The organism is Streptomyces sp. NPDC058678 (assembly GCF_042714835.1).
In the GTDB taxonomy this organism is placed as follows: domain Bacteria; phylum Actinomycetota; class Actinomycetes; order Streptomycetales; family Streptomycetaceae; genus Streptomyces.
Genome location: NZ_JBHXSG010000037.1, coordinates 1 through 57,671 on the forward strand (window position 1 = coordinate 1; position 57,671 = coordinate 57,671).

Consider the following 57,671-nt stretch of genomic DNA (forward strand, 5'->3'; position numbering starts at 1 on the left):
CGGGGGGGGGGGGGTCGGCCCGCGGGGGGGACCCCGGGGGTCCCCCGGGGGGGGGCCTGCCCCCCTGGGGGGTCCCCCCCCCCCCAACGCGGGCCGGGGGGCCCCCGCGCCCCCCCCCCCGGGCCCACCCTCATGGGGGAGGGGAGAGGTCAGGCGCGGACGTCCTCCCGTTGGGCCGGGGGCGTGGGAGCCCTCAGGCGACGGCGGAGCGACTCACCCTCGATGCCGTCGTGGTGCTTGCCCGGACCGGTCAGGCCGTCTCGCCGACGGAAGGGCGCTCCGCCGGGTCGACACGGAAGTACGGCCATGGAACGGAGGTCTCCCCACCTGGTCTCGGTCACCTTCCACAGCCTTCCGGGAACGGGCCGCCACGTCGTCGTGCGCCCGTCGGCAACCGGGCTACTGAGAACGCAGTACGGGTGAGGGTCTTGTCCTCCTCGGGCAGGACGGCGCGGACGGTGGTGCAGCGGACCGCACCACCGGTTCGGGAGCGCACTGCGTCGAAGCGGGCGGCACGCGTCGGAATCGTTGACCGGGCAAGGTCACGCGGTTCACCCGTCCCGGAAGGCCCGCCGCGGTGCCGCCGTGGCCGCCGCCGGCACGGCCGCCCTCGAAAGCCCCGATGCAGCCGATGCTGTCGTCAGGGCCCGTGCTCTGGTTCTGTTCCTGTTCGACGTCGCGGTCGCAGCCGTCGCTCCGTTCGTCGACGGCGACCAGGGCGTCATGACCGGCGTCGGCATGGGCGTCGTCCCGCTCGGGGCGGGCGTGAGCCTGTTGCGGACCCGCGGGTAGCCGGCCCGGCGGGGTCAGTCGCGCGCTTCCCCGGCCCTGCGGCGGATCGTCGAAGGGCTCAACCGGTGCCTGCCGGAGCTGCCCGCCGAGGTCCGCGCCGAACGCGGCGACATGGCCCGCCATCTCGTCGTGCACATGCTGGCCGAACGCGAGCGGGCCCTCGCCGAGAACGCCTCCACGCCCCGGGCCAACTGGTATGACGCCGCGACCGGTCTGGTCGACGCGGTCGCCGGAATGTGGCCGGCGCCGATCGCATCCGGTTCCTGACCTCCCCGGGCGTCTGTGGTGCGGGCTGTCCTGAATTAGTTGAGTTAGGCAAGCAGGGCGGTAGGGTGAGGCGCATGTACGGCAGCACCCGTGAGAAACCGCCGCTGGCCCGCGGGGCCGGTCAGCACCTCCTGGTCGTCGGTGAGCAGGACGTCGTCGAGTTGCTCTCCACCACGCTGGAGCTGGCGGGATACCGGATCGGCGTGGCCGGCTCGGGCGTCGAGGCGCTGGCGCGGCTCGGTGCGGGGCGGTTCGACCTCGTGGTCCTCGACGCGGAGCTGCCGGATCTGGAGGGCCTCGGCCGCGACCGGCCGGTCCTCGCCCACCGCCTGCCGGTGCTCCTGCTGACCGGGTGCGACTCCCTGGACCGGCTCGTACCCGAACTGGACCTCGGGGAGCGGGACTACGTCACCAAGCCCTTCCGGATGGCCGAGGTCCTGGCCCGCGTCCAGGTCCTGCTGCGCGGCAACGGCCCCGGCAGCCCGCGGGACGTCGCGCTCGGCTACCGCGACCTGGTCCTGGACGACACCCTGTGCGAGGCGCGCCGCGGTACGCGGACGCTCGGCCTCACGCCCGCCGAGTACCGGCTGCTGCGCCATCTTCTGGTCAACGCGCACCGGGTGCTGTCCAAGGAGCAGATCGGCCGGTACGTCTGGGGCGACTACCGCGGCGACAACGCCATCGAGCAACTGGTCTCCCGCCTGCGGCGCAAGGTGGACAAGGAAGCTCCCGTGCTGATCCACACCCGCCGGGGTTTCGGCTACTGGCTGGGGCGTGCCGACGCCGAGGGCTGAGTCTCCGTCGAGGCAGGCTCATTCTCATCAACTGGACTGTAGGGCCGGGGAGTTGACTGATCGGCAGCAGGTGTGATCTGGATCACGTCAGCTTTCTGTCAGGGAACTGACGGGAAGGCGTCAGCCCCCTCTGTTTGCATGCGTTCATCGAGGCCTCGACCACTTCACCCCGGCGCTCCGCCCGTCGAGCGGAGCCCCCCACCCCGAGGAGAACCATGGCCGACACCCTGACCGGTTCCGCGCCGCAAGCGCCCGCGCCGGTCCCCGAGTTCCCGATGGCCAGGGCGGCGGGCTGCCCCTTCGACCCGCCCCCCGAGCTGCGCGCCCAGCAGGACGAGGGCAGGCTCGTCAGGGTCCGGCTCTGGGACGGCAGCACACCCTGGCTGGTCACCCGCTACGAGGACCAGCGCGCCCTGCTCCTCGACCCGCGGGTCAGCGCCGACATCACCAGCCCCGGATATCCGCTCCAGGCCCCCAGCAACGGCAAGAACAACATCAGTTTCATCCTCATGGACGACCCGGAGCACGCCCGCCTGCGCCGCATGGTGACGGCCCCGTTCGCGGTGAAACGGGTCGAGGCGCTGCGGCCCGGCGTGCAGAAGATCGTGGACGACCTGATCGACGACATGCTCGCCGTCGGCGGCCCCGTGGACCTGGTGCAGGCGTTCGCCCTGCCGGTGCCCTCGCTGGTCATCTGCCGGCTGCTCGGAGTGCCGTACGAGGACCACGACTTCTTCCAGGAGAACAGCAAGATCCTCATCACGCGGGACGCAGCTATCGAGGACCGGATGGCCGCCCACGGGAAGCTGCTCGGCTATCTCGACGAGCTGATGGGCGAGAAGCTGGCCCATCCCGGCGACGACCTGCTCTCCGGGCTCGTGGAGCGGGTCGAGTCGGGCGACCTGTCCCGGCAGGACGTCGCCCAGATCGGCGTGCTGCTGCTCCTGGCCGGCCACGAGACCACCGCCAACATGATCGCCCTCGGTACGCTCGCCCTCCTCGAACACCCGGACCAGTTGGCCCTGTTGCGCGACACCGAGGACCCGGGGCTCGTCGCGTCGGCGGTGGAGGAGCTGCTGCGCTACCTGAGCATCGTGCACGGCGGCCGGCGCCGGGCGGTCCTCGCGGACATCGAGGTCGCCGGACAGGTGATCCGGACCGGTGAGGGCCTCATCATGCCCAACGACATCGCCAACCGGGACCCCGAGGCCTTCGCCGACCCCGACCGGCTCGACCTCACCCGCGACGCCCGTCGGCACGTCGCCTTCGGCTTCGGCGTCCACCAGTGCCTCGGCCAGCCCCTGGCCCGCATGGAGCTCCAGGTCGTCTACAGCACCCTCTACCGCCGCATCCCCACCCTGCGCCTGGCCGCCGACATCGACGGGCTGCCGTTCAAGCACGACGGCTCGGTCTACGGCGTCTACGAACTGCCCGTCACCTGGTGAACCCGATGCCGACGGACAACCCCCCACAGAGCCGGAACGACGAGGTACAGATCATGCGTGTGGAACTGGACGAGCCGAAGTGCGTCGCGTCGGGGCAGTGCGTGATGGCCGCCCCCGAGGTGTTCGACCAGCGGGACGAGGACGGCATCGCCTTCCTGCTGGACGAGAAGCCCCCGGCGGACTCCCTCGACGACGTGCGCGAGGCCGTGGCGATCTGTCCGGCCGCCGCCATCCGCCTGGTCGACCAGTGAGGCGGATCGTCGTCGTCGGCGCCTCGGCCGCCGGGCTCGCGGCGGTCGAGACGCTCCGCCGCGAGGGCTACGAGGGCACGCTCACCCTCGTGGGAGACGAACCGCGGGCGCCGTACGACCGTCCGCCGCTGTCCAAGCAACTGCTGGCCTCCGACTGGGAGCCGGACCGACTGGCCCTGCGCACACCCGACGACCTGGCCGGGCTCGCCCTCGACCTGCGGCTGGGCGTGGCCGCGACCGGCCTCGAACTCGCCGAGCGGACGGTGAGGCTGGCCGACGGATCCGAAGTGCCGTACGACGGACTGATCGTCGCCACCGGCGTCCGGCCGCGCCGGCTGCCCGGCGAGGGCGCGCACATGCTGCGTACCCTCGACGACGCCCTGACGCTGCGGGAACGGCTCACGCGGGGGCGGCGCCTGGTCGTCGTGGGTGCCGGCTTCCTCGGAGCGGAGGCCGCGGCCGTGGCCTGGCGCCTCGGCGCCCGGGTGACCCTCCTCGAACCCGCCGCCGTGCCGCTGGCGCACGCCGTCGGCACGGAGGTCGGCCAGATGTTGTCGCGGGCCCACGGGGACCGGGGTGTGGACCTGCGCTGCGGGGTCACCGTCACCGAGGTGACCGAGGACGGGGTGCGGCTCGCGGACGGCGAGGTGATCGACGCCGACGAGGTGCTCGTGGCCGTCGGCTCGCTGCCGAACACCGAGTGGCTGGACGGCAGCGGACTGCCCGTGGGCGACGGCGTGATCTGCGACGAGTTCTGCGAGGCCGCGCCGAACGTGTACGCGGCCGGTGACGTGGCCCGCTGGTACAACCCGCTGTTCGGCACCTCGATGCGCATCGAGCACCGCACCAACGCCGCCGAACAGGGCATGGCCGCCGCCCGCAACCTCCTCCGCCCCGACGCCCGCAAGCCGTTCGCACCAGTGCCCTACTTCTGGTCCGACCAGTACGACATGAAGGTCCAGGCCTACGGCTTCCTGCGCGGCCACGACGAGGTGGCCGTGGTCGACGGGGACCTGGCGGAGCGCCGGTTCGTCGCCGTGTACCGCGCCGGCGACCGGGTGAGCGGTGCCCTCGCGGTCGGCATGCCGCCCAGGGCCATCCGGGTATGGCGGCAGGCGATCGCCGCGGGCGCGGCCTGGAGCGAGGCCGTGAGACCGGAGGTCCCGGCAACCGGGGCCTGACAACAAGGAGGTTGTCCGATGGCGGCTCTTCCGTACGACGCACGCCGTGACGTGGTGGTCGTCACCGGGGCCGGAGGCATCTGAACGGCGGTCGCGCGCCGGCTGGGCAGCGGCCGCACCCTGTTCCTCGCCGACGCCTCGCGCGCTCCACGTCGTGGCCGCCGTCGGGGACGGCGTGGAGCACGCGTACATCGTCTCCAACCGGGCCGTCCAGGTACGCGTCCAGGCCGCCGCGCTCGCCTGGAACCTGCGTGGGGGGCAGAGTGAACACAGTGAACACGGTGGGGCCCGGATACTCATCGCAAACTCACACCGTAAGTTACTTGAGTTACGCAACAAGATGGTAACGTGGTTCCCATGTCCACACCACCGCTCCCCGACGTCCCCGCTTCCCCGGAAGTCATCGAGATCGAGCGGGCGCTCACCCGCATCACCTACCTGAGCACGCGTGCCCGGCAGCACGACCGGCTGATGGCCCTGGCCGAGGTCCCCCTGGACCGTGCCGCCGTGGCACTGCTGCGCCAGGTCGCCGACTCCGAGCCGCTGCGGCCCGGGGAACTCGCCAACCGGCTGGGTGTGGAGGCCTCCCACGTCACCCGCACCGTGCAGCAACTGCAGAAATCCGGGTACGTCACCCGCGTCCCCGACCCGGAGGACCGCCGCGCCCAGCGCATCCAGCTCACCGAGACCGGTCAGCAGGCCATCGACCGCATCCGTGGCGCCGGTGCCCGCGGCATGCAGCTGGCACTGTCCGAGTGGGCGCCCGAGGAACTGCGCGAGCTCGCCACGCTCTTCCACCGCATGGTCGACGACTTCCTGTCGCACGCCATCGACGACGACACCGAGCAGCAGCCCATCGCCCCGGCCGGCACCGCCTGAGCACACCGGTCCCTCGCATCGCCGCGGTTCCCGGGTGATCCGTCCGGACGGGCGGCGGTGCGGCGCGATCGTCCCGGCCTCCCCTCGAAGACGCGCGCCGACGTCCTGCGGCAGGGCGGTGGGTCCAGGTACCTCTACCGTCCAGTAATATCGCGCGGCAGGTCATCAGAGGAGGAACCGTGTCACGGTCCGAACGCTCGCCCCTGCTGCTCGCCGGCCTGTTGGCCGCCGCGGGTGTCGCCCACTTCGCCTCTCCACGCCAGTTCGATGCGACCGTCCCGCGCAGCCTGCCCGGCACGCCAAGGACCTGGACGTACGCCAGCGGAGTCGCCGAACTGGCGCTGGCCGCGGGCATCGCCGCCCCGCGCACCCGGAAGACGGCAGCGCTCGCCACCGCCGCTTTCTTCGTCGGCGTGTTCCCCGCCAACGTCAAGATGGCCGTCGACTGGCGCCACCGCCCCGCACCCCTGAAGGCCGCCGCCATCGGACGGCTGCCGCTCCAGATACCCCTCGTCCTGTGGGCCCGCAGCGTCGCGCGGAGCGGCGAGGGCCGGTCATGAGCGCCCGCCCCGAGACCGGCGACAAGATCGAGGACTTCACGCTGCCGGACGAGACCGGCACGCCCCGCAGCCTGTCCGAACTGCTCGCCGACGGACCCGTCGTGCTGTTCTTCTACCCTGCCGCCCTCACGCCCGGCTGCACGGCGGAGGCCTGCCACTTCCGCGACCTGGCCGCCGAGTTCGCCGCCGTCGGCGCCCGGCCCGTAGGCATCAGCGGCGACGCCGTCGAACGCCAGCAGGAGTTCGCCGGACAGCACAACCTCGGCATGCCCCTGCTGTCCGACCCCGAGGGGAAGATCCGCGAGCTGTTCGGCGTGAAGCGGGGCTTCTCCCTGGCGCCCACCAAGCGGATCACCTTCGTCATAGCCGAGGACCGCACGATCCTGGAGGTCGTCCGCAGCGAACTGCGGATGAACACCCACGCCGACCGGGCCCTCGACGCCCTGCGCGCCCACCGCGCCTGACCGACAGGACCCGGAAGGGCCCATCGCGGTTGATGCGCTGCCACAAAGGGACCATCCTGGACGCTATGGAGCACGCCTCCGCTGCGGCAACCACCGATGCCCGGGGCATCGTGACGGGGTGGAGCGACGGTGCCCTGCGGCTGACGGGATACCCAGCCGATGAGGTCGTCGGACGCCCGGCACGGGAGCTGCTCGCCGAGGACCCGCCGGACGGGACCGTGGCGGCGCTGACAGGCATCGCCGTGCTGCGGCACCGGGACGGCAGCTCCCTCACGCTCGACGTGAAGGCACACCCGATACGCGCAGGCGACGGCACCCCGCAGGGGTACGTGATCACCGCGGATCAGCCCGGCGAGAAGACCCTCGCCGGGCAGGCGTTCCAACAGGCGTCCGTGTCCATGTCGGTCTTCGACACCCGGCAGCGCTATCTGCGCCTCAACGACACCGCCTGCCGGGTGATGGGCGTGTCGGAGGACGTCCTGCTCGGCAGGCCCTTCCCGGAGACCGTGGAGGACGCCGAGCACAGCCGGGGCTTCCACAGCAATCTGCGCCAGGTCGCCGAAACGGGCCGGCCGGTCCACTACGAGAGCTTCACCGGCGCGCCCGCCCTCAACCGGGAGCACGCCTGGAACATCGAGATGTGGCCGGTGCGGGACTCCTCCGGCGACGTCACCGGAGTCGCCCTGGCGGCGCTCGACAGCACCGAGCAGTACTGGGCCCGGCAGCGCCTCGCACTGCTGAACGAGGCGGGGGCCGCCATCGGCACCACCCTGGACGTGGTCCGCACCGCCGAGGAACTCGTCGAGCTCCTCGTCCCGAAGTACGCCGACTTCGCCAGCGTCGACCTGCTCGAATGGGTGCTCGGCGCGGACGAACCCGCGGTGGCCCTGGACGGCGAGATCGTCCTGCGCCGCGTCGCCCACGGCTCCGGCACCGGGGGCACCCCCGAAGCGGCCGTACGCCTGGGCGAGGTGGACGTCTATCCGCCCTACTCGCCGCCCGCGAAGGCGCTGCGGCAGGTCAGAGCGGTCCTCGGCCAGGCAGGCGAGCCGGACTTCATGCGGTGGGTCGCCGAGCGCAACGCGCGGGCACCCGCGGGGCGCCCCCATCGCAGAGGCGTCCACTCGATGCTCGCGGTGCCGCTGCGCGCCCGCGGCACCACGCTGGGTGTCGCGGTGGCCGTCCGCATCGCCCACCCGGAGGACTACGTCGGTGACGACGCCGTCCTCGCCGAGGAACTGGCCGGCCGCGCCGCCGTCTGTATCGACAACGCCCGTCGCTTCGGCCGCGAACGCACCACCGCCCTGGCCCTCCAGCACAGCCTGCTGCCCCGCGGCCTGCCCGGTCAGGCGGCGGTCGAGGTGGCCCACCGCTATCTGCCCTCCGGGTCGCTCGCCGGCATCGGCGGCGACTGGTTCGACGTGATCCCGCTCTCCGGCAGCCGGGTCGCCCTGGTCGTCGGTGACGTCGTCGGCCACGGCATCCCCTCCTCGGCGACCATGGGACGGCTGTGCACCGCCGTCCGCACCCTCGCCGACGTCGACCTCCCGCCGGACGAACTCCTCACCCACCTCGACGACCTGGTCACCCACCTCGCGTCCGGCGACACCGACGAGGACGTCGCGGAACTCGGCGCCACCTGCCTCTACGCCGTCTACGACCCGGTCTCCCGCCGCCTCACCATGGCCGCCGCAGGACACCCCCCGCCGGCCCTGGTCCTGCCCGACGGCACCGCACGGCTCATGCCCCTGACCGCCGGCCCCCCGCTCGGCGTCGGCGGGCTGCCCTTCGAGGCCACCGAGGTGGAACTGCCCGAGGGAGCCGTCGTCGCCCTGTACACCGACGGCCTCGTCGAGGACCGCGATCGCGACGTCGACCACGCCACCGACGAACTGTGCCGCGCCCTGACCGCCCGCACCGAGAGCCTCGACGCCCTGTGCGACACCGTGCTGAAGGCCGTACTGCCGGAGGAACCCGGCGACGACGTGGCCCTGCTGCTGGCCCGCACCCGGGCGCTGGGCGCGGACCAGGTCGCCACCTGGGACGTCACACCGGACCCCGCCCTCGTGGCCGCGACCCGGCAGGCCGCCACCGAACAACTCACCGCCTGGGGACTGGACGAGGCCGCCTTCGTCACCGAACTCGTCGTCAGCGAACTGGTCACCAACGCGATCCGCTACGGCGAACCGCCCATCCAGCTACGGCTGATCCGTGACCGGACCCTCATCTGCGAGGTCTCCGACGGCAGTTCCACCTCCCCGCACCTGCGCCGCGCCCACGCCTTCGACGAAGGAGGCCGCGGACTGCTCCTGGTCGCCCAGCTCACCCAGCGCTGGGGCAGTCGGCAGACCGGCAGCGGCAAGACCATCTGGGCCGAGCAGACGCTGCCGCCGCCGGACTGACCGCTCACTCCTCCATGGCTTCGGCGGCGACCTGGGCGAGGGTGCGGCCCGAGCGCGCGGACCGGGCCCGGTGCGGGTCGGGCGTGCCGTGGCCCCGGGCACCCCCCTCGGAGGCCTTCACCAGCAGCCAGGACTTGTCGTCGCCGCCCCGGAACCGGGTCAGGGCGTACCTGCCGTGCAGCTTCGACCCGTGCAGCCGGAACGTCGCGTGCCCGTGCTCCAGCGACTCCCCGAAGTCGACGGGCCTCCCCTTCCGGTCGTGGCTCAGCGGCTCGTACGTGCCGTGGTCCCAGACGATCACCGTGCCGCCGCCGTACTCGCCCGCCGGGATCACACCCTCGAACTCCTCGTACTCCAGCGGATGGTCCTCGGTGGGCACGGCGAGCCGCTGGTCCTTCGGATCGTCGGAGGGGCCCTTCGGAACCGACCAGGACTTCAGTACGTCGTCCACCTGGAGCCGGAAGTCGAAGTGCAGGGTACTGGCGTCATGGATCTGCACGACGAAGCGGGGTTCCGCGCCGGACGAGGCCTGTCGCCCGCGCGGCTCGCCGGTCCGGCCGAAGTCCCGCTTGCCGTGGTAGTCCCGCAGCCGGTCACGCTCACCCACGGTCGACTCCTTCCCGGGCGTCCCGTCCCACCGGCCCCGAGTACCCGGTGGGGGAGTCAGAACTCCTCGTGCGTCTCCGGATCCCCGCCGACGCGCCGGTGGGCGCGGTCCGCGATCGCGGCCATCTGGGCGGGGTCGAGCTCGAAGCCGAAGACGTCGAGGTTCTGGCGCTGCCGCTCGAGGTCCGCCGACTTCGGGATGGGCACCGCGCCGAGCTGGACGTGCCAGCGCAGGACGACCTGGCCGGGCGTCACGCCGTGGGCTTCGGCGATCCCGCCGACCACAAGGTCGTCCAGCAGCGCCGTGCCCCGGCCCAGCGGGCTCCAGCTCTCGATCAGGATGCCCTTGCCGGCGTGGAAGGCCCGCAGCTCGTCCTGCGGGAAGAACGGGTGCAGCTCGATCTGGTTCACCGCCGGCAGGACCCCGGTCTCCTTCTCCAGGCGTTCGATGTGCTCGGCCGTGAAGTTGGAGACGCCGACCGAGCGCACGCGACCGTCTTCGCGCAGCTTGATCATGGCCTTCCAGGAGTCGACGTACTTGTCGACACGGGGGAGCGGCCAGTGGATCAGGTACAGGTCCACATGGTCCAGGCCGAGGCGGGCGCGGGACTCCTCGAAGGAGGCGAGAGTCTCCTGGTAGCCGTGGTGCCGGCCGGGGAGCTTGGTCGTCACCACGATCTCCTCGCGGGGCACGCCGCTGCCGGCCACGCCACGGCCGACACCGGTCTCGTTGCGGTAGTTCGTCGCCGTGTCGACCAGGCGGTAGCCGGCCTCCAACGCGCCGCGTACCGCCTGCTCCGCCTGCGTGTCGTCCATCGGCCAGGTGCCGAGGCCGAGGGCGGGGATCGTCGTACCGTCGTTGAGCGTGTGCGTCGGGATGCTGATCACTGCGTGGCCTTCCCTTGACTGTGTCGTACCTCCAGGGTCGTGGACAGGGGGAGCAGTGATCAACCGGACAGGGAGGGAGTGAGGCCGGCGGACGGCCGGAGGGCCGCACACCGCGGCCTCCCTCCTGCTCCCGGAAAAGCGTTCGGGGACGCCGCGGCAGGGCGCGCACACTCGTCCCAGGGGAGGGAGGGTGACATGTCGACATCCGGTATCGCCGACGGTATCCCCGACGGCGTCCTCGCCGACGCGCTGGGCAGCGAGCCCGTACGCGCCTCGCGGAAGCGACCCCACGAGGCCCGGTCGCCACGCTCGCCGAACGCTGTCACGATCTTCAGAGCCGGTCCGAGCCCGGCCGGTGCCAAGGACGACCATGCGGAGCGTGTATGACGACGGACAGGGCCACTGCGGGCCGCTCGGACGAGGCCTCAAGGATCGAGGTCGAGCCGGTCGCCGGACACATCGGGGCCGAGGTCACCGGCGTCGACCTGGCCGACGCCCTCGACGACACCGTGGTCGCCGCGATCCGGGCGGCGGTGCTGCGCTGGAAGGTGGTGTTCTTCCGCGGGCAGCGACTCGATCACCCCGGGCACGTGGCGTTCGCCCGCCGCTTCGGAGAACCGGTCGTGCTGCGCAAGCGCGGCAGCGCCTCGCCGCCGGACTTCCCCGAGATCGAGACCACCGCCGACCGGCTGGAACTGGGCGGCAGGTTCGGCATGGAGCACGAGGAATGGCTGCGACGCCGCCGTCACACCCTGCTGCGCGGCTGGCACTGCGACCACGGCGCCCGCATCGACCCGCCGGCCGCGACGATCCTGCGCGCGGAGACCGTCCCGCCGTACGGCGGCGACACCACCTGGTCCAACCTGGCGGCCGCGTACGCCGGACTCTCCGCCCCCGTCAGGGAGTTCGTGGACGGGCTGCGCGCCGAGCACCGGCTCGGCGTCGGCTACCAGCCGCGGCCCGGCGACGACGCGTACGTCCGCCATCTGCTGGACCGTCAGGTCGCCTCGCTGCACCCCCTGGTGCGTGTCCACCCGGAGACGGGGGAGCGGATCCTGTCCGTCAACGGCTACTACGTCGAGCAGATCGCCGACCTCTCCAGGGCCGAGAGCGCCGCGATCCTGGAGATGCTGCTCGAGCAGGCGACCCGGCCCGAGTACACCGTCCGGTTCCGCTGGGAGCCGGGCAGCGTGGCCTTCTGGGACAACCGGGCCACCATCCATCTCGCGCCCGGCGACAACGCCCACCTCGACTTCCCCCGGACCATGCACCGGGTGATGCTCAGCGGTGACGTACCGGTCGGCGTGGACGGCAAGCCGTCGGAGCCGATCACCGGGACCGAGCCCGGGCGCTGGTGATCCCGCTCAGGCGCCGGGCTGCCATCCCAGTGCCGGGCCCAGGTTCGTCGCCATGTCGGTGAGGATCTGCACGTAGTCCTCGTGCCCGAAGGTGAACGGCAGCGCGAACGCGACCTCGTCGACCTCGCGGAACGCGGCGTGCGCGTGCAGCCGTTCGGCGATCTCCTGCGACGTGCCGACGATGTCGGGCGCGAACATCAGACGGGCCGGTCCCTGTGGCGTCGTGGTACGAGGCGTGCGCTTGGCGGCGTACTCCTCGTACCTGGCGCGCTGCTCGGGCGAGGCGGAGTCGGTGGGGATGACGACGAGGCCCTGGGAGACGCGGGCGGCCTCGCCGTCGGGGTGGGCGGCGCGGAAGGCGCGGATGTGGGAGAGCTGGATCTCGGCGAAGTCCGGTGCCCCTTCGGCCCCTTCCGCCTTGACGACGCTGCTGACCAGGAAATTCATACCGTGCTCGCCGGCCCACTTCGCCGAGCCCAGGCTGCCGCCGCCGTACCAGAGGCGGCGGCCGAGGCCGGGGGAGTGCGGCTGCACCCGGTCCGAGAACACCTCGAACCCCTCGACCCCACTGAAATCGGTGGCCGGCTCCCCGCGCACGAAGTCCAGCAGCCGCCGCACCCGCTCGTAGCTGAAGTCCTCGGCAGCCGCGGTGTCCGGGTACAGCGCGCCCTTGACCTCGTCGTAGCGCATGGGCGGGCCCACGCTCACCCCGGGGTTGAGACGGCCGCCGGACAGCAGGTCGACGGTCGCCAGGTCCTCGGCCAGCCGCAGCGGGTTCTCCCAGCCCAGCGGGATGACCGCGGTACCGAGTTCGATACGGCGGGTGCGCTGCGAGGCCGCCGCCAGCACCGCGACGGGCGAGGAGATGCCGTACTGGAGATGACGGTGGCGCAGCCACGCGCTGTCAAAGCCCAGCCGCTCGCCCAGCTCGATGATCTCCAGCGTGGACTCGTGGCCCCGGCGCGGATCGGCCTCGTCGAACAGGCCGATGGTCAGGAAGCCCAGCTTGCGCAACGGGCGTGAGGTCGGCGGCACGGGCCCCTCCAGCGTTCGAGTCGGACAGCGGTTCTGTCCGGAGTGTCGCAGGCTGCGACCGTACGACAGTGATCAGGCCAGCGGGATGATGATCTCGTCCTCGACCGGCGGCTCGAGCTCCTGGGCGCGGTTGCCGGTGGCCGCGTGGCAGCGCAGCCGGATCGTCTCAGGGGTGACGTCCAGACGCAGGAAGCACTTGAAGAACGGCGGGCTGTAGGTGGCCGAACTCGGCGAGAACAGCTGCGTGTAGACCTTGCGGACCGGGAGCCGGAAGCGCGAGGTGCGGTCGGGGCGGCCGCCCGCGCCCAGCAGACTGGCGACGACACGGGTGCGCAGGGTGACCCGCACGGGCCCACCCGGCGTGCGGGTCGGCGGGATGCCGAGCCGCTCGACGATCACGGCCGTCGCCTCGGCCTCGGTGAGGGTGAAGAAACGGCGCAGGTGCAGCCGACGGCCGTAGAGCCTGCTGTAGAAGGCGAGGGAGTCGCCGCGCAGCGGGTAGCAGCGGAAGTCCTTCTCGGTGACGTCGGCGACCGAGATGTGGGGAATCGTGTGGGTGGCGTGCATGAACGCGCCGCCGCCGCCCGCGACGACGTACTGGATGGTGCGGCCGTCCACCAGCACCGGGTAGCGCTGGTAGTTGTGGATGTCGCCGCCTATCGCCGCCACGTAGTGGTGCTCCGGGTCGCGGACGATGTCGTCGACCGTGCCGCCGCCGTCGATCGCGCAGGGGTGGTGCTCGCCGTCCACGTACAGGGGCGATCCGGTGATCAGGATCTTGGGGCGGGGGCCCTGGGAGACCTCGCGCAGCCAGGCGCCCTGTTCGGCGTCGATGCCGCCCAGCAGACCCGTGTCGATGCCGATGATCCGCACCGGCCCGGCGTCGATGGCCCAGTACGGGCCCGGCTGGACGGCCTGTTGTGCCGCGGCCGAACGCAACGCGCGTACCTCGCCGAGGCGTTGGCCGTCGTTCGCGCGGGGTCGGTGCCACAGCAGGGACCGCAGCCAGGCGCGGGTGAGGGGACGGGGCTTGGGCTCCGGTTCGAGGGGCGGGGCGTCGTCGCAGAAGACGCGCATGAAGGCGCCGAGGTCCTCGTACCAGTCGTGGTTGCCGGGTATCGCGTAGATCGGCGCCCGGTAGTCCTGGTAGGGGCGGAAGAACTTGGTGCCGTAGTCGTCCGCGCTGCCCACCGGGTAGATCACGTCACTGGCGACCACCGCGAAGCGCGTGTCGTCACCGACCTTCAGAAACCCGGGGACGACGGCGTACTGGGGATCGTCGCCCTCACCGGTGTCGCCGATGACCATGAAGGAGAACCGGTCCGGGTCGTCCCGCCGGATCACCTTGTCGGTCGGTGCGCCTGCCGCCGCCCGCTGCGCCACCCAGCGGTTGCGGGTTCGGCCCGTGGGGTCCCCGAACCAGGACGCCACGACTCCGTTGCGGGCGGCCCACAGCGTCCTCGGGTCGAGCCACGAGATCTTCTCGACCTTGTGGGGCATGAGCTGCTGGTACTGGCCGCGTTCCGTGGTGTTCCAGCCGGCGCCTGCGGCGGTATCACGTGAAGATTCAGACACCGGTGCACCGTAACAACGGTCTGGAACCGGCCGGGAGTTGGGTCAGGTCACCGACGGCGGACGCGCTCGGTGGCGTCGTACGGCTTCCGCGGTCGCGGTACGGCCCACGCCGTGCTCTCGTGGACGGAACCGCGCGGTTCGGCGGGCGCGGTCCGGGTGGCCCGCCGTGGCGGAGCCGACCGGTTCGAGTCGTCGTCGCCCAGGACCAGCAGGGGATCGAACATCACCACCACGCCCGCCAGCACGAGGAAGATGACCGGCCCGAGCAGCATGGGTAACAGCAGCGAGTGGGGCGAGTCGCCGGCCCAGGTGCCGCCTCTCGTGTCGTGCACATGGACGCTGACGGCGGCCATTCCCGTGTAGTGCATCCCGGACACGGCCACACCCATGATCAGGCTGGCCCCGAGGCTCGTCAGGAAGCCGCGGATCGTGACGGCCGCCCACAGGGCCGCCGTGGCGGCGACGATCGCGATCAGCACCGAGAGCGCGACGACGAGCGGGTCGTAGTGGACCTCGCCGTTCAGGTGCATGGCCGCCATGCCCAGGTAGTGCATGGCGGCGACGCCGAGACCGGTGACGACGCCCGCGGCGGACAGTGCGACCGTGCTCGCACCGCGATAGCCCACGATGAACACGCCGATGCCGACCACGACGATCGCCACCGCGAGGCTGAGCACGGTCAGACCCACGTCGTAGCGGATCCGGGTCTCCTCGACCTGGAACCCGATCATGGCGATGAAATGCATCGTCCAGATGCCGCATCCGATGGCGGCCGCGCCGAGCGCGAGCCAGCCCGCCTTCCACGACTGTGTGTCGAGCAGGGACCGGACCGTGCAGCGCAGTCCCAGAGCCCCTCCCAGACACGCCATCACATAGGCCGCTAAAGGGGTCACCAACCCATAGCGGAACCCGTCAACCGTGCCTTCCATACGCCAACAACCCCCCCGAGTCACACCTTGGGTAGGAAGGCTTACGGGTATAGGCCACGTAAAGCAAGCGGTTCCTATGAGTAACCGGGGGTAAGGATTCAAGTCACGTTCGGCAGGGTCCGACTCCGGTCACGCAGGCGCGAGTTCCAGCCAGATGCGCCCTCCGGGGCGCCCGATCTGACACGCTCCGCGCACCTTCCCCACGTGACGCCGCCGGATCAGAACGTGCGCTTCAGGAGATCGAGCAGGGCCGCCCAGTGCCGCTCGTCGCCCGCCCGGTCGTACGACGCGGTGTCGGCCTGCGTGAAACCGTGGCGCGCGCCGGAGTAGACCTCGCAGGTGTGACGGACTCCGGCCGCGGTGAGCGCCTCCTCCAGGCGTTCCATCTGCTCGACGGGCAGCGACGGGTCCTGGTCGGCGTGCCCGAAGTACAGCTCCGCGGTGACCTTGCCGGCCACCAGGTGCGGGCTGTCCGGGGCCTCGGTCGCGAGCCGCCCGCCGTGGAAACCCGCCGCGGCCGCGACCCGCTCCGGGAAGGTGCCGGCGGTGTGGAGGGCCAGCCGGGCGCCCATGCAGTAGCCGGTGACGGCGATCGGGCCGTCGGCTGCCACCGGAGAGTCGGCCAGCCACCGCAGATACGCACGCGCGTCCCGCATCGCCAGTTCCGGGGTCAGCGCCTGCATGATCGGGCCGATCCGCTCGAAGATCTCCGGCCGCGCCCCCGGATCGATGAACTCCGGCAGCTCCACCACGGGCGCCCGCCCGTGCCGGTAGAAGACGTTGGGCACCAGGACCGTGTAGCCGGCCTCGGCCAGCCGGTCGGCCATGGACGTCAGCTGCGGGCGCAGCCCGAAAGCGTCCATGTAAAGGAGAACCGCCGGATGCGGGCGGCCGTCACCGGGATGCGCCAGATACGCGTCGGCGGTGCCGTCGCCGGTGGGGATGTCGAGTGCGGTTCCCTGTACAGCGGTCATGGCTGGGGCTGCCTCTCTGTGGCGTGTCGGCCGGCGAGACCGCCCGGACGACCGGGCGGATCATGGTCATCGTGACACGCCTGGTCAGGGGCGTGTCCCGCACCCCTGCTCGCCTTGCCCTGCCGTGAACGCCCCTTGGCGAACCCGTTACTCGAACCGTGACGTGTCGCCCGCGCCCTTGCGAATGACCTCCGCCTCGCCGCCCGAGAAGTCGATGACCGTCGTCGGTTCGGTTCCGCAGTCCCCGGAGTCGACCACCGCGTCCAGGACGTGGTCCAGCCGGTCCTTGATCTCCCAGCCCTGCGTCATCGGCTCCTCCTCGTCCGGCAGCAGCAGTGTGCTGGACAGCAGCGGCTCGCCGAGCTCGGTGAGCAGGGCCTGGGTGACGACGTGGTCGGGGATGCGCACGCCTACCGTCTTCTTCTTCGGGTGCTGGAGCATGCGCGGCACCTCCTTCGTCGCGGGCAGGATGAAGGTGTAGCTGCCGGGCGTCGACGCCTTGATCGCGCGGAAGACGTCGTTGTCGATCCGTACGAACTGGCCGAGCTGCGAGAAGTCCTGGCACACAAGGGTGAAGTGGTGCCGGTCGTCCAGCCGGCGGATCGTCCGGATCCGGTCGATGCCGTCACGGCTGCCCAGCCGGCAGCCCAGCGCGTAGCAGGAGTCGGTCGGGTACGCGATGAGCGCACCCGAGCGGATACTGTCGGCGACCTGGGAGATGGTGCGCGGTTGCGGGTTGTCGGGGTGCACGTCGAAGTACTTGGCCATCCGTCGAGCTTATGCCGTACGCGGGCGACGACCGCGCAAGCCCGAGCGGGCTCTCAAGGCAGCGGCGTGAACGCGGCCACGAACTCCGCCACCTCGGGCCGGGTGTCGTTCCCGCGCCACACCAGGGCCAGCTCCGCCGGTGCCAACCCCTGGACGGGACGGCAGACCACGTCGGGGCGCGGGTAGAGGCGGGCGTTGCCCTCCGCGAGCAGAGCCACGCCCAGCCCGGAGGCGACGGCCTCGAAGGTGTCGGCGGGAGACGTCACCTCGGTGCCGATCCAGGGCTCGCCGCCCTCGCGCGCCTCGGTGGCCAGCCAGAAGTCCCGCACCGGGCCGGCCGGGCGCGGCAGCGCCACGAAGGGTTCGGTGGCGAGGTCGGCGAAGTCCACCTCCGGCAGGTCGGCCAGCCGGTGGTCGGCGGGCAGGGCGACCCAGCGGTCTTCGCGGACCAGCGTGCGCGAGACGAGGCCGGGCACCGGAAGCGGCAGCCACAGGAACGCGACGTCCGAACCCCGGTCGCCGAGCCCGGCGGTCGGATCCTCCCAGCTGACCAGTCGCAGGGAGATCCGCCAGCCCTGGTCACGGAACCGGGCCAGCACCTCGCGCTGCAGGTCACGGCCGACGGCCGTCTGCATGCCGACGGTGAGCGAGAACGTCGGCCCGGCGGCCCGCGCCTCCCGCAACGCCTCGTCCCAGGCGGCCACCAGCTTCCGGGCCCTCGGCAACAGGGTCCGCCCCTGGGGTGTCAACACGACCTCACGCGGCCTGCGTTCCAGCAGCGAAAAGCCCAACTGCCGCTCCAACGACCGGATCTGCTTCGACAGGGCGGGCTGGGAGATGAAGAGCCTCTGGGCGGCCACGGTGAAGTGCAGATGCTCGGCGAGCACCGTGAAGTACCGAAGGTCGCGCACATGAACGTCCATGACCAACGGTTATAGCGAAATGTCTTGGACGGCGGCAGCGAACCGGGGACAGGCTGGGGCCACAAGGGATCACAGGAGATCTCGCGAGATCGGACGGCCAAGGAGCAACCGATGACCACCCTGCCCCACCGTTTACTCGGTGACCTCGAGACCTCGGCGATCGGCTTCGGCGCGATGGTCCTGTCGCCCGGCATGTACGGCGAGATCGACGACGAGCGGGCGATCGCCGCGCTGCACGCCGCACTCGACGAGGGCACCACCCTCGTCGACACCTCCGACGGCTACGGCGTCGACGGCCACAACGAACGCCTCGTCGGTGAGGCCCTCAAGGGCCGCCGGGACGGCGTCGTCGTCGCCACCAAGTTCGGCTTCCGCGTCCCCGAGGGCGCCGAGGGCCACCGCTTCCCCGTGTCGTACGCCTTCGGCGAGCTCGCCGTGAACGCCGAGCCCCGCCACGTACGCGGATACGCCGAGCAGTCGCTGCGCAACCTGGGCACCGACGTGATCGACCTGTACTACCCGCACTTCCCCGACCCGCAGGTCCCGCTGGAGGACACCGTCGGCGCCGTCGCGGACCTCGTGAAGGCCGGTCTGGTGCGCCACCTGGGCCTGTCCAACGTCACCGCCGACCAGTTGCGCCGGGCCCACGCGGTGCATCCGGTCGCCGCGGTGCAGACCCAGTGGTCGATGTGGCAGCCCATCGCGCCCGCACTGCACGCCGCCGCCCGCGAACTGGGCGTCGGGATCGTGGCCTGGAGCCCGCTCGGCAGCGGGTTCCTGGCCGGCAAGGTGGACAACCTCGCCGAGAACGACTTCCGCCGCAACATCTCCCGCTTCGACGAGGCCAACCTCAGGGCCAACAACGACCGTTACGCGCCCCTGCGCGGCATCGCGGCCGACCTCGCCCTGACACCGGGTCAGCTGGCACTGGCCTGGCTGCTCCACCAGGACGACCACGTGGTGCCGATCCCCGGCAGCCGCACCCCGGCCCACATCGCCGAGAACCTCTCCGCCGCCCGCGTCGACCTGCACCCCGACACCCTGGCTCGTATCGACGAGGCCCTCGCCGGCTTCGCCCCCGAGGGAACGGGCTCGCTGCTCACCTGACCCCGGTCACGGCGAGCGGCCTCGGCTCTCCCGACGGGCACCGGCACGTTCGCGTACGCGACGGGCAGAGCACTGGCGCGCGGCGACGTCCGCCGGGCGTGAGGTAACGTCCCCGACCGATGTTCCGGACGATGCGAGGGGCGAGGAGAAGGCCGACGTGGCTGGCCGAGAGGACGGATACCGTCACACGGAGGTGAGGGGCACGCAGGACGTGGCGTGGGCGCAGGAGTTGCTCGACCATCTGCGGCCGACCGGGCGCGACGTGCACCGGGTCGTCGCGTGGCTCGCCGAGGCAGTGCAGGGCCGGGCCTCCCTGCAGGACGACACCGGCGCGCTCCTCGCCGGCACCCGGGTGCCGCTGGACGCGGACCTGGTCGCGGACATCGTCGCCGGACGCATCGCCTCCGCCGCGTGGGAGGGGGAGGGCCGGCATCTGCGGCTGGTCAGGGTGGACCGGCCTGCCCTTTCCTCGGCCGGAGTGCTGGCCGTGGCGCGTACGGCCCCGTTCGACCGGCGTGCGTCGGACATCGTGACGCACACCGTGCAGGTCGTCGAGCTCCTGCTGCGGGCGCGCGAGGCGAGCGTGGCGGGGCGCAGGCTGGAGCGGGCGACGTCCGACCTGAGGCTGGCGATCCTGCAACTGCTGATGGTGGAGGACACCGTCTCGGCCCGCCGCGTCGCGGCGGGCCTGTGGCCGGGTCTGCTCGACACGGACACGGCCTGCGTCTTCGTCCTCGAAGGTGCCGCCGAGGAGCGTGACCGCCTCGCCGAGGAGTGCCTCGACGCAACGGAGGAGCAGGCCCTCGTCGTACGCTGCCCCGCCATGGACGGCCACGTGATCGTCGTGACCCCCGGCGAGGCCGCGGGCCAGGCCCTGCGGTCCCTCATCGTCCGCAACCCCAATACCTTCCTCGGCGGCAGTGCCCGGCAAAGCCTCGCCCGCACCGCCACCGCCTACGGACAGGCCGTCAGCGCCCTCGCCGTCGCGCACTTCCGGCCGGACAAGGCGGCCGTCTACGCCGAACGCACCCACCCCGAACGGCTGATGGACCCCGCCGCCCTCCGCGAGTGGACCGCCGACGTGCTGCACCCGCTCGACACGCTGCCGCACCACACCCGTGCCGAACTCCTCGCCACCACCCGGCTCGGCCTGGAGTTCACCGCCGTGAACGCGGCGAAGGTCCTCGGCGTGAGCCGCAACACCGTCCGCGCCCGTATGGAACGCGTCGAAGGGCTGCTGGGCACCGACTTCTCCGACCTGACCGTCCGCGCCGCCGCGCACCTCGCCCTGAACACCCAGATCGGCCTCGCCGAGATCCCGGCCGCACGGGGCACCGCACAGCCGGCCCCGACCCGGCTGGCCGACCTCCTCACCGGGACCGCGGTCCGCGCCTGGGCGCAGGACCTCCTCGGCCGGCTGGACGCCGACGCCCGGGATCTGCGCCGGACGCTGCGCACCTGGATAGCCGCCGGCGGCAACTCCGAGCGGGCCGCCCAGACCCTCGGCATGCACGCGCAGACCGTGCGCGAGCACGTCCGCGGCGCGGAACCCGTCCTCGAACGCCAGCTCCTCGCCGCCGGCAGCGATCTCTACGAGGTCGTCCTGGCCCACCTGGCCGTGGGCGAGCTCGAACCGCCCGTCCTGGACCGGGCGAAACCGGGCGATCCGGACTCACCTGTGCACGGGTGAGCCCTGTGCGCGGCACAGCGGGCATCGACGCGATTCACAACGGTTGCGTTTCACACGTAAGTTCTAGGCACCGCGGGGGCACGACCGGAACGGGGGACCGGTCGCGCTCCCGCGCCTCGATCTCGGTGACCGGTACTGACCGCCGGGTCAGCCGCGCAGCCGGACCGGGATCTCCTGCCAGCCGAACGCGATGAACGACGGCACCTGCCGCAGCTCGTCGGCGTCGGCGGCCAACCGCAGATCGGGAAACCGTTCGAACAGCGTCGGCAGCGCGGTCAGGGCCTCCGTACGGGCCAGCGGCGCCCCGACGCACCGGTGCACGCCGATCCCGAACGCCAGGTGGTCGTCGGCCGCGCGCGCCGCGTCGAAGGCGTCCGCGTCCGGCCCGTAGTGCGCCGGATCCAGCCCCGCGGCGGCGTACGTCGTGAGGATCGCGTCCCCGGCCGGAACGGTGACGTCGCCGACGGTGAGATCGGTGACGGCGAACCGCAGCGGCAGCGAGGCGATGGACGGGTGGACCCGGAGTGTCTCGTCGACCACGGCGTCCCACGGGATCGTTCCGGACCGTACGGCAGCCAGTTGCTCGGGATGCCGAAGCAGGGCGACGACCGCGTTGCCGATCAGGTTGACGGTGGTCTCGAAACCGGCGCCGATGACCAGCAGCAGCGTGTAGAGCAACTCCTCGTCGCTGAGCCGGTCGCCGTCCTCGTCCCGGACCCGGATCAGCTCCGTGGTCAGGTCGTCGCCGGGGTGCTCCCTGTGGTGGGCGATGAGCGCGGGCAGCACTGTGCCGATCTGCCGCTGCACGAACGCGGCGTGCTCCGGGCTCGGGTCGGAGGTGTCCATGATGGCGGCGATCAGCCGCGCGGTGTCCGCTCGCAACTCCTCGGGCACCCCGAACAGTTCGGAGATGATCCGCATGGGCAGGGGTTGGGCGAGCGCCGCCTTGATGTCGACGACGTCGGCGGCGGAGGCCTCCAGGGTGTCCAGCAGCTCCGCGGTGATCGCCTCCACCCGCGGCCGCATCGCCTCGGTGCGCCGGTGCGTGAAGCTCGGTGCGACCAGCTTGCGCAGCCGTGCGTGGTCGGTGCCGTACGTGGAGAGCATGTTCACCACGCCCACCCAGCCGAGCACCCAGCCCCACGAGGGGTGTTGGCCGATCTCCGGCCACAGGCGCCAGTGTTTGCGGGGATCCCTGCTGACCCGTGGGTCGAGGATGAGTTCCTTGAGGACGTCGTAGCGGGTGGGCGCCCAGGCGGGGATGCCGCCGGGCATTTCGACGGGCACGATCGGGCCGAGGGCGCGCAACTGCTCGCTCTCGCCGGCGATGTCGGAGCCGAGCGAGTCGATGACGAAGCGGTCGATGCGGTCGGTCACGGTCACGACGGAACTCCTGGCTGGTCGGGTGAGCGGGGACTGAACCGGAAGGGCGGCGACGTCAGCGAGCGTGGAACGGGCCGGGCCGCCGCCTGGGGCGCGCGCGGGGCAGGGCGGGTTCGAGGCCGGGCGTCTACCGGGTGAGCCGTTCGATCGCCTTGGTCGCGATGTGCAGCGTGTGATGCTCGACCGGGCAGGCGTGCGGGTCCGCCGGCCACGACAACCGGCGCCAGGCCCAGCGGCGTCCCGGAGATCTGCGGCTGCAAGGGGCCCGGGACGACCACGTGCGGATGGGCCAGTCGGCGGGCGGCGACGGGAACACATCGCGCGGCCGGATTCTTGACCTCGGCCGTGCGCCTTTGACACGTCGTCGAGTGGGATGTGCAACGCGGCGTTCTCCGCGCACGCAGGGCCCGTTGACGCGGCGATCGCAGCAGCCCGCCGCCGAGGGCGAGCGCGGACAGTGTGCCGGCGGCGGGACCACCGGCCACCAGATCCGGTAACTCGATCATCGAATCGGTTCCAGGGGAAGTCGGGACAGGTCCGAATCGGCGCGGGCGAGGCCGGGCGACGCGGAGCACGAAGCCCTCACGCGAGGCACCCGCAGCACAGTACACACCGTCATCGACCGGTCTTGCACCGTCGATGGAGGCATCGCTTCGAACGTGGCCGAGCTCTACTCGTTTCCGTGGCCGAGCTCATTCGCTTCCGTGGCAACTGTCGGAATTGCTGGGCGGAGTGCCCCGACGGGGGAGGGATACTCGGGCGGTCCCGGAACGACTACCGCTGGAGGAGGCCCGAATGACCAGCAGCACGGAGACCGGCGGCGTGACCGGTACGCCGGACAAGGACTACGACCTGATCTGGTATGTCGAGGCGTGCCTGAACAACGCGCTGCGTCTGGAGAGCTACATCCAGGACGCGGAGCGCGAGAAGGACACCGAGGTCGCCGACCTGTTCCGCGAGGCGCAGGCGGACAGCCGCAAGGGCGCCGAACTGGGCAAGGGGCTGCTGCGCGCCCGGCTCGACGGGAGCTGACGCCCTGATCGAGGCCCGGACGTCAAGGCAGACCGGCGTCCGGGCCATTGGCATGTCTGGTCGTTCTAGAAGTTGAGCACTCGATGCCGAGTCGTTGAGCACTCAAGTTCCGCTTGATACACAGGGTTTACACTGTGGCGGCCGACGTGCCCGGCGGGACTTGCTAACGTGTTACCCGCCGGTAGCAAGCTGCAGGAGTGATCACGGGGGGTCGGTGGGCCGGCACGTTTCTCCCGCCTATCCGGACAGGTGAGACTCGTACACATGGCTCGTTCCCTGGTCGACCTGTTGACCACGCACGCCTCGGACCAGCCCGACCGGACCGCGTACCGCTTCCTCGTCACGGGCGACTGTGACGGGGAGATCCAGGACATCTCCTACGGGCGGCTGGCCGGCCGGGCCCGGGCGATCGCCGCCTGGCTCCAGGAGCGCGGCCTGACCGGATCCCGGGCCATGCTGCTGTACCCACCCGGCCTGGAGTTCATCAGCGGCTACCTGGGCTGTCTCTCGGCCGGGGTCGTCGCGGTACCGGGCGTACCTCCGCAGGGCCGGGCGCACAACCACCGTGCGCTGACCCGCACGAAGCGCCTGATAGCCGACGCGGACGCCAAGGTGATCCTCGGTGGCCGCGACGTGATCGCCGCCCTGACCGGCATGGCGGAACACCTGCCCGAGCTGGCCGACGTCACCTGTGTGGCCACCGAGGACATCCCCGACGAGCTGGCCGCCGCCTGGCGCGAACCCGACCTCACCGCCGACTCGGTCGCCTTCCTCCAGTACACCTCCGGCTCCACCTCCGCCCCCAAGGGTGTGGTCGTCACCCACGGCAACCTGCTCGACAACGAACGGGTCATCACCGAACGGATGGGCCACACCCCGGACACCATCGAGGCGTACGGCCGCGAACTGATCGTCAGCTGGCTGCCCGTCTACCACGACATGGGCCTCGTCGGTCCGGTCCTCAACACCGTCTACCTCGGCCTCACCACCACCCTCTTCTCCCCGCTGCACTTCCTCCAGCGGCCCGACCGCTGGCTGAAGGCCGTCAGCCGCTACCGCCCGCACACCAGCGGCGGCCCCAACTTCGCCTACGAGCTGTGCCTGAAGCACGCCACGCCCGAACTCGTGGACGGGCTCGACCTGTCGTCCTGGAAGGTCGCCTTCAACGGCGCCGAACCGGTACGCCCGGCCACCCTGCGGCGGTTCACCGAGACCTTCGCCCCGGCCGGCTTCCGCCGCGAGGCCTTCTACCCCTGCTACGGCCTCGCCGAGTCCACCGTGATGGTCACCGGCGGCACGGTGGACACCCCGCCGACCCTCCTCGCCGCCGCGGACACCGGACCGCACGGGGGCGAGGCGGACGCGGCGGCGGTCGGCTGCGGTCGGCCCGGCCCGGGCGTCACCCTCGTGATCGCCGACCCCGAACGTCACGAGGAACTCCCCGAGGGCGAGGTCGGCGAGATCTGCGTCGCCGGCGCGAGCGTCGCCAAGGGTTATTGGCGCAACACCCTCGCCACCCGCGAGACCTTCCGCGCCACCCTCGCCGGCCATGAGGGCCGCTTCCTGCGCACCGGTGACCTCGGATTCCTGCGCGACGGCGAACTCTTCGTCACCGGCCGCCTCAAGGACCTCATCGTCATCGACGGCCGTAACCACTACCCGCAGGACCTCGAACTGTCCGCCGAGATGGCCCACCCCGCCCTGCGCCCCGGCTGCACCGCCGCCTTCTCCGTCGACGGCGGAGTGGACGGAGAACAGGTCGTCCTGGTCGCCGAGGCCGCCCCGGAGGCGGCGGGCGAGGCCGAGAAGATCACGGACCTGATCCGCAGCGCGATCGGCGAGTCGCACGGCGTGGCCGTGCGCGACGTCGTGCTGGTCCACCCCGGCACGATCCCCAAGACCTCCAGCGGCAAGATCCAGCGCCGTGCCTCCCGGGCGGCCCACCTGGGCGGCACCCTCGCCGTGGTCACCGCGCCCGCCACCCGCTGAACACCGCCCGCCGTCGGCGCGACCCGTCCGCGCCGACAGCGGCCAGGCGGCCGTACACCTGCCGCACGTTCCGTCGTACCGCCGCCCTGCCGGCCGTATCGCCCCCTGCTCGTACGGGAAACAGCCCGACCGACCCGACTCCACGAGGACACCTGACCAGATGCCTGCGAACGAGTCCCCGAAGCAGTCCGTCACCACACCCGAGGACGTGCGGGCCTGGCTGGTGTCCGCCGTGGCCGAGGCGTCCGGGCTGGACCCACTGACCGTCGACCCGCACCGCCCGATCGCCGAATTCGGTCTGGGATCACGCCAGTTGGTGACCCTGGCCGCGGAACTCTCGGAGCGGACGGGCCGGTCCCTCGAACCGTCCCTCGTCTTCGACCACCCGACCGTCGCGGCACTCGCCGACGCCGTGTTCGGCGACGCTCCGGCTCTTGCCCCGCAGATACCGTCCGCGGCTGCCGTGCGCGGGGACGACGAGATCGCGATCATCTCCATGGCCTGCCGCTTCCCGGGCGGCGCCGACGACCCCGAGGCGCTGTGGCGGCTGCTGTCCGCCGGCGCGGACGCCGTCACCGAGGTACCGCCGGGACGCTGGAACACGCACGGCCTGTACGACGCCGACCCGGAGGCCACCGGCACGGCCTACTCCCTGCACGGCGGCTACCTCGACGGCATCGACCGCTTCGACGCGGCCTTCTTCGGCATCTCGCCGCGCGAGGCCGACGCCATGGACCCTCAGCAACGGCTGCTGTTGCAGACCGCCTGGGAGACCGTCGAGCGCGCCGGCATCGTCCCCGAGACGCTGAACGGCAGCTCCACCGGTGTCTACGTCGGCCTGTACGACAGCGGCTACCTGGCCTCGGCCCCGCTGGGCCAACTCGACGGGCACGTCGGCACCGGCTCGGCCGCCAGCGTGGCCTCCGGGCGCATCGCCTACACCCTCGGCCTCCAGGGCCCGGCGGTCACCGTCGACACCGCCTGCTCCTCCTCCCTCGTCGCCCTGCACCTGGCGGCGCGGGCGCTGGCCGGGGGTGAGTGCGACCTGGCGCTGGCCGGCGGGGCCACGCTGCTGGTGACTCCGCGCGGACACGTCGAGTTCAGCCGCCTGCGCGGGCTGTCGCCGTCCGGGCGGTGCAGTCCGTTCGGGGCCGGTGCGGACGGCGTGGTGTGGGCCGAGGGCTGCGGCTTGGTCCTGCTCAAACGGCTGACGGACGCCCGCCGGGACGGCGACCGGGTCCTCGCGGTCGTCAAGGGCTCGGCGATCAACCAGGACGGCCGCAGCCAGGGCCTGAGCGCCCCGAACGGACCCGCCCAGGAAAGGGTGTTGCGCGCCGCACTGGACGCGGCGGGCCTGCGGCCCGACGACGTGGACTACGTCGAGACCCACGGTACCGGAACCCCGCTCGGCGACCCCATCGAAGGCCGAGCGCTGGCCGCCGTGTTCGGACCGGGCCGACCCGCCGACCGACCGCTCGGCATCGGCTCCCTGAAGTCCAACATCGGTCACGCCCAGGCCGCCGCCGGCATCGGCGGCGTCATCAAAACGGTGCTCTCCCTCGGCCACGAACAACTCCCCGCGTCCCTGCACGCCGACACCCCCACCCAGCACGTCGACTGGACGACCGGCGGCCTGACCGTCCTCACCGACACCCGTGCCTGGCCCCGGGACGAGGAACGAATACGGCGCGCGGGGGTCAGCGCATTCGGCATCAGCGGCACGAACGCGCACCTGGTACTGGAGGAGGCGCCGCGGGATCTGGCGGGGCGGGGCGCGGTCCCCTCAAGTGACGGTGTGCTGCGGGAGTTGGCTCGGCCGGACGAGGAGAGGGAGCAGGACCAGGGGCGACCCGGCCCGGCGACTTCGCCGGAGGCGGCCCGCACAGGTGGGGAGCCGGAGCAGGACGCGGACCGCCCGAGCGACGGGGCACTGCGAAGACAGGGTCGGCCGGGTGAGGGAACACCGCAGAACCCCGACCTGCCCGACGAGGGTCCGCAGGACCAGGCACACACGACCGGCGCAGACCGCCCCGTGCCGGGCCTCTTCCCGCTCTCCGCCCGTACCCTGTCCGCCCTCCAGAGGCAGGCCGACCGCCTCCACGCCGCCCTTGCCGCGGAGCCGCACCTGGCGCTGCCGTCCGTGGCCGCCGCGTTGGCCCACCGCCGCACGCACTTCGAGCAGCGGGTCGTCGTCCAGGCAGGTGATCGGGACGCGCTGATGACCGCTCTGCGCCGGCTGGCCGAGGGTCGGCCGGACCCGGAGTGGGTCGTCGGCCCGGAACGGGCCAGGCCGCACGGCAAGGTGGCGTTCGTCTTCCCCGGCCAGGGTTCCCAGTGGACCGGCATGGCCCGTGACCTCCTCGACCGCGACCCGGTGTTCGCCGACGAACTCGACCGCTGCGACGCCGCCCTGCGCCCCTTCACCGCCTGGTCGGTCGCGGCCGTACTGCGGGGCGACACGAACGCCCCCGCACTGGACCGCGTCGACGTGATCCAGCCGGTCCTGTTCGCGGTGATGGTGTCCTTGGCCGCCGTGTGGCGGGCCCGAGGCATTCGCCCGGACGCCGTGATCGGACACAGCCAGGGCGAGGTCGCCGCCGCCTGCGTCGCCGGGGCGCTCAGCCTCAACGACGCCGCGGCCGTGGTCGCCCTGCGCAGCCAGGCCCTGACCGAGCTGTCCGGCACCGGCACCATGGCCGTCGTCGCCCTGCCGCACACCGAGGTGAGCGCCCGCCTCGCCGAGCATGACGGCCGTATCGCCGTCGCCGCCGTGAACAGCGGCCGCTCGACCGTGATCGCCGGTGACGTGGACTCGGTGGAGACCCTGCTCGCCGACCTCGACCGGGAGCAGGTGTTCGCCCGCCGCCTCGACGTCGACTACGCCTCCCACAGCGACCGGGTCGAGCCGGTCCGCACGGCGATCCTGGACGAACTCGACGGCGTCACCACCTACCCGGCCTCCGTCGCCTGGTACTCCACGGTCACCGGCGAACCGGTCACCGAGGAACTCGAGGCCGACTACTGGTACACCAACCTGCGCGAGCCCGTCCGCTTCGCGCCCACCGTCAAGCGCATGGCCGCCGACGGCTACCGCCACTTCGTCGAACTCAGCCCGCACCCCGCCCTGTTGACCGCCCTGCGCACCATCGGCGAGGACACGGACCACGACCTCGTGGCCATCGGCTCGCTGCGCCGCGACGAGAGCGGCCCCGCCTGCCTCGACCGGGCCGCCGCCGAACTCCACGTCCAGGGACGGCACCTCGACTGGCGCCGCCTGGTGCCGGACACCGACCCGGCGGACCTGCCCACGTACGCCTGGGACCAGCCGCGCCACTGGATCGAGCCCGCGACGGCCACCGGGGGCCCCGGCTTCTTCGACCGCGCCGCCCACCCGCTGCTCGGCATCCAGCTCCGGTCCCCGGACGAGACCCGCTGGACGTTCCGCAACGAATGGTCGACGGCGACCGCGGACTGGCTGCCGGACCACACCGTCTTCGGCCGCACCGTGGTGTCGGGCACCACCCTGATGGAACTGTGCCGCGCGGCGCTCGCCGCGGCCCGCCCCGGAGACGTCACCGACCTGCTCCTCCTCGCTCCCCTCACCCTGCCCGCCTCCGGCACGGTCGAGGTGTCCGTCGAGGTGACCACCGCCGGTGCGGTGCCGGAGATCACCGTGCACAGCCGCCCACGCGGCGACGAGTCGGCAGGGTGGACGCTGCACGTGACGGCATCGGGCGCCGAGCCCGCCTCCGCGACGGCGGGGCAACCGCCGGTGTGGCCGGAAACCGCCGAGGAAGCCTGGAGCGAGCAGACGTACGCCCGCCTGGCCGGCCTCGGTCTCGGCTACGGCCCCGCTTTCCAGGGCGTACGGCAGGCCGTCACCACCGGCGACGCCGAACTGCTGGCCCGGCTGTCCCTGTCCCCGGTGGCCCGTGACGCCGGCGACCCGTATCCGGTCCACCCGGCGCTCCTGGACGCCGCGCTGCACGTCGCCGCCGCGTTCGACGCCTCCGAGGACCGGGTCCTGCTCCCGATCGCGGTGGGCCGCTGCGTCCTGCCGCCAGGCGGCGCCACCGAACTGACCGCGTCCGTACGGCGTACCGGCGGCTCGGGGACCGACCTCACCCTGGACGTCACGCTGTGGGACACCGACGGCTTCCTCGCCGGCCGTCTGGAATCCGTACGGCTGCGCGCGGCGAGCCCCGCGGACCTGCGCGGCGGTTCGGAGAACGGGCGGCACTTGTACGAAGTGGCGTGGACGGCCGTCGACGCACGGTCGGCCGAGGCACCCGGCACCTGGAGCGTCACCGGCGACCGGCACGATCCACAGGTCGCCGAAGCCCTGAGCGCTCTCGACGCGGCCGGGATCCCGCTGCGCGAGACGGGCACCGACGTTCTCGTACGGTTCTGGCCGCAGCCGGCGTCGGACGACGAAACAGCCGCTGTGGCACAGCGGTCGGCGGCCACCGCCCTCGCCGAGCTGCAGGCGCTGATCGCCCTGCCGGCCGGGGGAGCGCCCACCCGGATCGTGTGGGTGACCCGGGGCGCGGTCGCGGCCGGCGACGGCGACACCGTGCCCGGTCTGGCGCAGTCGGTGCTCTGGGGCCTGGTCCGCAGCGCCCGCACCGAGCACCCCGACCTCGGACTGACCCTGCTCGACCTCGACGCCTCGGACCCCGCCGCCGCACTGACGGCAGCCGTCGCGCAAACCGACGAACCCGAACTCGTCGTCCGCGACGGCGTGTTGCTCGCACCCCGGCTGGTGCGGGCCCGCCCGGTCGACGCGGCGAGGATCCCGGCCGAGGTCCCCACCGACGGCACCGTGCTGATCACCGGCGGCCTGGGTGCCGTAGGCCGCCACATCGCCCGCCTGCTCGTCGAACGCGGTGTCCCACGACTGCTGCTCACATCCCGTCAGGGCGCCCAGGATCCCCGCACCGCCGACGTCACCGCCGAACTGACCGCGCTCGGCGCCCAGGTCGAGGTGGCGGCCTGCGACATCGCGGACGCGGAAGCCGTGGCCGAGCTGCTCACCCGCGTCGGCGACGAGTTGCCCCTGCGCGGGATCGTGCACTGCGCCGGAGTCCTGTCCGACGGGATCGTGGCCCAACTGACCCCCGAGCGCCTCGCCCAGGTCCTGCGCCCCAAGGTCGACGGCGCCGCCCATCTGCACCGCCTCACCGCCGGTCTGCGGCTCGACCTCTTCCTGCTGGTCTCCTCGGCCGCAGGCGTCCTCGGCAACGCGGGCCAGGCGAACTACGCGGCCGCCAACGTCTTCCTCGACCAACTGGCCCACCACCGCCGTGCCTTGGGCCTGCCCGGCGTCTCGGTCTCGTTCGGCGCCTGGGCGGGCGAGGGCCTGGCCGCCGCCCACGCCGACCTGGACCGGATGGCCCGCCTCGGCCAGCGTGCCCTCGCCGCCGACCAGGGCCGCGACCTCGTCGACCTCGCCCTGCACCGGAACAGCCCGCACCTGGTCGCCTGGGCCCTGGACCTGCCGCGCCTGCGGGACAACGCGGCCGTCGCGGACGGACCGGGCTCCGCCCTCTGGCGCTCGCTGCTGCCAGCGCCCCGCACCCGCGGCGACGCCGGACAGGGCCTCGCGGACCGCCTCGCCCGACTGCCCGAGACCGAACGGGCCGCCCGCGTCCTCGCCCTGGTCCGCGAGGAGGCCGCGCTCGCCCTCGGCCTGCGCTCCGCGGAGTCCGTGCCCCCCGACCAGCCGCTGCGCGAACTCGGCATGGACTCGGTGACGGCGGTCGAGCTGCGCGGTCGTATCAGCACCCGGCTCGGCACCCGCCTCCCCGCCACCCTGCTCTTCGACCACCCCACACCGGCCCGGCTCGCCGACCACCTCCTGACCACCGCCCTGGCGACAACCCGCAGCCCCGCCCCCGCCAGGCCGACGGCCCGCCCCACGACACGGGCGTCCGACGAGCCCGTCGCGCTGGTCGCCATGGCCTGCCGCCTGCCCGGCGGTGTCAGCGACCCGGAGGGCCTGTGGGACCTCGTCACCCGGGGCCGTGACGCCGTCGGTCCCTTCCCGGCCGGGCGTTGGGACGTGGAGTCGCTGTACGACCCCGACCCGGAGGCGAGGGGCAAGTCGTACGCCCGTGAAGGCGGGTTCCTCGACGACATCGAGTCCTTCGACGCGGGCTTCTTCGGCATCACCCCGAAGGAGGCCGCCGCCATGGACCCCCAGCAGCGTCTTCTGCTGGAGACGACGTGGGAGGCGCTGGAACGCGCCGGCATCGTGCCCGCCCGGCTCGCGGGCAGCAGCACCGGCGTGTACGTCGGCATGTTCGGCAGCGACTACCTGTCCGGCTCCCGGCTCGACCAGCTCGACGGATACGTCGGCACCGGCACCGCCCTCAGCGTCGCCTCCGGCCGGCTCGCCTACACACTCGGCCTGAACGGCCCCGCGCTGACCGTCGACACCGCCTGCTCGTCGTCCCTGGTGGCGGTCCACCTGGCGGCCCAGGCGCTGCGCGCGGGCGAGTGCGACCTCGCGCTCGCCGGCGGGGTGACGCTGATGGTGACACCGCAGACCTTCGTCGAGTTCAGCCGGCTGCGCGGACTGTCCCCGACCGGCCGCTGCCGCTCCTTCTCCGACGCGGCCGACGGCGCCGTCTGGGCCGAGGGCGCGGGGATGGTCGTACTCAAGCGGCTCGGTGACGCCCGCCGGGACGGTGACGAGGTGCTGGCCGTGCTGCGCGGCACCGCCGTCAACCAGGACGGCCGCAGCCAAGGCCTGTCCGCGCCCAACGGTCCCGCGCAGGAGCAGGTGATCCGGCGGGCCCTGGAGCTGTCCGCGCTGGAGCCCGCCGACATCGACCACGTCGAGGCCCACGGCACCGGCACCACCCTCGGCGACCCGATCGAGGCGAACGCCCTCGCCGAGGTCTTCGGCGGCACCCGCCCCCAGGACCGCCCGCTGTACCTGGGCTCGCTGAAGTCCAACCTCGGGCACGCGCAGGCCGCTTCGGGTGTCGCCGGGCTCATCAAGGTGGTGCAGTCACTGCGGCACGAGACACTGCCGCGCACCTTGCACGCCGGCACGCCCAGCCGCCACGTGGACTGGGACGACAGCGGGCTGCACCTCCTCCAGGAGCAGATGCCCTGGCCGTCGTCGGCCGAGCGGCCCCGGCGGGCCGGGATCAGCGCCTTCGGGATCAGCGGAACCAACGCGCACGTGATCGTGGAGGAGGCCCCCAAAGCCGAGGTGGAGTCCGCCACGGCGCAACCCGCCCCGGGGGGAAGGCTGTTCGTGCTGTCCGGCCGAACCGACACCGCCGTACGGCAGCAGGCCGCCCGTCTGGCCGGACACCTCGCCGAGGACGCCGACCTGCTCGGAGTCGCCCACACCCTGGCCCTGCACCGCAGCCACTTCGAGCGGCGGGCGGCACTCGTCGCGGGTGATCAGGTCCAACTGCTGGCCGCACTTGACGCGTTGGCGGACGGTAGGACGCCGATCGGGCCGGCCCGCAAGGAACAGACGGGCAAGGTCGCCTTCGTCTTCTCAGGGCACGGCGGTCAATGGCCGGGTATGGGCAAGCAGTTGCTCGCCGAATCGGAGGCGTTCCGCGACGAGCTGACCCGGATCGACGAGGCGGTGGCCCGGCACGCCGGCTGGTCCGTGATCGATGTCCTGCGCGACACCGCGGACACCACTCACCTCGACCGGACCGACATCCTCCAGCCGGTGCTGTTCGCCGTCAACGCGGCACTGGCCGCCGTCTGGCGCTCCCTCGGCGTCACCCCGGACGCGGTGATCGGGCACAGCCTCGGCGAGATCGCCGCCGCGTACAGCGCGGGCGCGCTCACCCTGGACGACGCCGTGACCGTGGTGACCGGGCGCGCTCGAGCAGTCGTACCCCTGGCGGGCCGGGGCGGCATGCTGGCCCTGGAACTGCCCCGCCCGCAGGTGGAGGAACTGCTCACGCCCTACGCGGGCCGGCTGTTCGTCGCGGCGGTCAACAGCGCCCACTCCACGGCCGTCTCCGGCGACGCCGAAGCACTGGCCGACCTGGCCCGTCACCTGGAGAAGCGGCGCATACCCGCCCGCGGGCTGTCGACCGCGTTCGCCTCGCACACCCCGTTGATGCACCCGCTGCGCGAGGAACTCCTCGACCGTTTCGCCACCGTCAGCGGAACCTCGACGCCCACCCCGCTGTACTCGACGGTCCTGGCCGAGCCGGTGGCCGGGGAACGGCTGGACGCCGGGTACTGGTTCGCGAACCTCAGCGAGCCGGTCCGCTTCGCGGACACCGTCCGGCGGATGCTGGCCGACGGTCACCGCTACTTCGTCGAGCTGAGCCCGCATCCCTCCCTGGGCGCGTCGATCGAGGCGGTGGCGGCCGAGGCCGGCGTCGACGCGGTCGGCGTCGCCTCCCTGCGCCGCGGGGACGGTGGACAGGACGCCCTCCTGCGCGGGCTGGGCGAGCTGTACACCGCCGGGCACGCTCCCGACTGGTCGGCGCTGTTCCCGACCGGGCACCGTGTCGACCTGCCGACGTACGCCTTCACCCGCGAACGCCACTGGCTCGCACCCGCCCCCAAGAGCAGTGGCTCGCCGCTGATCGGCACCCACGTCGAGACCAGCGACGAACCCGGCCGGCACCTCTTCCAGACCGACGTCGACCTGCGTGACCCCCGTTTCGCCTACCTGGCCGACCACCGGGTCACCGGCGAGGTCTGGCTCCCCGGCGCGGCCTTCCTCGACATGGCGCTGGAAGCCGCCACCGCCGTACAGGACGGACGCGAAGTCCGGCTGGCCGACGTCAGGTTCGTGCAGCCGCTGCGTCTTGACGCGGAGACGCCCGTACGGCTGCAGCTCGTCCTGCACCCGGCCGCGGACGGCTTCCGGGACTTCACCATCGCCTCGGCGGCCACGGGCACGTCGTGGGAGCGGCACGTCGCCGGGCGGGTGGCGGTCACCGCACCCGCCGAGGACGGGGGAGAGGATCTCGCCGCGTGGCGCGAGCGGTGCGACGAACTCGCCGACCTCCCCGCCGTCTACGCCGGTCTCACCGCTCTCGGCATCGACTACGGGCCCGCCTTCCGCGGCCTGGAGGAGGGCCGCCGTACGGCCGACGCGGCACTCGGCAGGCTGACCCGCAGGCCCGCCGACGGCCACCTGCTGCACCCCGCCGTCCTCGACGCCGCTTTCCACACCGCCGCCCTGCCCGGCGCCGCACCCCAGGGGCGGGCTTTCGTCCCCGCCGGGGTCGGCCGACTCCGCTTCACCGGCCGCGGCACCGCCCCCGCCTGGGCGACCTGCACCCTGCGATCCGTGGACGGCGACACCGCGACAGCCGACCTGCGCCTGTACGACGAGGACGAACAACTCCTCCTGGCAGCCGAGGAGTTCACGCTGGCCGCCCTCTCCCCCCTGGACGGCGCGCTCTTCGAGACCCGCTGGCAGCCGCGCCCGGCCTCCAAGGAGACTCCGCAGCACGGCAGTTGGCTGATCCTGGCGGACGAGACCGGCGTGGCGGACGCGCTCGCCGAGCGCCTGCACTCCGCCGCTGTGCCGCATGTGATCGCCCGCAGGGGACCGGCGTACGGCACGGACGGCCCGGGCAGCTACGTCATCGACCCGGGCGATCCGCGGCACCTGACCCGACTCCTCGACGAGGCCTTCGCGGACGCGCCGCCCGAGCGGGTGGTCCAGCTGTCGGCGCTCGACGCCCCGCCGATCGCGGACGCGGACACGGCACAGCGGGCGGCCCGGCTGTGCTGCCTGAACACCCTGCACCTGGTACGGACGTTCGCCGACCGCGCCCAGGGCCGGGCACCCCGCCTGTTCGTCGTCGTACGGGGCAGCCAGGCCGCCGGAGACAGCACTCAGGTCACCCGCCCCGAGCAGGCGCTCGCGTGGGGCTTCGGCCTCGCCGTGGCCCAGGAGCATCCGGAGCTGACGGCCACACTGATCGACCTGCCGGACACGGAGGGCGTCGACGCCCTGTGGACACAACTGCGCCACGCCGACGACGAACGCCTCATGGCCCTGCGCGGCGAGGGCCGTCTGGTCCCGCGCCTGACCCGCACCCGCCCCGACGACGCAGGACACGGCGGGATCACCCCGGACGGCGTGTATCTGATCACCGGAGGCCTGGGCGGACTCGGGCGGGTCGTCGCCGAACGCCTGGCGGGCCGGGGCGCCCGCCGACTGGCTCTGCTGAGCCGCGGCACGCCCACCGAGGAAGCCGCGAGCTGGATCGGGGAACTGGAGGAGCGCGGGGTCACCGTGCACCTCGCCCGCGCCGATGTCGCCGACCGCGACAGCCTGTCCGCCGCCCTGGACACCGTACGAGCTGTTGCCGGCCCCATCGCGACGGTCGTCCACGCGGCCGGTGTGCTCGACGACGCCACCGTCACCAACCTGACGGACGACCGCGTCCGGCGCGTCCTCGCTCCCAAGGTGCTCGGCACCGCCCTGCTCACCGAACTGGTCCCGGAGGCCCAAAGTCTCGTCCTGTTCGCCTCGGCCGCCGGCCTCCTCGGCTCGGCAGGGCAGAGCCCCTACTCGGCGGCCAACGCCTTCCTCGACGCCTGGGCCCACCACCTCTCCCGCACCGGCCGCCGGGCACTGAGCCTGGACTGGGGCGCCTGGGCGGGCGTCGGCATGGTCGCCGCGTCCGGCACCCGGGCCGCCGAGACCGGCCGGTCGGGCCTGGTCGCCTTCTCAGCGCGGGAGGGCGGCGAACTGTTCGACCGCGTGCTGGCCACCGGGCGCCGCCAGCTCGCGCCCCTCGCCCTGGACCGGGAACTGCTGGCCCTCGATCCGGACGCGGCACGCACCCGCCCGATCCTCGCCGACCTGGTCGGCGCCCCGGCACCCACGGCCGACTCCGACAACCTCGTCAAGAGCGTGTTCGCCGCGACGACGGACCAGGAACGCGCCGAACGGCTCGAAGCGTACGTGCGGGCCAGGGTCGGCCAGGTCGCCGGGGGAGCCGTGGACGTGTCAGCGACCACCGCCCTGAAGGAACTGGGCCTGGACTCCCTCATGCTCGTCCGCCTGCGCAACGCCTTCGCCCGCGAGCTCGGCGCCGAACTCCCGGCCGCCGCCGTGTTCTCGGCGACCGACATCCGCGGCCTGGCCCGATCCCTGGTCCTCGCGCTGCCCGACGGCGACCGCAAGGAGTACCAGGCCGAGGCCGTCACCGAGGTACCCGAGACCGCACTGCGTCCCGCCCCCCGTGACGTCGTACGACTCCTGCGCAGCGCCCAGCCCGGCATGCCGGAGGCGGCACACGCGGTCGGGCTCGCGGTACGGCTCACCACGCCGACCGGTCGAGAGGCCCTCACCGGCATCATCGACCGGCTCACCGCACGGCACGCGGCACTGCGTACCGCGATCGTCACGGGTGCGGAGGGCGGGCGACAGCTGCTGGTCCGGCGCGATTCGGGGCAGCCCGTCCTGCGCTGGACGACCGTCACCGGCGGGACTACGGATGCCGCCGACCGGCTGCGCCGCCTGCTGGAGCCGCCGTTCGATCTGACGACCCCGTCGCTGTGGCGGTTCGAACTGCTCGACGCCGGTGCGCAGGGCCAGACCCTGGTGTTCGGCGCGCACCACGCCGTGAGCGACCTCCAGTCGCTGCTGCTGGTGGCCGGGGAGATCGACGCCGAGCTGTCCGGGACCGAGCTGGGCGACACCGTCACCAACCGCGACATCGACCTGCTGATCGAGGCCCAGCGGACCGGCGAGCCCGGCGCCGCCACGGCCGAGTGGCGCGAGGCGTTCCAGGGCAGCGCCCGGCTCGACCTGACGCTCGCGCATCCCCGCCCGCCGACGCGGTCGTACCGCGCCGGCAGCGTGACGGTGACGATCCCCGACGGGCTCATGGCACGCGTGTCCGCGACCGCGAGCCGACTCGCTGTCACGCCCGCCGCGTTCTGCCTGGGCACCTTGACCGTCCTGCTGGCCAGACTGCGGGAGCGGGAACGTTTCGTCCTCGCCGTGCCCGTGGACACCCGCATCCACGCCGACGCGTTCGGCGCGGTGGGCTTCTACGGCGTGCCGGTCCCGTTCCCGGCCGAGGCCGGGGCGGACGAACGGATCGAGGACGTACTGCGCCGCACCGACGGCCGCCTCGAGAAGATCCTCGCGAAGGGCGCGATGTTCTCGGACGTCCTGGCGACGCTGGCGAAGCAGGGGCTGCACCGGCCGAACGCACCGTTGGTGGAGGTGTACTTCAACTACGTTCGCTCCGCCACGGGCCCAGTCACCCACCTGGAGGTCCTGCCGGCCGGGACCGGCTACTCCGACCTCGACCTGATGATCACCATGACCCCGGACGCCGGCCGCATCCGGCTCGACCACAACCTCGACATCCTGGACGCGGCGAGCGCGGGCGAGCTGGGGGAGGGGCTGGTGCGGCTGCTGGAGGAGACGGCCGACGAGCCGACGGCACCGGTGCGTACGACGACTCCGCCCGCTCCCGCCAACGGCAACCTCGCCCTCGCCGCCACCTTCGCCCTCGGCAACCTGCCGCTGCTGTACGAGGCCGCGGTCGACGAGGGCGACAAGGGCGCGCGGGGCGCCGGACCGACAGTCGCGGAAGCCCCGTACCACCAGGTCCTCGCGAGCCTCCAGGACCCGGCCGGCGTGTTCGCGGACCCCGCCACGGTGGTGGGCGCGGTGCTGCTGCGGGCGGTGGACTTCGAGCGGTTCGGGCCGGTCGGCGACGAGCTGCTCGCCGAGCTGCGCACCGCCTACCCCACCGCGCTGCGGGCCCTGGCGGAACGCACCCGCATGCCGCTCATCGTGGGCTTCCCGCCGACCGCGCGCACGACCGACCGCTTCACCCGCTGGGAACGCGAAGTCGCCGCCGAACTCGCCGAGTCGCCCGGCATCGCGGTGCTCGGCCCCGACGAGTGGACCCGGTACCACGAGGTCGACGAACGCTTCGACGAGCGGACCGAACGGCTGGCCCACCTGCCGTTCACCCCGCACTTCCAGGCGGCGGTGGCGCTGCGCCTCGCCGACGTCGTACGGGCGGTCCGCCGCCCCGCCCCGAAGGTGATCGCGGTCGACGGCGACGAGACACTGTGGGGCGGCGTGGCCGGGGAGGCAGGCCCCGAGGCGGTCGACCTGACCGGTCCGCGCGCCCTGCTGGCCCGCAGGCTGCTGCGGTGGCGGGAGGCGGGCGCACTGCTGGCACTGGTCAGCAACAACGACGAGGACACCGTCCGGGCCGTCCTGGACCGTCCGGACAGTCTGCTGAAAGCCGAGCACTTCAGCGTGCTCTCCGCCACCTGGGGGCCCAAGCCGGGTCGCCTGGCGGACGCGGCCCGCACCCTCGACCTCGGCCTCGACAGCTTCCTGTTCCTCGACGACAACCCGGTGGAGATCGCCGCGGTGCGCTCCGCGCTGCCGCAGGTGCTGTCGGTCACCTGCCCGTCGGCGGACCGACTGGAGGAGTTCCTCGGCCGGCTGTGGCCACTGGTCCCCGCGGCGACGACGGCCGAGGACACCCTGCGCGCCGGGTTCTACGAACAGGAACGGGAGCGGGACGCGGTACGCGAACAGGCCGGTTTCGAGGAGTTCCTCGCGCAGCTGGAACTGCAGGTCGAGGTCCGGGCCCTGTCCGAGGCGGACGTGGCACGGGCCGAGCAACTCGTACGCCGCACCAACCAGTTCACCCTTGCTGCCCGGTCCGCCGACGGCGGCGACCTCGCCCGGTGGCGGGAGCGCGGCGAGGTGTGGACCGCCGCCGCGCGGGACCGGTTCGGTGATTACGGCCAGATCGGCCTCCTGGCCGTACGCGCCGATGGCGACCGACTCGACGTACTGGCCTGGCTGATGAGCTGCCGCGCACTCGGACGGGGCGTCGAGGAACGCCTGTTGCAGTGGCTGGCCGACCGGGCCGAACAGCTGGGCTGCACCAAGATCCGGCTGACGGCGGAGCGGACTGCGCGCAACGTACCGGCCCGGCGGCTCCTGGCCGCGCTCGGCGGCGGCGACCAGGACGGAGAGCGGTTGGAGACCGTGGTCACGCCGGAACAGCTTCGGGGGTTCCGGTCGTGGCGACAGCGGTGACCGGACCGGCAGCAGTGTGGACGACGACAGCGCACATCATGAAGGGCACTCATGCGTGAGGTGAACGAGGCCGCGACGGCACACGCCGCACAGCGAGCCACCGCCGAGGCGATCGAGCGGGGCGGGACGGGACTCAGCGTGAGCGAGCTGCTGGCGAAGGTGGTCCGACCGGCGTCGGCCGAGGAGGCCCGGGGGGCCGGTACGCGGTCCGGGCCCAGCAGTGGGCCAGTGCCCTGTGCTGAGGCCGCGCCGGAGGAGGCTGAAGGGCCCGATGCCGGGTCCGGGGACAGTACTGGCTCTGTGCCGCGCAAGGTGTCTGCGTCCGGGGCGGAGCCCGTGCCGGACCTGGAACCCGCGCCAGGCAAGGCGCCCGCCGCCGAACCGCCGCCTGCTTCTGTCGCGGATCCGTTGCTCGCGTCGGCGTCGGCGTCGGATCGTGCGTCCGCCGCGGCGTCGGCGTCGGATCGTGCGTCCGCCTCGGCGTCGGATCGCGTGCCTGCTGCCGGCGGGGCGCCGGCCGCTGGGCCGCCGTCTGTTTCTGTCGCGGATCCGTTGCTCGCGTCGGCGTCGGCGTCGGCGCCGGATCGTGCGTCCGCCTCGGCGTCGGATCGCGCGCCTGCTGCCGGCGGGGCGCCCGCTGCTGGGCCGCTGCCTGCCCCCGTCGCCGAACCGCCGCGCACCTCCGCGTCCGACCGCACGCCTGCCGCCGCCCCGACTCCGGACCTCGAGGCCCTGGTCACCCTCATAGCCACCGCCGCCGGCCGTCACCTCCCCGGCGGCCACCTCTCTCCCGACGCGGACTTCTTCGATGCCGGCGGCAGTTCCGTGAACGCCGTGGAACTCGTCGCGGAGCTGGAGGACCGGCTGGGCCTGGAGATCGACCTGGACGAGGTGTTCGCGGACGCCCGTCCGCGCAGCCTCGCCCGGCGCTGGCTCGAGGCGGCCCCCACGGCCGGGCTCCGCACGCATACGCCCGAAACGACCGCCCGCACTGCCACGGTCACCCCCGCGCCGCCGACCGCCATCGCAACGGCCCCCCGCACGCCCACGGCCACCCCCGCACCACCGGCCACCATCACCACACCAGGTACGGCATCGCCCCCGGCCTCCGTACCCGTCCCGGCAGCACCCCCCGCCGCGCCAGCCCCTCACTCCACGGCCCGCCGCGAGGACCACTCCACGGCCCACCGCAAGGACCCCTCCACGGCCCGCCGCGAGGACCTCGACCAGATCCTCGCCGACCTCGCCCTCGCCGACCGCCTGCCCTTCACCGGCTCCCCCGAGCCGCTGCCGCCCCGGCGCATCCTGCTGACCGGCGCGACCGGCTTCCTCGGCAGTCACATGCTGCTGGACCTCCTGCGCCACAGCGACGCACACGTCTACTGCTTGGTCCGCGCGGCCGACGAGGACGCGGCCCTCGCCCGGCTCGGGGAGGCGCTCAGGAGCTATCACCTGCCCTGGTCCTCGGAGGTGCGCCGCCGGATCACCGTGCTGCCCGGCGACATCCGCCGCCCTCACCTGGGCCTGTCCGACGACCTCTGGAACACCCTCGCCCACGAACTGGACAGTGTGGTGGGCGTCGCCGCCGCCGTGGACTTCCTGCGCGGATACCAGTCCCTGCGGCAGAGCAACGTCCTGGGCACCCTGACCCTGGCCGAACTCGCCGCGACCGGTCGCGCCAAGCCGCTGCACCACATCTCCTCCATCGCCGTCTTCAACGAGGTCGGCATCACCGCCATGGGCGAGGACGACCCGCTCGCCCACGTGGACCGCCTCATCGCCGGCTACGACCAGACGAAGTGGGCCGCCGAGGTCGCCATGCGCCGCGCCCGCGACCACGGCCTGGTCGTCACCGCCCTGCGCCCCGGCGGCATCGGCGGCCACACGAAGACCGGCGCCTACAACCCCCAGGACCTCAGCAGCGGCCTGTTCTCGGCCTTCGCCCGCTTCCGGACCGTCCCGGCCTTCCGGCACCTGAACGCCGCCCCGGTGGACTGGGTGAGCCGGGCCGCGGTCGCCGCGATCTGCGAACCCGACGCCTGGGGCTACGACTACAACCTGACCGGCGTACCCAACACCCTCGACGACGTCGTACGGGACATGGCCCTCGGCGGGATGCACGTGCGCGTCCAGGACTGGGACGAGTGGCGCACGGACACCCTCGCCCGCCTCCAGGCCGAACCGGTGCCCGAACTGACCTTCCTGTCCCGGGTGTTGCAGAGCCCCACCGCCCTCAAACTGTGCGAGGCGACCCTCACGGGCCCGGCCGCCACCATGGACCGCACCGCTGCCCTCGTCGAGGCACTCGGCCTAGAACCCGCGGCCCGCTACGACGCACGGGCCCAGCTGAAGACGTTCGAGCGGCTCGCCGGCGACGGTCTGGCCCGGCTGCCGCACAAGGACGACCAGCCCTACCTGTGGTTCGCGGAGACCGCCGAGGGCGCCGTACGCCCGATCGGCACCTCGGCGCCCGCCACCCCCTGCTCGACGGAGCTCACCCTCTCCATCGCGAGCATGCACCAACTGGTCACCGAGCGCCGGGTGGACGTGCGCGGCGACCTCCACTGCACCGCCCTCCACCCCGAACCACTCGTCGTGGAACACGGCGACGTCTGGATCCGCCCCGAGGAGGGCATCCCCCACCAGCACGGCCTGCGTCACCAACTCCTGTGCTACCGGCTGCGGTTGCGGGACACGGACGGTGGACGCTGGTGGCTGGAGGGCCGCAAGTACGCCCGTGCCCGCCGCGACGTGTGGCGGCAGACCCGCTCGCTGAGCGTCGAGATCGGCCGCGAGGGCGAGTCCGCCCACCTGGCGGGCGAGATCGTCGTCCCCGCCGACAGCTACCTACGGGACCAGATCGACGGCATCAAGGTCGACCCGCGTCTGACCAGCCAGGAGAAGCGGGCCGCCAAGTTGACCTGGCTGGCGTGGTTCGGCCTGGAGATGGGCCGCGGTCTGCTCGGCCCCTTCGCCCGGGCCGCCGCCGACCTGCTCGACCTGCGCCGCACCCACACCCCCACGGAGCACAAGCGATGATGTTCAGGACACCGAACACCAGGACCAGGCCCGCGCTGCGCAAGGTCCGCACCACCACGGCCCTGCGCCCGCTCCGCCACCGCCTCGATCCGACGCGGGTCGAGGAGATCCCCTTCCGCGCGGGCGACGGGGTCCGCCTCGGCCTGACCCGCGTCGACAGCGGCGAGGCCGGCCGTCCCGCCGTCCTGCTCCTGCACGGCCACACCGCCTCCGCCGACATGTTCCTGCTGCCCGAGACCCGCAACCTCGTCGACGTCCTCCTCGACGACGGCTACGAGCCGTGGCTGCTGGACTGGCGGGGCAGCTGCCGGCTGCCGTACAACGAGACCGGCCAGAAGTACACCTACGACGACGTCGCCCTGTACGACATCCCCGAAGCCGTCGCCCACATCCGGGCCCGCATCGGCGACCGGCCCCTGTTCGTCGTCGCCCACTGCATCGGCTCGCTCACCCTCTCGCTGAGCATGACGGCCGGCCTGGTCCCGGGCCTGGCCGGTGTCGTCTCGCAGGGCGTGTTCCTCACGCCGAAGCTCGCCGGTCGCACCTCCCTGCGCATGACCCTGGCGGGAGAGCTGCTGAAGTCCCGCATCCACCACATCCCCGTCGACATCCGCAAGGTCGGTCTGTGGTCGAAGTACACGCCCTTGTTCGCGCTGGCCTCCCGCAAGGCGAGCTGCCCCGACCCGACCTGCCAGATCCTGCACAACTCCGCCTGGGGCACCGGCGCCTCGCTATTCGTCCACGAGCACCTCACCGGGACGACCCACGACCGGCTCGCCGACCTTCTCGGCCCCGCGCCCCTGTGGATCCTGCCGCACCTGCGCCGCATCGAGCTGGCCCGCACGGTGGTCCGCTGGCACGACACGGACCTGCGCTACCGGGCCCTGCCCCAGAACGCCCTGGACGCGGCCGCCCGCATCGACACGCCCGTCCTGCTGCTCTCCGGCAGCGAGAACGGCCTGTGGCAGGACTCCCAGAAGCTCTGCCACGACGTCCTCGCCCACCGGCAGCCCCAACTGGACGTCACCTACACCGAGATCCCCGGCTACGGCCACCTCGACACGTTCCTGGGCCGGGGCGCCGCCCTCGACGTGTTCGGTCACATCTTGGATTTCCTCGGACGTCGACGGTGACGACGGCCCGCCCGCCCTTTACCGTACTCGGCAGTAACTCCATCGACCCCGCAGGAGGCCAGGCCCTATGCCACAGCTCGCCCTCGACGGCGCCACACTGACGTACGACGACGAGGGCCCCCGCGACGGTGACGCCACTCCGCTGGTGTTCATCCACGGCTGGACGGCCAACCGGCATCGCTGGGACCACCAGCTGGCCCACTTCGCCGCGAAGCGGCGGGTGATCCGCCTCGACCTGCGCGGCCACGGAGAGAGCACCGGATCGGGCGCCCGCACGATCGACGACCTGGCCGGTGACGTCATGGCCCTCCTCGACCACCTGAAGGTCGACCGCTTCATCCCCGTCGGCCACTCCATGGGCGGCATGATCGCGCAGACCATCGCCCTCGCCCACCCCGACCGGGTCGCACGCATGGTGCTGGTGAACTCCATCAGCAAGATGGCCTACAGCCGGGGGAGAGGTCTGCTGATGGCGGCCTCCACCCTGGTCCCGTTCAAGCTGTTCGTCGCCGCCAACATCCAGCGCGCCTTCGCCCCGGGCTACCCGCGCGAGGAGATCCGCGCCTACATCGGCGCCTCGGCGGCCACCCCGCGCGAGGTGGTGATGACGCTCTACGGCGCCATGCGGGCCTTCGACGTCCTCGACCGCGTCGCCGAGATCAGCATCCCCACCCTTCTGGTGCACGGCTACCACGACGTCCAACTGCCCGTCGCCCAGATGCTGCGCATGGCGACGGCCTACCCGGACGCCGTCGTGCGCATCCTGGACGCCGGCCACGAACTGCCGGTGGAAAAGCCGGCGGAACTCACCGCCGCGCTCGACGGTTTCGTCAGTACCCGGGACTGAGCGGACACGGCCACGGACCCGTTCACTCCGTGTCCGGGTTCCGTAACCGGTGCCGGTGGCCTACAACGCCGGCCGGGTGACGGCGGTCAAACCCTGCGACGTCGACACGCTGTCGGAGCAGTCGACGAAACGGGGGATTCACATGAACATCATTCAGCGTGCCGCAGCGGTCGGAGCGGTCACAGCCGCTGTGGTCGGCGCCCTGGGGGCCGTCGCACCGCAGGCGGGAGCGGCGACGCCGCCGGCGAAGTACAACGGGGTCTGCGGGGCGGGCTACACGGTGGTCCACTCGGCGCCGGTCGGCACGGCGGGCACGGTGTACCTGACGTACAACCCGGCGACCGGACTCGACTGCGTGGTCACCGTGCGCGCGCGTCCCGGCAGTGCCGTGTCCATGCTGGCCGCGCTCACAGACGCTCAGGACGTCGACCCCGAGTTCGACGACGGCCTCTACACGACCTACGCCGGTCCGGCGTACATCGGCCACCCCGGCCACTGCGTGAGCTACTGGGGTCGGATCGCCGGCCAGAGCGGAGGAGCGAACAACGTGCACTGCGCACCACTGGCCGACTGAGCCACCGCATAGAAGTGCCCGGAGCCGAGGGAACGGCGGCCGCCAGGTCGCCGTTCCCTCGAGTCATATGTAGGTTGCTGACCCAGGCGATGTCGCTGTCGGTGACTCGGTCGTCGGCTGCTCGCGCAGGTTGTGGCAGGCGCGGGCGGTTTCAGCTGCCCGCGCAGCCGCGGCCTGAACCGTCCGGCAACGGGTACGCGCAGTGACGAGGGAGCGAATCCTGCCGACCGAGGAGGAACGACCATGCCGAGCGTCATCCAGCGCATCAAGCAGTTCACCAGGAGTCCTCAGGGGCGTCGCACCATGGAGCAGGCGCGACGCACCGCGTCCGACCCGCGCCGCCGTGCCCAGGCGAAGCGCCTGCTGAGCAAGTGGCGCACCCGAAGGTGACCGGAACGGCCGTGACGGTTCGTCAGCCGTGGAAGGTGATGTAACCGTTGCGGTCGGGGTCGGAACCGCTCTTTGTGTACGCGTGCACGTCCGCCCGGCTTCCGGAGGGCTTGTACAGGTAGATCGTGTCCTTGTCGTTGTTCCAGATGAAGTTGCAGTTCTGGCGGTAGACGACGTTCTTCGCGTCGGAGTCGGTGCCCTTGCCGCCGCGCAGCTTCACGTAGTCGCCGGGCTGGAGATAGTGGGCGGCGGTGAAGTCGAACCTGTTGCCGACCGCGTCCTTGACGACGTACCCCTTGAGGTTGACGGTCGCCGAGGCCGAGTAGTTCTTGATCGTCAGGTACTCGTCCTTCGTGTTGCCGGTGGAGCAGTTGTTGGAGTCCGAGCCGGGCGCGTCGTACTGAACACCCTTGAGCTTCAGGGCGGACGAGTATTCGGCGGCCTGCGCCGGTGCGGCCGTCACGGCGGCTATCGAGCCGACGGCGGCGACCATCGCCAGGACATGGCGTGTACGCATGAGGAATCCCCCCAGTGGTGCGAATGGAGCGGCAGGAGCTTATCTCCCTCATGAACATGACGTGAGGGGAATGTGCGCGAAATGTGAAGCACCTGGCGTCGAAGGGGTGTCTCGCCGACGGCGATAGGGTCCCGTTCATGGTTCATACCGACGTGGGGATCGTGCACCCCGGTGCCATGGGTGCGCGGGTGGCGGCACAGGCGATGGCCGCGGGGAGCAGGGTCTGGTGGCTGCCGCAGGGCCGGTCGGCCGCGACCGGTCGGCGGGCCGCCGAGTGGGGGCTGAGGCCCGCGGCAGACATGGCGGAGTTGAGCGCCCGGTGCACCCTGCTCCTCAGCGTGTGTCCTCCGGCCGCCGCCCTCGACGTCGCACGCCAGGCGGCGACCGCCGGCTTCGACGGTGTCTACGTCGATGCCAACGCGGTCAGCCCGCAGCGCATGGCGCAGATCGCCGAGGTGCTGCACGGCACCGGGGCGACTCTGGTCGACGGAGGCATCACCGGACCGCCACCTCGTGCGGCCGACACCACCCGGCTGTACCTGTCGGGCGACGACACGGTCGTGGCCGGCGTCAGGGCGTTGTTCGATGGGACACTGCTGACCCCGGTCGCCCTGGCCGGCCCGGTCGGCCGGGCGTCGGCGCTCAAGCTGTCCTTCGCCGCCTACAACAAGATCTCGTACGCGCTCGCCGCCGAGGCCTGCGCCCTGGCGGAAGACCACGGCGTCCTGGACGACCTTCTCGACGTCGCCGCACACCTGCTGCCCGACACCCCACTGGCCCGGCCGGAGCAACTGGCCGGAGCGGGTCCCAGGGCCTGGCGCTGGGAGCCGGAGATGAGGGAGATCGCCGACGCCTGGCGGGGGAGCGGCCTGCCGGGCTCCTTCGCCGACGCCGCGGCGGACACCTTCGAGCGGTGGCACACCCACAAGGACGACAAGACCGTGACCAGCGGCCAGTTGCTCGCCGACCTGCTGCGGCGAGAGCCGGACGAGGCCGGGTGACGGCCGGGGTCGGCAGACCGTCCGGCCAGGGCATCACTCAGTTCCACAGCGAGTACGTCACCGTGCGCGCCAGCCGCTCCGGCCTGTCGCCGGTGAAGGTGAGCGTCATCCGGGCGTAGCGCTTCTCCTGCGGATCCTTCTTCCAGCTCTGCGGATGGTCGAGCCGGACGACGACGCGATACGAGTGGAACGTCCCCGCCGCACAGTACGGCTTGCAGTCGTTCACCCAGTTGATGCCCTTCGCCTGCGCCGAAGCGGCGTCCCAGCGCGCCCACCGGAGCGAGGCCAGGCGACTGTTGCCGTCACCGCAGGCCAGGATGAAGTCGGCGGGACGGACCTGCGGCTTCGACAGGCAGTCGACGAGCACGGTGGGCCTGGCCTGCTGCGCCCCGGCCCGCCCCGGCGACGCCGGCGCCACCGCCGGGGAGGCGGAGGCCGGACCCATGGCCGCCACGAACGCCGTCGCGGCACACAGCGCCGCCGCCTTGGTCACCGCGAGTCTGCGCATGTCCGCTCCCGGCCGTCCGTGCCCGTGTCGGTACCGACGCTACGACCGTGACCGGTGATGCACCACTCGAACGGCGCAACGACTTATGGACCACTGAACCCCGCCCACTTTGGCTCTGTGCGCCGGGCCATGACCGCGAAAGGGTGGCAGGACAACCAATCCTGCGGAGGCCCTCCTTGAGCATCGCGTTCCTGCTGACCACCCTCGTCGTGGTGGTCACCCCCGGCACCGGCGTGGTCCACACCCTCGCCGCTGGACTGTCCCACGGCCGCCGCGCGAGCGTCATCGCCGCCTTCGGCTGCACCCTCGGCATCGTGCCGCACCTGGTCGCGACGATCACCGGCCTCGCCGCACTGCTGCACACCAGCGCCGTCGCCTACGAGACGGTGAAGTACCTCGGCGTCGGATACCTGCTGTACATGGCGTGGGCGACGTTGCGCGACAAGGACGCGCTGACGGTCGAGACGGATTCCGCACCACGACCTGCGGCCCGCGTGATCGCCTCCGGTGTGCTGCTCAACCTGCTCAACCCGAAGCTCACGATGTTCTTCGTGGCGTTCCTGCCGCAGTTCGTCCCCGCCGGCGAGTCCGGCTCCCTCGGCGCGATGCTCCGGCTCAGCGCCGTCTTCATGGCCCTCACCTTCGTCGTCTTCGTCGCGTACGGCATGGGCGCCGCCGCCGTACGGCACCACGTGCTGGCCCGCCCCCAGGTGATGACCGGCATCCGCCGGGTGTTCGCCGTCTGCTTCGTGGCCCTGAGCGCACGGCTGGCGGTGGCGTGAGCATGCTCTTCCGGCACGCGGACGCCCTCTGGGCCGACTACCCCGAACTCTCCGCCGGCGCGCTCCACGCCACCGGCATCGACGCCGCCGCCGACGTCGCCCCGCGCGTCGCCGAGTACACCTCCCGGGCCACGGCCAGGCTGGCCGACGCCTCCGAGAGCGCGTTCCCCGAGGTGCTGGCCTGGCGGCGGGCCTTCTCCCGGATGGGGCTGAAGCCGACGCAGTACCGGTGCGCCTCGGAATCGCTGCTGCGGCGACTGCGCAAGGAGGGCGAACTGCCCCGGATCCACCCCGTGGTCGACCTGTGCAACGCGCTCTCGGTCGCGTACGGCGTACCGGTCGCGGTCCTCGACGTCGACCGCATCTCCGGCCCTCTGCTCGAGGTGCGGCGAGCCCACGGCGACGAGCACTACACGACCTTCGGCGGCGGCACCGAGCGCCCCGCGCCCGGCGAGGTGACCTTCGCCGACTCCGCCGGGCGGGCCCACGCCCGCCGCTGGACCAACCGCCAGAGCGGCCACTCCGCGGTCGGCGAGCACACCAGCCGCATCCTCGTCGTGACGGAAGCGATGCACGACGGCGGCGCGGAGGTCGTACCCGAACTGCTGAAGACCGCCGCCGAGGAACTGACCGCGCACTGGCCGACGACCACCGCGTCAGCCGTCCTCACCCGCTCCGCGCCGGAGTTCGGCTTCGACGACTAGATCTCGCCCGGGGCACGGACGGACGCGTGGCACCATGGGCCCGATGAACGAGGGGGAACGGACATCGCACGGACACAGCGCCGCCGCCGACCCCGCACCGGGGAACGGAGCCTCCCCGGCCCCGGGCTCCGGCACCGCCCGACCGGCGGTCGGAGGGGGCCCGTTGGACGGCGCTGAGGCCGCCGCCCGGTCGGCGGCTCGCGGGACCCGGGTGTACAGCTCAGGCGAAGCCGGGCAGGCCGCCCGAGGCCCCCTGCCCCACGGCTCGGGCAAGCCCCCGTCGGGCGAGTGCGGTACTGCGTCCCTGGGTCCCGATTCCGCCCCGCCTCGGAATGGCGGTCCTGCGTTGCAGGGCTTCGATGTGGCGCCGGTTCCGGAGGGTGGCGTTGCGTCGTCGGGCGCCGATTCGCCCGCGCCTCAGGACGGCGGCTCTGCGTCGATGGGCCCCGATTCAGCCCCGCCCCGGGCCGGTGGTGCTGCGTCGCACGGCTTCGATCCAGCACCAGCACGGTTCCTGGACGGCAGCTCTGCTTCCCATGCCTCCGACAGGGGCCCGTCGCCGGCCCCCGGCCCTTCGACCTACGGCTCCGACTTCCTCCAGCTCGACGCCGGTGACGCCTCAGGTGCAGGCAAGGCCGAGTGGTTGGCCACGCGGCTGCGGCAGGCGATAGCCGACGGACGGCTGGCGGTGGGCAGCAGGCTGCCGCCCACCCGGGTGCTCGCCGGCGAGCTGCGCGTCTCCCGAGGGGTGGTCACCGAGGCGTACCGGCGGCTCACCGAGGACGGTCACGTCGAGGGTCGCCGACGTGGCGGGACGGTGGTGGTCGCGGCCCCCGCGGTGCCGCCGCCCGCGCCCCCCACGGGCCGTACCGGTGCCGTCGACGACGCCGTACCGGGCACGCTGTTCGTCGGCGAACCCGGCGCCGAGGTCTTCGACGCCCTGCGCGCCGTCCGCGCGCGCGTCGACTTCACCCCCGGCCAACCCGACCTCGCGGCCTTTCCCCGCACGGCATGGCTGCGCGCGGAACGGGCCGTACTCACCGACCTGTCCGCCGAACACCTCGGCTACGGCGACCCCCGCGGCGCCCCGCAGCTGCGCCGGGCCGTCGCCCGGTGGCTGGCGCGCAGCCGGGGCATCCGGGTGGAAGCGGACGAGGTACTGATCGTCGCCGGCACGGCACAGGCGCTCACCCTGCTGCACCCCGTGCTGCGGGCGGCAGGCATCGACAGCGTCGCGGTGGAGGACCCGGGCTCGCTCGGCACCCGCCAGCATCTTCTGAACGGAGCCCTGGCCACCCCGCCGGTACCGGTCGACGACGACGGGGTTCGCGTGGACGCACTGCGCGCCACCGGCGCCCGCGCGGCGCTGCTCACCCCCGCCCACCAGTTCCCCACCGGCGTGGTCATGAGCGGCGAACGCCGCCGCGAACTGCTGCGCTGGGCGGAGGAGGGCGGCCTGATCGTCGAGGACGACTACGACGCGGAACACCGCTACGACCGGCCGCCGGTCCCGGCGCTGCGCGCCCTGCTCGCCGACCACGTGTGCTACGCGGGAAGCGTCTCCAAACTCCTCGCCCCCGCCCTGCGGATCGGCTGGCTGGTACCCCCGCCCCGCTATCGCGACGCGCTGACCGAGGCGAAACGCTTCACGGACCTGGGCAACGCGGTCCTGCCGCAGCTGGTGCTCGCCCGGCTCATGGACTCCGGCGACCTGGAACGCCACCTGCGTCTGCTGCGCGGCCGGCACCGCCGCCGCCGGGACGCGATGATCGACGCCATCGCCGCACACCTGCCGGGCGCGACCGTGCACGGCGCCGCGGCCGGTCTGCACCTGACCGTGACGTACACGCCGCAGGTGCCCGACACCGAGCTGGCCGCCGCCGCACTCGCCCGCGGCGTGAAGTGCCAGCCCCTGTCCTGGCACCGTCAGCTCCCCGGCCGCCCCGGCCTCGTCCTCGGCTACGCGGCCACCCCGCCCGGTGCCATGGCCGAAGGAGTGGCGGCGCTCGGCGAGGCACTGCGGACCCTCAGCCAGAACCGCCTCCCGCGCAAACATCCGTGAATGTGACGTTCCGATCACGCTCGGCCCGCATTCCACGCGGTGATCTCGGGCATGCATTCGGGGGTTTTGACGGCCCCCACGAGGAGTGATGCACCCCGATGAGCGCCCCCGCGTCGCCCGCCGCCACCCCTGCCCCCACCACCACCGCCCCCGGTGCCTGGCCGCTGATCGGCCACGCCCACCGGCTCGCCCGCGACCCGCTGCCGTTCTTCACCTCGCTGCGGGAACACGGCAGCGTGGTGCGGATACGCATCGGACCGACACCCGCCTACGTGGTCACCGACCCCGCCCTGACCCGCCGGGTCCTGGTCACCGACGCCGCGCACTTCGCCAAGGGCGGCAAGATCATCGACGCGCTGCGGGTCTTCTTCGGGGACGGCCTCGCCACCGTCGCCGACGGAGACACCCACCTGCGCAACCGCCGCCTGATGCAGCCCATGTTCAACAAGGCGCACATCGCCGAGCGCGGCGACGCGATGATCGACCAGGTCCGGTCGATGGTCGGTGCCTGGCCGGACGGTGAAACCCGCGACGTGTACGCGGACATGAACGACATCACGCTCGCCGCGTTCCTGGTCGCCCTGTTCGGCGCCGACCTGCCCGAGCACCTGGAGGGCGAGTTCACCGCCCTCATGCCGGCCATCATGAAGGGAACGATCCGGCAGACGATCCTCCCCTCCTGGATCACCGCCCTACCGCTGCCCGCCAACCGCGCCCACGCGCAACGCGTCGCACGCCTCCGCGCCCTCATCGACCAGGCCATCGACCACCACGCCGACGCGACGGACGACACGACGGACACCGCGCCACCCACGGAATGCCCCCACGCCGCGGCCCAACAGCCCGAGCGGACAGGCCTGTTCAAGAGCCTGCTGACCGCCGACGAACCGCTCAGCCGCCAGCAACTGCAGGACGAGGCCATCACGTTGCTGACGGGAGCGATCGAGACGACCGGCACCACGCTGGCCTGGACCCTGTACGAAATCACCCGGAACCCCGGCGTGGAGCAGCGGCTGCGCGAGGAGCTCGACGCCGTGTGCGGGAACCACCCCCTGCGGTACGAGGACGTCGACCGGCTCCCCTACGCGCGCCAGGTCCTGCAGGAGACGATCCGCAAGTACGGCCCCGCCTGGATGGTCACGAGGACCGCCACCCGGGACATCGATCTCGGGGACCACCGCATCCCCGAGGGCGCGGACGTCGTCTGGAGCCCTTATATCCACCAGCACGACCCCGCCCACTTCCCCGACCCCGAGACCTTCGACCCGGACCGCTGGGAGCCGGACCGCGCCGCGGGCACCCGAGGCTCGTTCCTCGCGTTCGGAGACGGCCGCCGCAAGTGCATCGGCGAGAACTTCGCCTGGGCCGAACTCCAGATCATCCTGGCCACCGTTCTCAAGACCTGGCCCGGCCTAGAACTCACCTCCCGCTCCCCCCGCCCCCAGGCCGTCGTCACGGTCAAACCCGACATGATGACCATGGCGTACCACCGGAACCCCGCCACAGTGACCGAAACAGAGAGGTACTAGCATATGAGCGCCACCTAGCTCGAAAGAGAAAACTGTGACTGTCAACGAGGACTCGTTCACCAACTGGAAGAAACGCGAGGAGATCGCGGAGTCGATGATCCCGATCATCGGGAGGCTGCACCGGGAGCGGGACGTGACCGTGCTGCTCCACAGCCGTTCCCTGGTGAACAAGTCAGTGGTCAGCATTCTCAAGACCCACCGGTTCGCCCGGCAGATCGCCGGAGAGGAACTGTCGGTCACCGAGACCCTGCCGTTCCTCCAGGCCCTCACCACCCTGGACCTCGGCCCGTCCCAGATCGACATAGGCATGCTGGCCGCGACGTACCGGAGCGACGACCGCGGCCTGTCGGTGGCGGCCTTCACCGCCGAGGCCGTCGCCGGTGCCACGGGCGCGAACAAGATCGAGCGCAGTGAGGGACGCGACGTCGTCCTGTACGGCTTCGGCCGCATCGGCCGCCTCGTCGCCCGACTGCTCATCGAGAAGTCGGGCTCCGGCAACGGCCTGCGCCTGCGCGCCATCGTCGTCCGCGGCGGCGGGGCCGCCGAGGATCTCGTCAAGCGCGCCTCGCTGCTGCGCCGCGACTCCATCCACGGCCAGTTCCAGGGCACGATCACCGTCGACGAGGCGAACAGCGCGATCATCGCCAACGGCAACGAGATCAAGGTGATCTACGCCAACGACCCGTCGGAGGTCGACTACACGGCGTACGGCATCAAGGACGCCATCCTCATCGACAACACCGGCAAGTGGCGCGACCGCGAGGGCCTTTCACAGCACCTGCGCCCCGGAGTCGACAAGGTCGTCCTGACCGCGCCGGGCAAGGGCGACGTCCCCAACATCGTGCACGGCGTCAACCACGAGACGATCAAGCCGGACGATCAGGTCCTGTCCTGCGCCTCCTGCACCACCAACGCGATCGTCCCGCCGCTGAAGGCGATGGCGGACGAGTACGGCGTCCTACGCGGCCACGTGGAGACCGTCCACTCGTTCACCAACGACCAGAATCTGCTGGACAATTACCACAGTGCCGACCGCCGAGGCCGCTCGGCGCCGCTCAACATGGTCATCACCGAGACCGGCGCGGCCTCCGCCGTCGCCAAGGCGCTGCCCGAACTCAAGGCGCCGATCACCGGCAGCTCGATCCGCGTTCCCGTGCCGGACGTCTCGATCGCGATCCTGAACCTCCAGCTCGCTCGCGAGACCACCCGCGAAGAGGTCCTCGACCACCTCCGGGACGTGTCCCTGACCTCGCCGCTCAAGCGCCAGATCGACTTCACCACCGCCCCCGACGCGGTCTCCAGCGACTTCATCGGCTCCCGCCACGCCTCGATCGTCGACGCCGGCGCCACCAAGGTGGAGGGCAACAACGCGATCCTCTACCTCTGGTACGACAACGAGTTCGGCTACTCCTGCCAGGTCATCCGTGTCGTCCAGCACGTCTCCGGGGTGGAGTACCCGACCTACCCGGCCCCGCTGGTCTGATCCCCGAGGCGGCCCGACCGGCGTACGGCCGGCAGCGCGCCGTCCCTGCGAGCGGGCAACCCTGTTGCGCCTGGAACCAACGCCGTCGGCGGGGCGGAGTCCTTCCGGCTCCGTCCCGCCAACAGCGGCTGACGCACGGGCATCACCGGAGGCGACACCGTCGAGGACGCCGCAGCCCGCGGATCACCGCCGCAGCAGATCCGCCTCCGTGGCCCGGAACCGGAGCAACTCCCCGTCGGAGCCAACCCGTCGGAAGCCGGCCTTCTCCAGCACTCGGACCGACGGCGGGTTGGACTGCTCCACGTCGGCGTGCACCGCGTGCACGCCGGGTGCGGTGAGGGCGAATTCCGTCAGGGCTCGGGCGGCCTCAGGGGCGTAGCCGAGCCCTCGACGGCCGGCCACGATTCCGTAGCCGATCTCCAGTCGGCCGTCGGCGGGCGGCCAGAACAGCCCGACCGAGCCGACGACCAGACCACTGGCGCGCTCGACGACCTGACGGTGGCCGTACTCGCCGAGCCAGCCGGGATGCTCGGCGAAAAGACCCGCGACGACCTGATCGCCCTCCGCGGGAAAGTCCTCGGCCCAGTGGCCGAGCCGGACCCCGCGCAGAACGGCATCGATCTCGGCGGCGGACCACGACCGCAGCACGAGGCGGTCGGTCAGCAGATCTCCGGCGTGGGCGGGTGTGAGGGACGAAGGCACGTGACACTCCTGGTCGTTGGGACGACCCGGACCACACTCCCGAAGGACGCGGACCGGACAAGGGCATGCTGAACACGGCCGACGGCAGCCATATTCATCAACCTCCCTCGCCGCAATGTGCTCACGCGCTTGTCGCGCGCGGTGACGCTATCCACGCCCGGGCAGACGCGGCAACTCCTTTTCAGCCAGGGCCCACCGTGGCCTCCCCGGAGACGTCGTTGATCACTACGAAGTGGTAACAAGGGGCAACCGTAAGGGCAGTTGGCATGGTCTAGTCCGCCATGAAGATCTCTTTCCTGCTCCACAACGCCTATGGGATCGGAGGCACGATCGCCACCACCTTCAACCTGGCCCAGGCGCTGGCCGAGCGGCACGAGGTGGAGATCGTCTCGGTGCTGCGGCACCGGGAGGACCCGAACTTCACCCTGGACCCGCGGGTGGGCCTACGGCCCCTGGTGGATCTCAGACAGGAGAAGGAGCATTCTTTACATCTGAGACCGGCAAGGGTCTTTCCCCGAGCCGAGTACCGGTACGGGCAGTACAGCGAGTTGACCGACCAGCGGATCGGCGAATGCCTCGCGACGATCGACGCCGACGTGGTGATCGGCACCCGGCCCGGACTCAACGTGCATCTCGCGCTCCAGGCTCCGCCTCACGTGGGACGCGTCGGGCAGGAGCATCTCACCCTGGACAACCATCCGCCCCGGCTGCGCAACGCGCTGCGCCGGGCCTACCGCCGGCTCGACGTACTCACCACGGTGACCGAGGCCGACGCCGCCTCCTACCGACTCAAGATGAGGTTGCCCGGTGTCCGGGTGGAGTCACTCCCCAACAGCGTGCCGGATCCCGTGCTGCCCGCCGCGCACGGCGCCGCGAAGGTGGTCGTCGCGGCCGGCCGGCTGGTCCCGGTGAAACGATACGACCTGCTCATCGAGGCCTTCGCCCTGGTGGCCGCCGAACACCCGGACTGGCAGTTGCGCATCTACGGCAAGGGTGAGGAACACGATCGGCTGCGGCAGCTCATCGTCGACCTGGGATTGTGGAACAACGTCTTCCTGATGGGTGCCGCGGCACCCATGGAAGCGGAGTGGGTGAAGGGCTCGATCGGTGCGGCCGCCTCCAATTTCGAGCCGTTCGGCATGACGATCGTCGAGGCGATGCGCTGCGGGCTGCCGGTGGTGAGCACCGACTGCCCCTACGGACCCGGTGAAATCATCCAGGACGGGACCGACGGCCGGCTCGTGCCCGTCGGCGACCGCGACGCACTGGGCGCCGCCCTGCTGGAGCTGGTCGGTGACGACGAACGACGCCGTCGTATGGGCCGGGCGGCCCTGGAGAACGCGCGGCGGTTCGCTCCCGGCCCTGTGGTCGAGCAGGCCGAGCGCCTTCTCACCGAGGCGGTCTCGGCGAGAAGGACGGGGCGACCGACCGCACAGGAACGCGCCCGCGCACGCCGTGTACTGGTCAGCCAGGGCTTCGCCGTCCGCGACGCCGCGTTCACCGCGGCCGGCGGCGCGCTGCGCATGGTACGGAGGGGACAGCAGTGAGTACGGAGCAACAAGGCGTGCCTCCACGCGTCGCCTGCGTGGTCAACGCGGACGGCCACATCACCTTCGACCTGCCGCTGGGCTCGGCCGAAGGCCGGCAGCTGCTGCTGCGGTGGCGCCCCAAGAAGGGACAGCCCGAGAAGACACTCCACGTCCTCGACCTGGAGCCCGCCGACGACGGTCACCATCGCGCCGTCCTCGGTCCCCGACCCGTCCTCACGGAGGGCCGGTGGGACGTGTACCTGCTCCGGGAACCGGGGTCCCAGCGGCAGCGACTGCGCCCGGGCCCGCGCGACACGCGGGCCCTCGTCGACGGCCGGCATCGCGACCGTCAGACACCACTGGCCGTCCGGATCCCCTACGTCACCAAGGACGGCTGCCTCGCCGTACGGGCCTGGCTGCGCCCCGCCCACGCGGAGGTCGACGCCATCGACCTGACGGACCGTTCGATGACCGTCGGTGCCCGCCTGCACGGCCCTTCCCTCCAGGAAGGAGCCGTCGTGCGCCTGCGTCTGCGGGGCGGCAGCGGCACCGAACACACCCTGGAGCCGCAGGCCGCACCGGACGGCCGAAGCTTCTCCTTCACGGTCGGCTTCGAGGAACTGGCCACCGGGACGGGTACCGGGACCGGCGTCTGGGACGCCTTCGTCCGGCCCGCGGCGAAAGTCCCCGCCATCCGCCTCGCCCGTCTCCTGGACGACGTCGCGGACCGCAAGGAGGTCTTCGTCTACCCGAAGGCCACGGTCGGCGACGCCGTCCTGCGCCCCTACTACACGGTCGACAACGAGCTCTCCGTGGAAGTGACCAAGGCGCGCGGTGTCATGAGGCCGTGACCCGACGGATCACCGCTCATGCCGACCGGTGATCCCGGCGAGGCGTGACGGCCGTTCAGGGAGGGGGCCGCCGGCCCTGTCCGGCCGAAACGCCCAGGCCATCGTCGGCTCCATCACACAGCGGAACAGCCGACGGACGGGAGGCGTGCACAGTACGGTCACGACCGCGCCGGCGATGAGGGTGACGGTGATCTCGCCGAGCGGCCGGTGGGTCCACTCGAGATGGGACCAGTGCCAGTGGTTGGCGGCCTGGATGAAAAAGCCGTGCAGCAGATAGCCGTACAGCGTGCCCGCGCCCAGCGCGGTGAACCAGGTCCGGCGACCGGGCACCCAGGCGAGGAAACAGGCGACCAGGGCGAGCGAGCAGCCGAAGAGGGCCAGCGTCATGACGGGCCCGTACCACGCGGGGACCCCGAGTTCCTCGGCGCCGCGGCGGTGGAAGAACCAGGCGTAGTCCATCCGCGGTACGGCCCAGTACGCCATGGCGAGAGCGCAGGCGAAGACCGGCGCGGCCAGGAGGCGCACCTCGCGACGCCGCACCAGCCGGAAGTGCTCCGGCTTCAGGCACAGGCCGAGCACGAAGTAGGGCAGGAACTGCAGGGTGCGCTGCAGGTCGAGGTCGTTGCCGATGGACGGCGCCAGCGTCGCCAGCGCCGCGACACCGAGCGCGAGCGGCAG

42 protein-coding genes and 1 pseudogene (1 of these 43 running past the window's edge) are annotated in these 57,671 nt (G+C 72.2%); 30 read left to right on the forward strand and 13 right to left on the reverse strand.

Going from position 1 to position 57,671, the window contains the following annotated elements; genetic code table 11:
- Window positions 1-585: 585 nt before the first annotated feature.
- The 10 genes and pseudogenes from ACFWWR_RS29235 (at window position 586) to ACFWWR_RS29280 (ending at window position 9,035) form a co-directional block, all read left to right on the forward strand.
- Window positions 586-792: a hypothetical protein gene (locus tag ACFWWR_RS29235; protein WP_384306196.1), complete on the forward strand. Its 207-nt coding sequence runs from the start codon at window positions 586-588 to the stop codon at window positions 790-792.
- A 15-nt stretch (window positions 793-807) separates the two neighbouring features.
- A pseudogene (locus ACFWWR_RS29240) lies at window positions 808-1,059 on the forward strand (TetR family transcriptional regulator); the annotation flags it as partial.
- A 74-nt stretch (window positions 1,060-1,133) separates the two neighbouring features.
- Window positions 1,134-1,853 (forward strand): response regulator transcription factor, encoded by a 720-nt coding sequence (locus tag ACFWWR_RS29245; protein ID WP_384306199.1) that lies wholly within the window; start codon window positions 1,134-1,136, stop codon window positions 1,851-1,853.
- Between the two features lie 215 nt (window positions 1,854-2,068).
- On the forward strand, window positions 2,069-3,298 hold the full coding sequence (locus ACFWWR_RS29250) for a cytochrome P450 (RefSeq protein ID WP_383868912.1): 1,230 nt from the start codon (window positions 2,069-2,071) through the stop codon (window positions 3,296-3,298).
- 53 nt (window positions 3,299-3,351) lie between these two features.
- On the forward strand, window positions 3,352-3,549 hold the full coding sequence (locus ACFWWR_RS29255) for a ferredoxin (protein WP_383868909.1): 198 nt from the start codon (window positions 3,352-3,354) through the stop codon (window positions 3,547-3,549).
- Entirely contained in the window at window positions 3,546-4,730 is a 1,185-nt protein-coding gene (locus ACFWWR_RS29260) for an NAD(P)/FAD-dependent oxidoreductase (RefSeq protein ID WP_384306202.1), read from the forward strand. The genes ACFWWR_RS29255 and ACFWWR_RS29260 overlap by 4 nt, the downstream gene beginning before the upstream one ends.
- A 357-nt stretch (window positions 4,731-5,087) precedes the next feature.
- The gene (locus ACFWWR_RS29265) at window positions 5,088-5,609 is read left to right on the forward strand and encodes a MarR family winged helix-turn-helix transcriptional regulator (protein ID WP_383868903.1); all 522 of its coding nucleotides are present in this window, start codon (window positions 5,088-5,090) and stop codon (window positions 5,607-5,609) included.
- A 179-nt stretch (window positions 5,610-5,788) separates the two neighbouring features.
- Window positions 5,789-6,169, forward strand: a complete 381-nt coding sequence (locus tag ACFWWR_RS29270; protein WP_383868901.1) for a DoxX family protein — start codon at window positions 5,789-5,791, stop codon at window positions 6,167-6,169.
- Window positions 6,166-6,633: a peroxiredoxin gene (locus tag ACFWWR_RS29275; RefSeq protein WP_383868898.1), complete on the forward strand. Its 468-nt coding sequence runs from the start codon at window positions 6,166-6,168 to the stop codon at window positions 6,631-6,633. The genes ACFWWR_RS29270 and ACFWWR_RS29275 overlap by 4 nt, the downstream gene beginning before the upstream one ends.
- Before the next feature lie 65 nt (window positions 6,634-6,698).
- Window positions 6,699-9,035, forward strand: a complete 2,337-nt coding sequence (locus tag ACFWWR_RS29280; RefSeq protein ID WP_384306205.1) for a SpoIIE family protein phosphatase — start codon at window positions 6,699-6,701, stop codon at window positions 9,033-9,035.
- Window positions 9,036-9,039: 4 nt separating this feature from the next.
- Here ACFWWR_RS29280 and ACFWWR_RS29285 read toward each other — a convergent pair whose 3' ends face one another.
- Both ACFWWR_RS29285 and ACFWWR_RS29290 read right to left on the reverse strand, forming a co-directional pair.
- Complete coding sequence (locus tag ACFWWR_RS29285; RefSeq protein ID WP_384306208.1) at window positions 9,040-9,642, reverse strand: DNA polymerase ligase N-terminal domain-containing protein; 603 nt, start codon at window positions 9,640-9,642, stop codon at window positions 9,040-9,042.
- Between the two features lie 56 nt (window positions 9,643-9,698).
- Window positions 9,699-10,529 (reverse strand): aldo/keto reductase, encoded by an 831-nt coding sequence (locus ACFWWR_RS29290; RefSeq protein ID WP_383868889.1) that lies wholly within the window; start codon window positions 10,527-10,529, stop codon window positions 9,699-9,701.
- Window positions 10,530-10,724: 195 nt separating this feature from the next.
- Here ACFWWR_RS29290 and ACFWWR_RS29295 point away from each other — a divergent pair, with 195 nt between their 5' ends.
- Together ACFWWR_RS29295 and ACFWWR_RS29300 are read left to right on the forward strand one after the other, a co-directional pair.
- On the forward strand, window positions 10,725-10,916 hold the full coding sequence (locus tag ACFWWR_RS29295; protein ID WP_383868886.1) for a hypothetical protein: 192 nt from the start codon (window positions 10,725-10,727) through the stop codon (window positions 10,914-10,916).
- Window positions 10,913-11,887 carry a TauD/TfdA dioxygenase family protein gene (locus tag ACFWWR_RS29300; protein WP_383868884.1) on the forward strand — a complete coding sequence of 325 codons (975 nt, stop codon included), beginning with the start codon at window positions 10,913-10,915 and terminating at the stop codon, window positions 11,885-11,887. The genes ACFWWR_RS29295 and ACFWWR_RS29300 overlap by 4 nt, the downstream gene beginning before the upstream one ends.
- A gap of 6 nt (window positions 11,888-11,893) precedes the next feature.
- Here ACFWWR_RS29300 and ACFWWR_RS29305 read toward each other — a convergent pair whose 3' ends face one another.
- From ACFWWR_RS29305 to ACFWWR_RS29330, 6 genes are all read right to left on the reverse strand, one after another.
- Window positions 11,894-12,922, reverse strand: coding sequence for an LLM class flavin-dependent oxidoreductase (locus ACFWWR_RS29305; protein WP_383868881.1), 1,029 nt, complete (start codon window positions 12,920-12,922; stop codon window positions 11,894-11,896).
- A gap of 72 nt (window positions 12,923-12,994) precedes the next feature.
- Window positions 12,995-14,497 (reverse strand): metallophosphoesterase family protein, encoded by a 1,503-nt coding sequence (locus ACFWWR_RS29310; protein ID WP_384306211.1) that lies wholly within the window; start codon window positions 14,495-14,497, stop codon window positions 12,995-12,997.
- A gap of 47 nt (window positions 14,498-14,544) precedes the next feature.
- Window positions 14,545-15,426 (reverse strand): MHYT domain-containing protein, encoded by an 882-nt coding sequence (locus tag ACFWWR_RS29315; RefSeq protein WP_383868876.1) that lies wholly within the window; start codon window positions 15,424-15,426, stop codon window positions 14,545-14,547.
- A 218-nt stretch (window positions 15,427-15,644) separates the two neighbouring features.
- The gene (locus tag ACFWWR_RS29320) at window positions 15,645-16,400 is read right to left on the reverse strand and encodes a dienelactone hydrolase family protein (RefSeq protein ID WP_383868873.1); all 756 of its coding nucleotides are present in this window, start codon (window positions 16,398-16,400) and stop codon (window positions 15,645-15,647) included.
- 147 nt (window positions 16,401-16,547) lie between these two features.
- Window positions 16,548-17,168 carry an L-threonylcarbamoyladenylate synthase gene (locus ACFWWR_RS29325; RefSeq protein WP_383868870.1) on the reverse strand — a complete coding sequence of 207 codons (621 nt, stop codon included), beginning with the start codon at window positions 17,166-17,168 and terminating at the stop codon, window positions 16,548-16,550.
- Window positions 17,169-17,221: 53 nt separating this feature from the next.
- The gene (locus tag ACFWWR_RS29330) at window positions 17,222-18,091 is read right to left on the reverse strand and encodes a LysR family transcriptional regulator (protein ID WP_383868867.1); all 870 of its coding nucleotides are present in this window, start codon (window positions 18,089-18,091) and stop codon (window positions 17,222-17,224) included.
- Between the two features lie 111 nt (window positions 18,092-18,202).
- Here ACFWWR_RS29330 and ACFWWR_RS29335 point away from each other — a divergent pair, with 111 nt between their 5' ends.
- Both ACFWWR_RS29335 and ACFWWR_RS29340 read left to right on the forward strand, forming a co-directional pair.
- The gene (locus ACFWWR_RS29335) at window positions 18,203-19,198 is read left to right on the forward strand and encodes an aldo/keto reductase (protein ID WP_384306213.1); all 996 of its coding nucleotides are present in this window, start codon (window positions 18,203-18,205) and stop codon (window positions 19,196-19,198) included.
- Window positions 19,199-19,355: 157 nt separating this feature from the next.
- Window positions 19,356-20,888 (forward strand): helix-turn-helix domain-containing protein, encoded by a 1,533-nt coding sequence (locus ACFWWR_RS29340; RefSeq protein ID WP_384306216.1) that lies wholly within the window; start codon window positions 19,356-19,358, stop codon window positions 20,886-20,888.
- A gap of 147 nt (window positions 20,889-21,035) precedes the next feature.
- Here ACFWWR_RS29340 and ACFWWR_RS29345 read toward each other — a convergent pair whose 3' ends face one another.
- The gene (locus ACFWWR_RS29345; protein ID WP_384306219.1) at window positions 21,036-22,271 is read right to left on the reverse strand and encodes a cytochrome P450; all 1,236 of its coding nucleotides are present in this window, start codon (window positions 22,269-22,271) and stop codon (window positions 21,036-21,038) included.
- A 795-nt stretch (window positions 22,272-23,066) separates the two neighbouring features.
- Between ACFWWR_RS29345 and ACFWWR_RS29350 the strand changes: the two genes are divergently transcribed.
- From ACFWWR_RS29350 to ACFWWR_RS29385, 8 genes are all read left to right on the forward strand, one after another.
- A complete protein-coding gene (locus tag ACFWWR_RS29350; protein ID WP_384306222.1) occupies window positions 23,067-23,303 on the forward strand; it encodes a hypothetical protein in 237 nt (78 codons plus the stop codon).
- 264 nt (window positions 23,304-23,567) lie between these two features.
- Complete coding sequence (locus ACFWWR_RS29355; protein ID WP_384306225.1) at window positions 23,568-25,292, forward strand: fatty acyl-AMP ligase; 1,725 nt, start codon at window positions 23,568-23,570, stop codon at window positions 25,290-25,292.
- A gap of 160 nt (window positions 25,293-25,452) precedes the next feature.
- Window positions 25,453-39,342, forward strand: a complete 13,890-nt coding sequence (locus tag ACFWWR_RS29360) for an SDR family NAD(P)-dependent oxidoreductase (protein WP_384306228.1) — start codon at window positions 25,453-25,455, stop codon at window positions 39,340-39,342.
- A 552-nt stretch (window positions 39,343-39,894) separates the two neighbouring features.
- Window positions 39,895-42,381 (forward strand): thioester reductase domain-containing protein, encoded by a 2,487-nt coding sequence (locus tag ACFWWR_RS29365; protein ID WP_384306231.1) that lies wholly within the window; start codon window positions 39,895-39,897, stop codon window positions 42,379-42,381.
- Window positions 42,378-43,514 carry an alpha/beta hydrolase gene (locus tag ACFWWR_RS29370; RefSeq protein WP_384306233.1) on the forward strand — a complete coding sequence of 379 codons (1,137 nt, stop codon included), beginning with the start codon at window positions 42,378-42,380 and terminating at the stop codon, window positions 43,512-43,514. Before ACFWWR_RS29365 ends, ACFWWR_RS29370 begins: the two co-directional genes overlap by 4 nt.
- 67 nt (window positions 43,515-43,581) lie before the next feature.
- Window positions 43,582-44,361: an alpha/beta fold hydrolase gene (locus ACFWWR_RS29375; protein ID WP_384306236.1), complete on the forward strand. Its 780-nt coding sequence runs from the start codon at window positions 43,582-43,584 to the stop codon at window positions 44,359-44,361.
- Between the two features lie 142 nt (window positions 44,362-44,503).
- Window positions 44,504-44,935 carry a spore-associated protein gene (locus ACFWWR_RS29380; protein ID WP_383868839.1) on the forward strand — a complete coding sequence of 144 codons (432 nt, stop codon included), beginning with the start codon at window positions 44,504-44,506 and terminating at the stop codon, window positions 44,933-44,935.
- Window positions 44,936-45,178: 243 nt separating this feature from the next.
- The gene (locus ACFWWR_RS29385) at window positions 45,179-45,325 is read left to right on the forward strand and encodes a hypothetical protein (protein WP_383868836.1); all 147 of its coding nucleotides are present in this window, start codon (window positions 45,179-45,181) and stop codon (window positions 45,323-45,325) included.
- 22 nt (window positions 45,326-45,347) lie between these two features.
- On the opposite strand, the gene ACFWWR_RS29390 is transcribed toward ACFWWR_RS29385, so the two are convergent.
- Window positions 45,348-45,842 carry a lamin tail domain-containing protein gene (locus tag ACFWWR_RS29390; RefSeq protein WP_383868834.1) on the reverse strand — a complete coding sequence of 165 codons (495 nt, stop codon included), beginning with the start codon at window positions 45,840-45,842 and terminating at the stop codon, window positions 45,348-45,350.
- A 137-nt stretch (window positions 45,843-45,979) separates the two neighbouring features.
- On the opposite strand from ACFWWR_RS29390, the gene ACFWWR_RS29395 reads away from it, so the two are divergent.
- Window positions 45,980-46,843, forward strand: a complete 864-nt coding sequence (locus ACFWWR_RS29395; RefSeq protein ID WP_384306239.1) for a DUF1932 domain-containing protein — start codon at window positions 45,980-45,982, stop codon at window positions 46,841-46,843.
- 37 nt (window positions 46,844-46,880) lie between these two features.
- Here the strand turns inward: ACFWWR_RS29395 and ACFWWR_RS29400 are convergent, their stop codons facing one another.
- Window positions 46,881-47,351 (reverse strand): hypothetical protein, encoded by a 471-nt coding sequence (locus ACFWWR_RS29400; RefSeq protein WP_384306242.1) that lies wholly within the window; start codon window positions 47,349-47,351, stop codon window positions 46,881-46,883.
- Window positions 47,352-47,527: 176 nt separating this feature from the next.
- Here ACFWWR_RS29400 and ACFWWR_RS29405 point away from each other — a divergent pair, with 176 nt between their 5' ends.
- The 5 genes from ACFWWR_RS29405 (at window position 47,528) to ACFWWR_RS29425 (ending at window position 53,911) form a co-directional block, all read left to right on the forward strand.
- Entirely contained in the window at window positions 47,528-48,133 is a 606-nt protein-coding gene (locus ACFWWR_RS29405; RefSeq protein WP_383868826.1) for a LysE family translocator, read from the forward strand.
- 2 nt (window positions 48,134-48,135) lie between these two features.
- Window positions 48,136-48,837: a B3/4 domain-containing protein gene (locus ACFWWR_RS29410; RefSeq protein WP_384306307.1), complete on the forward strand. Its 702-nt coding sequence runs from the start codon at window positions 48,136-48,138 to the stop codon at window positions 48,835-48,837.
- Window positions 48,838-49,276: 439 nt separating this feature from the next.
- Window positions 49,277-50,899: a PLP-dependent aminotransferase family protein gene (locus ACFWWR_RS29415; protein WP_384306245.1), complete on the forward strand. Its 1,623-nt coding sequence runs from the start codon at window positions 49,277-49,279 to the stop codon at window positions 50,897-50,899.
- Between the two features lie 98 nt (window positions 50,900-50,997).
- Window positions 50,998-52,428 (forward strand): cytochrome P450, encoded by a 1,431-nt coding sequence (locus tag ACFWWR_RS29420; protein ID WP_384306248.1) that lies wholly within the window; start codon window positions 50,998-51,000, stop codon window positions 52,426-52,428.
- 34 nt (window positions 52,429-52,462) lie between these two features.
- On the forward strand, window positions 52,463-53,911 hold the full coding sequence (locus ACFWWR_RS29425) for a glyceraldehyde-3-phosphate dehydrogenase (protein ID WP_384306251.1): 1,449 nt from the start codon (window positions 52,463-52,465) through the stop codon (window positions 53,909-53,911).
- A gap of 183 nt (window positions 53,912-54,094) precedes the next feature.
- Here ACFWWR_RS29425 and ACFWWR_RS29430 read toward each other — a convergent pair whose 3' ends face one another.
- Window positions 54,095-54,613: a GNAT family N-acetyltransferase gene (locus tag ACFWWR_RS29430; protein WP_384306254.1), complete on the reverse strand. Its 519-nt coding sequence runs from the start codon at window positions 54,611-54,613 to the stop codon at window positions 54,095-54,097.
- A 281-nt stretch (window positions 54,614-54,894) separates the two neighbouring features.
- Here ACFWWR_RS29430 and ACFWWR_RS29435 point away from each other — a divergent pair, with 281 nt between their 5' ends.
- Both ACFWWR_RS29435 and ACFWWR_RS29440 read left to right on the forward strand, forming a co-directional pair.
- Entirely contained in the window at window positions 54,895-56,160 is a 1,266-nt protein-coding gene (locus ACFWWR_RS29435) for a glycosyltransferase family 4 protein (RefSeq protein WP_384306257.1), read from the forward strand.
- 17 nt (window positions 56,161-56,177) lie between these two features.
- Complete coding sequence (locus ACFWWR_RS29440) at window positions 56,178-56,993, forward strand: hypothetical protein (protein ID WP_383868809.1); 816 nt, start codon at window positions 56,178-56,180, stop codon at window positions 56,991-56,993.
- 9 nt (window positions 56,994-57,002) lie between these two features.
- Here the strand turns inward: ACFWWR_RS29440 and ACFWWR_RS29445 are convergent, their stop codons facing one another.
- A protein-coding gene (locus tag ACFWWR_RS29445; RefSeq protein ID WP_383868806.1) for an acyltransferase family protein crosses the window boundary here: on the reverse strand, window positions 57,003-57,671 show its 3' portion. It continues 477 nt past the right edge of the window; only the last 669 of its 1,146 coding nucleotides appear in the window; its start codon lies beyond the right edge, outside the window; its stop codon occupies window positions 57,003-57,005.

Excerpts from the sequence above, each read along its gene's own strand:
- ACFWWR_RS29265 (WP_383868903.1), top strand. The coding sequence starts at position 5,088 with ATGTCCACACCACCGCTCCCCGACGTCCCCGCTTCCCCGGAAGTCATC.
- ACFWWR_RS29350 (WP_384306222.1), top strand. The coding sequence starts at position 23,067 with ATGACCAGCAGCACGGAGACCGGCGGCGTGACCGGTACGCCGGACAAG.
- ACFWWR_RS29395 (WP_384306239.1), top strand. The coding sequence starts at position 45,980 with ATGGTTCATACCGACGTGGGGATCGTGCACCCCGGTGCCATGGGTGCG.
- ACFWWR_RS29335 (WP_384306213.1), top strand. The coding sequence starts at position 18,203 with ATGACCACCCTGCCCCACCGTTTACTCGGTGACCTCGAGACCTCGGCG.
- ACFWWR_RS29245 (WP_384306199.1), top strand. The coding sequence starts at position 1,134 with ATGTACGGCAGCACCCGTGAGAAACCGCCGCTGGCCCGCGGGGCCGGT.
- ACFWWR_RS29375 (WP_384306236.1), top strand. The coding sequence starts at position 43,582 with ATGCCACAGCTCGCCCTCGACGGCGCCACACTGACGTACGACGACGAG.
- ACFWWR_RS29275 (WP_383868898.1), top strand. The coding sequence starts at position 6,166 with ATGAGCGCCCGCCCCGAGACCGGCGACAAGATCGAGGACTTCACGCTG.
- ACFWWR_RS29300 (WP_383868884.1), top strand. The coding sequence starts at position 10,913 with ATGACGACGGACAGGGCCACTGCGGGCCGCTCGGACGAGGCCTCAAGG.
- ACFWWR_RS29360 (WP_384306228.1), top strand. The coding sequence starts at position 25,453 with ATGCCTGCGAACGAGTCCCCGAAGCAGTCCGTCACCACACCCGAGGAC.
- ACFWWR_RS29385 (WP_383868836.1), top strand. The coding sequence starts at position 45,179 with ATGCCGAGCGTCATCCAGCGCATCAAGCAGTTCACCAGGAGTCCTCAG.
- ACFWWR_RS29370 (WP_384306233.1), top strand. The coding sequence starts at position 42,378 with ATGATGTTCAGGACACCGAACACCAGGACCAGGCCCGCGCTGCGCAAG.
- ACFWWR_RS29415 (WP_384306245.1), top strand. The coding sequence starts at position 49,277 with ATGGGCCCCGATTCAGCCCCGCCCCGGGCCGGTGGTGCTGCGTCGCAC.
- ACFWWR_RS29435 (WP_384306257.1), top strand. The coding sequence starts at position 54,895 with ATGAAGATCTCTTTCCTGCTCCACAACGCCTATGGGATCGGAGGCACG.
- ACFWWR_RS29330 (WP_383868867.1), bottom strand. The coding sequence starts at position 18,091 with ATGGACGTTCATGTGCGCGACCTTCGGTACTTCACGGTGCTCGCCGAG.
- ACFWWR_RS29420 (WP_384306248.1), top strand. The coding sequence starts at position 50,998 with ATGAGCGCCCCCGCGTCGCCCGCCGCCACCCCTGCCCCCACCACCACC.
- ACFWWR_RS29295 (WP_383868886.1), top strand. The coding sequence starts at position 10,725 with ATGTCGACATCCGGTATCGCCGACGGTATCCCCGACGGCGTCCTCGCC.
- ACFWWR_RS29255 (WP_383868909.1), top strand. The coding sequence starts at position 3,352 with ATGCGTGTGGAACTGGACGAGCCGAAGTGCGTCGCGTCGGGGCAGTGC.
- ACFWWR_RS29355 (WP_384306225.1), top strand. The coding sequence starts at position 23,568 with ATGGCTCGTTCCCTGGTCGACCTGTTGACCACGCACGCCTCGGACCAG.
- ACFWWR_RS29325 (WP_383868870.1), bottom strand. The coding sequence starts at position 17,168 with ATGGCCAAGTACTTCGACGTGCACCCCGACAACCCGCAACCGCGCACC.
- ACFWWR_RS29315 (WP_383868876.1), bottom strand. The coding sequence starts at position 15,426 with ATGGAAGGCACGGTTGACGGGTTCCGCTATGGGTTGGTGACCCCTTTA.
- ACFWWR_RS29320 (WP_383868873.1), bottom strand. The coding sequence starts at position 16,400 with ATGACCGCTGTACAGGGAACCGCACTCGACATCCCCACCGGCGACGGC.
- ACFWWR_RS29380 (WP_383868839.1), top strand. The coding sequence starts at position 44,504 with ATGAACATCATTCAGCGTGCCGCAGCGGTCGGAGCGGTCACAGCCGCT.
- ACFWWR_RS29400 (WP_384306242.1), bottom strand. The coding sequence starts at position 47,351 with ATGCGCAGACTCGCGGTGACCAAGGCGGCGGCGCTGTGTGCCGCGACG.
- ACFWWR_RS29390 (WP_383868834.1), bottom strand. The coding sequence starts at position 45,842 with ATGCGTACACGCCATGTCCTGGCGATGGTCGCCGCCGTCGGCTCGATA.
- ACFWWR_RS29410 (WP_384306307.1), top strand. The coding sequence starts at position 48,136 with ATGCTCTTCCGGCACGCGGACGCCCTCTGGGCCGACTACCCCGAACTC.
- ACFWWR_RS29280 (WP_384306205.1), top strand. The coding sequence starts at position 6,699 with ATGGAGCACGCCTCCGCTGCGGCAACCACCGATGCCCGGGGCATCGTG.
- ACFWWR_RS29250 (WP_383868912.1), top strand. The coding sequence starts at position 2,069 with ATGGCCGACACCCTGACCGGTTCCGCGCCGCAAGCGCCCGCGCCGGTC.